Source organism: Pseudomonas sp. I8001 (assembly GCF_013385345.1).
Lineage (GTDB): Bacteria > Pseudomonadota > Gammaproteobacteria > Pseudomonadales > Pseudomonadaceae > Aquipseudomonas.
The window spans coordinates 1-53,393 of sequence record NZ_JACAQC010000032.1 but is presented as its reverse complement, the minus strand read 5'-3'; the positions used below and the strand labels follow the sequence as shown (position 1 = coordinate 53,393).

46 protein-coding genes are annotated in these 53,393 nt (G+C 61.4%); 18 read left to right on the top strand and 28 right to left on the bottom strand.

Annotated features, from left to right (window positions below; genetic code table 11):
- Window positions 1–43 precede the first annotated feature (43 nt).
- The 6 genes from era to lptF form a co-directional block, all read right to left on the bottom strand.
- On the bottom strand, window positions 44–946 hold the full coding sequence (era, locus tag HX839_RS21020; protein WP_003210432.1) for a GTPase Era: 903 nt from the start codon (window positions 944–946) through the stop codon (window positions 44–46).
- A complete protein-coding gene (gene rnc, locus HX839_RS21015) occupies window positions 939–1,628 on the bottom strand; it encodes a ribonuclease III (RefSeq protein ID WP_003210434.1) in 690 nt (229 codons plus the stop codon). The genes era and rnc overlap by 8 nt, the downstream gene beginning before the upstream one ends.
- 147 nt (window positions 1,629–1,775) lie before the next feature.
- Entirely contained in the window at window positions 1,776–2,630 is an 855-nt protein-coding gene (gene lepB, locus HX839_RS21010; RefSeq protein ID WP_003210437.1) for a signal peptidase I, read from the bottom strand.
- A gap of 5 nt (window positions 2,631–2,635) precedes the next feature.
- Window positions 2,636–4,435, bottom strand: coding sequence for a translation elongation factor 4 (gene lepA / locus HX839_RS21005; RefSeq protein WP_003210439.1), 1,800 nt, complete (start codon window positions 4,433–4,435; stop codon window positions 2,636–2,638).
- A gap of 152 nt (window positions 4,436–4,587) precedes the next feature.
- Complete coding sequence (gene lptG / locus HX839_RS21000; protein ID WP_003210440.1) at window positions 4,588–5,667, bottom strand: LPS export ABC transporter permease LptG; 1,080 nt, start codon at window positions 5,665–5,667, stop codon at window positions 4,588–4,590.
- Window positions 5,660–6,778, bottom strand: coding sequence for an LPS export ABC transporter permease LptF (lptF, locus tag HX839_RS20995; protein WP_003210442.1), 1,119 nt, complete (start codon window positions 6,776–6,778; stop codon window positions 5,660–5,662). Before lptF ends, lptG begins: the two co-directional genes overlap by 8 nt.
- 282 nt (window positions 6,779–7,060) lie before the next feature.
- Between lptF and HX839_RS20990 the strand changes: the two genes are divergently transcribed.
- The 5 genes from HX839_RS20990 (at window position 7,061) to rlmF (ending at window position 13,746) form a co-directional block, all read left to right on the top strand.
- Window positions 7,061–8,551 carry a leucyl aminopeptidase gene (locus HX839_RS20990; RefSeq protein ID WP_003210444.1) on the top strand — a complete coding sequence of 497 codons (1,491 nt, stop codon included), beginning with the start codon at window positions 7,061–7,063 and terminating at the stop codon, window positions 8,549–8,551.
- 51 nt (window positions 8,552–8,602) lie between these two features.
- The gene (locus HX839_RS20985) at window positions 8,603–9,031 is read left to right on the top strand and encodes a DNA polymerase III subunit chi (protein ID WP_017476066.1); all 429 of its coding nucleotides are present in this window, start codon (window positions 8,603–8,605) and stop codon (window positions 9,029–9,031) included.
- Between the two features lie 7 nt (window positions 9,032–9,038).
- On the top strand, window positions 9,039–9,443 hold the full coding sequence (locus HX839_RS20980) for a DNA polymerase III subunit chi (protein ID WP_177020382.1): 405 nt from the start codon (window positions 9,039–9,041) through the stop codon (window positions 9,441–9,443).
- 185 nt (window positions 9,444–9,628) lie between these two features.
- The gene (locus HX839_RS20975; protein ID WP_177067648.1) at window positions 9,629–12,475 is read left to right on the top strand and encodes a valine--tRNA ligase; all 2,847 of its coding nucleotides are present in this window, start codon (window positions 9,629–9,631) and stop codon (window positions 12,473–12,475) included.
- Between the two features lie 248 nt (window positions 12,476–12,723).
- The gene (rlmF, locus tag HX839_RS20970) at window positions 12,724–13,746 is read left to right on the top strand and encodes a 23S rRNA (adenine(1618)-N(6))-methyltransferase RlmF (protein ID WP_087695168.1); all 1,023 of its coding nucleotides are present in this window, start codon (window positions 12,724–12,726) and stop codon (window positions 13,744–13,746) included.
- Window positions 13,747–13,810: 64 nt separating this feature from the next.
- On the opposite strand, the gene HX839_RS20965 is transcribed toward rlmF, so the two are convergent.
- Complete coding sequence (locus tag HX839_RS20965) at window positions 13,811–14,092, bottom strand: HU family DNA-binding protein (protein ID WP_003212743.1); 282 nt, start codon at window positions 14,090–14,092, stop codon at window positions 13,811–13,813.
- 397 nt (window positions 14,093–14,489) lie between these two features.
- On the opposite strand from HX839_RS20965, the gene yejK reads away from it, so the two are divergent.
- Window positions 14,490–15,494, top strand: coding sequence for a nucleoid-associated protein YejK (gene yejK, locus HX839_RS20960; RefSeq protein WP_003212745.1), 1,005 nt, complete (start codon window positions 14,490–14,492; stop codon window positions 15,492–15,494).
- Entirely contained in the window at window positions 15,494–15,844 is a 351-nt protein-coding gene (locus HX839_RS20955) for a glutaredoxin family protein (RefSeq protein WP_003212747.1), read from the top strand. Before yejK ends, HX839_RS20955 begins: the two co-directional genes overlap by 1 nt.
- A gap of 135 nt (window positions 15,845–15,979) precedes the next feature.
- Here HX839_RS20955 and HX839_RS20950 read toward each other — a convergent pair whose 3' ends face one another.
- The 6 genes from HX839_RS20950 to HX839_RS20925 form a co-directional block, all read right to left on the bottom strand.
- Window positions 15,980–18,220, bottom strand: coding sequence for a TonB-dependent receptor (locus HX839_RS20950; protein ID WP_177067647.1), 2,241 nt, complete (start codon window positions 18,218–18,220; stop codon window positions 15,980–15,982).
- Between the two features lie 273 nt (window positions 18,221–18,493).
- Window positions 18,494–19,483: a FecR family protein gene (locus HX839_RS20945; RefSeq protein ID WP_003212751.1), complete on the bottom strand. Its 990-nt coding sequence runs from the start codon at window positions 19,481–19,483 to the stop codon at window positions 18,494–18,496.
- Window positions 19,480–20,040: an RNA polymerase sigma factor gene (locus tag HX839_RS20940; protein WP_003212753.1), complete on the bottom strand. Its 561-nt coding sequence runs from the start codon at window positions 20,038–20,040 to the stop codon at window positions 19,480–19,482. Before HX839_RS20940 ends, HX839_RS20945 begins: the two co-directional genes overlap by 4 nt.
- Before the next feature lie 11 nt (window positions 20,041–20,051).
- Window positions 20,052–20,378, bottom strand: a complete 327-nt coding sequence (locus HX839_RS20935; protein ID WP_177020380.1) for a DUF3325 domain-containing protein — start codon at window positions 20,376–20,378, stop codon at window positions 20,052–20,054.
- Complete coding sequence (locus HX839_RS20930) at window positions 20,379–21,953, bottom strand: PepSY domain-containing protein (protein WP_177067646.1); 1,575 nt, start codon at window positions 21,951–21,953, stop codon at window positions 20,379–20,381. It lies immediately after the preceding gene.
- Window positions 21,950–22,252 carry a DUF3649 domain-containing protein gene (locus tag HX839_RS20925; protein ID WP_003212759.1) on the bottom strand — a complete coding sequence of 101 codons (303 nt, stop codon included), beginning with the start codon at window positions 22,250–22,252 and terminating at the stop codon, window positions 21,950–21,952. The genes HX839_RS20930 and HX839_RS20925 overlap by 4 nt, the downstream gene beginning before the upstream one ends.
- A 159-nt stretch (window positions 22,253–22,411) precedes the next feature.
- Between HX839_RS20925 and HX839_RS20920 the strand changes: the two genes are divergently transcribed.
- The 3 genes from HX839_RS20920 to fecA all read left to right on the top strand — a co-directional run bounded on the left by HX839_RS20920 (window position 22,412) and on the right by fecA (window position 26,274).
- Window positions 22,412–22,900: a sigma-70 family RNA polymerase sigma factor gene (locus HX839_RS20920; protein ID WP_177046370.1), complete on the top strand. Its 489-nt coding sequence runs from the start codon at window positions 22,412–22,414 to the stop codon at window positions 22,898–22,900.
- Window positions 22,897–23,838 (top strand): FecR domain-containing protein, encoded by a 942-nt coding sequence (locus tag HX839_RS20915; RefSeq protein WP_177067645.1) that lies wholly within the window; start codon window positions 22,897–22,899, stop codon window positions 23,836–23,838. The genes HX839_RS20920 and HX839_RS20915 overlap by 4 nt, the downstream gene beginning before the upstream one ends.
- A 90-nt stretch (window positions 23,839–23,928) precedes the next feature.
- Window positions 23,929–26,274, top strand: coding sequence for a TonB-dependent Fe(3+) dicitrate receptor FecA (gene fecA, locus HX839_RS20910; RefSeq protein WP_177067644.1), 2,346 nt, complete (start codon window positions 23,929–23,931; stop codon window positions 26,272–26,274).
- Here the strand turns inward: fecA and HX839_RS20905 are convergent, their stop codons facing one another.
- The gene (locus tag HX839_RS20905; protein ID WP_008438547.1) at window positions 26,275–27,147 is read right to left on the bottom strand and encodes a LysR family transcriptional regulator; all 873 of its coding nucleotides are present in this window, start codon (window positions 27,145–27,147) and stop codon (window positions 26,275–26,277) included.
- Between the two features lie 104 nt (window positions 27,148–27,251).
- Here HX839_RS20905 and HX839_RS20900 point away from each other — a divergent pair, with 104 nt between their 5' ends.
- On the top strand, window positions 27,252–28,760 hold the full coding sequence (locus HX839_RS20900) for an MFS transporter (protein ID WP_177040118.1): 1,509 nt from the start codon (window positions 27,252–27,254) through the stop codon (window positions 28,758–28,760).
- Window positions 28,761–28,832: 72 nt separating this feature from the next.
- Here the strand turns inward: HX839_RS20900 and HX839_RS20895 are convergent, their stop codons facing one another.
- Entirely contained in the window at window positions 28,833–29,243 is a 411-nt protein-coding gene (locus HX839_RS20895; RefSeq protein ID WP_003212772.1) for an HPF/RaiA family ribosome-associated protein, read from the bottom strand.
- A 211-nt stretch (window positions 29,244–29,454) separates the two neighbouring features.
- A complete protein-coding gene (locus HX839_RS20890; RefSeq protein WP_003212775.1) occupies window positions 29,455–30,402 on the bottom strand; it encodes a LysR substrate-binding domain-containing protein in 948 nt (315 codons plus the stop codon).
- 137 nt (window positions 30,403–30,539) lie between these two features.
- On the opposite strand from HX839_RS20890, the gene HX839_RS20885 reads away from it, so the two are divergent.
- From HX839_RS20885 to HX839_RS20875, 3 genes are all read left to right on the top strand, one after another.
- On the top strand, window positions 30,540–31,916 hold the full coding sequence (locus HX839_RS20885) for an L-serine ammonia-lyase (protein ID WP_177067643.1): 1,377 nt from the start codon (window positions 30,540–30,542) through the stop codon (window positions 31,914–31,916).
- A gap of 60 nt (window positions 31,917–31,976) precedes the next feature.
- The gene (locus tag HX839_RS20880; protein WP_102605175.1) at window positions 31,977–33,272 is read left to right on the top strand and encodes a serine/threonine transporter; all 1,296 of its coding nucleotides are present in this window, start codon (window positions 31,977–31,979) and stop codon (window positions 33,270–33,272) included.
- 300 nt (window positions 33,273–33,572) lie between these two features.
- Window positions 33,573–33,890: a DUF3509 domain-containing protein gene (locus tag HX839_RS20875; RefSeq protein ID WP_003212781.1), complete on the top strand. Its 318-nt coding sequence runs from the start codon at window positions 33,573–33,575 to the stop codon at window positions 33,888–33,890.
- On the opposite strand, the gene HX839_RS20870 is transcribed toward HX839_RS20875, so the two are convergent.
- On the bottom strand, window positions 33,887–34,375 hold the full coding sequence (locus HX839_RS20870; RefSeq protein ID WP_003212783.1) for a phosphate-starvation-inducible protein PsiE: 489 nt from the start codon (window positions 34,373–34,375) through the stop codon (window positions 33,887–33,889). The two genes, HX839_RS20875 and HX839_RS20870, sit on opposite strands and share 4 nt — an antisense overlap.
- Before the next feature lie 287 nt (window positions 34,376–34,662).
- Window positions 34,663–34,920, bottom strand: coding sequence for a DUF6124 family protein (locus tag HX839_RS20865; protein ID WP_008438570.1), 258 nt, complete (start codon window positions 34,918–34,920; stop codon window positions 34,663–34,665).
- 305 nt (window positions 34,921–35,225) lie between these two features.
- On the opposite strand from HX839_RS20865, the gene HX839_RS20860 reads away from it, so the two are divergent.
- Window positions 35,226–35,486 (top strand): YebG family protein, encoded by a 261-nt coding sequence (locus tag HX839_RS20860; RefSeq protein WP_003212789.1) that lies wholly within the window; start codon window positions 35,226–35,228, stop codon window positions 35,484–35,486.
- A gap of 208 nt (window positions 35,487–35,694) precedes the next feature.
- Here the strand turns inward: HX839_RS20860 and HX839_RS20855 are convergent, their stop codons facing one another.
- A complete protein-coding gene (locus tag HX839_RS20855) occupies window positions 35,695–36,420 on the bottom strand; it encodes a dienelactone hydrolase family protein (protein WP_023659147.1) in 726 nt (241 codons plus the stop codon).
- A 217-nt stretch (window positions 36,421–36,637) separates the two neighbouring features.
- Here HX839_RS20855 and HX839_RS20850 point away from each other — a divergent pair, with 217 nt between their 5' ends.
- Window positions 36,638–37,945 (top strand): acetamidase/formamidase family protein, encoded by a 1,308-nt coding sequence (locus tag HX839_RS20850; RefSeq protein WP_177067642.1) that lies wholly within the window; start codon window positions 36,638–36,640, stop codon window positions 37,943–37,945.
- 6 nt (window positions 37,946–37,951) lie between these two features.
- On the opposite strand, the gene HX839_RS20845 is transcribed toward HX839_RS20850, so the two are convergent.
- Entirely contained in the window at window positions 37,952–38,971 is a 1,020-nt protein-coding gene (locus tag HX839_RS20845; RefSeq protein WP_010176963.1) for a Glu/Leu/Phe/Val dehydrogenase dimerization domain-containing protein, read from the bottom strand.
- A 186-nt stretch (window positions 38,972–39,157) separates the two neighbouring features.
- Here HX839_RS20845 and HX839_RS20840 point away from each other — a divergent pair, with 186 nt between their 5' ends.
- On the top strand, window positions 39,158–39,961 hold the full coding sequence (locus tag HX839_RS20840) for a SirB1 family protein (RefSeq protein ID WP_003212796.1): 804 nt from the start codon (window positions 39,158–39,160) through the stop codon (window positions 39,959–39,961).
- On the opposite strand, the gene HX839_RS20835 is transcribed toward HX839_RS20840, so the two are convergent.
- The 4 genes from HX839_RS20835 to hmgA all read right to left on the bottom strand — a co-directional run bounded on the left by HX839_RS20835 (window position 39,885) and on the right by hmgA (window position 44,657).
- A complete protein-coding gene (locus HX839_RS20835; protein ID WP_177008194.1) occupies window positions 39,885–41,270 on the bottom strand; it encodes an aromatic acid/H+ symport family MFS transporter in 1,386 nt (461 codons plus the stop codon). The two genes, HX839_RS20840 and HX839_RS20835, sit on opposite strands and share 77 nt — an antisense overlap.
- Window positions 41,271–41,435: 165 nt before the next feature.
- Window positions 41,436–42,071: a maleylacetoacetate isomerase gene (maiA, locus tag HX839_RS20830; protein WP_177067641.1), complete on the bottom strand. Its 636-nt coding sequence runs from the start codon at window positions 42,069–42,071 to the stop codon at window positions 41,436–41,438.
- A 12-nt stretch (window positions 42,072–42,083) separates the two neighbouring features.
- Window positions 42,084–43,370, bottom strand: a complete 1,287-nt coding sequence (gene fahA, locus HX839_RS20825; RefSeq protein WP_177067640.1) for a fumarylacetoacetase — start codon at window positions 43,368–43,370, stop codon at window positions 42,084–42,086.
- 3 nt (window positions 43,371–43,373) lie between these two features.
- Window positions 43,374–44,657 carry a homogentisate 1,2-dioxygenase gene (gene hmgA / locus HX839_RS20820; RefSeq protein WP_177067639.1) on the bottom strand — a complete coding sequence of 428 codons (1,284 nt, stop codon included), beginning with the start codon at window positions 44,655–44,657 and terminating at the stop codon, window positions 43,374–43,376.
- A gap of 119 nt (window positions 44,658–44,776) precedes the next feature.
- Here hmgA and HX839_RS20815 point away from each other — a divergent pair, with 119 nt between their 5' ends.
- Window positions 44,777–45,565, top strand: coding sequence for an IclR family transcriptional regulator (locus tag HX839_RS20815; RefSeq protein WP_177067638.1), 789 nt, complete (start codon window positions 44,777–44,779; stop codon window positions 45,563–45,565).
- A gap of 155 nt (window positions 45,566–45,720) precedes the next feature.
- Here HX839_RS20815 and HX839_RS20810 read toward each other — a convergent pair whose 3' ends face one another.
- From HX839_RS20810 to HX839_RS20795, 4 genes are all read right to left on the bottom strand, one after another.
- Window positions 45,721–48,210 carry a LuxR C-terminal-related transcriptional regulator gene (locus HX839_RS20810; protein ID WP_177067637.1) on the bottom strand — a complete coding sequence of 830 codons (2,490 nt, stop codon included), beginning with the start codon at window positions 48,208–48,210 and terminating at the stop codon, window positions 45,721–45,723.
- A 272-nt stretch (window positions 48,211–48,482) separates the two neighbouring features.
- The gene (locus HX839_RS20805) at window positions 48,483–49,850 is read right to left on the bottom strand and encodes a DUF1329 domain-containing protein (protein ID WP_003212808.1); all 1,368 of its coding nucleotides are present in this window, start codon (window positions 49,848–49,850) and stop codon (window positions 48,483–48,485) included.
- Window positions 49,851–49,876: 26 nt separating this feature from the next.
- On the bottom strand, window positions 49,877–51,667 hold the full coding sequence (locus HX839_RS20800; RefSeq protein WP_023659149.1) for a DUF1302 domain-containing protein: 1,791 nt from the start codon (window positions 51,665–51,667) through the stop codon (window positions 49,877–49,879).
- Window positions 51,668–52,152: 485 nt separating this feature from the next.
- Window positions 52,153–53,064 (bottom strand): SDR family oxidoreductase, encoded by a 912-nt coding sequence (locus HX839_RS20795; RefSeq protein WP_008438591.1) that lies wholly within the window; start codon window positions 53,062–53,064, stop codon window positions 52,153–52,155.
- Window positions 53,065–53,393: the final 329 nt, after the last annotated feature.

Below are 53,393 nucleotides of genomic sequence, written 5' to 3'. Positions count from 1 at the left end.
CAAGCCCGCTCCCACATTTGTCCTGCGGTGTTCCGGAGACCTGTTACAGGTCGCCGTAACCCAACGAACGCAACGCACGCTCATCATCGGACCAACCACCCTTAACCTTCACCCACAGGTTGAGCATGATCTTGGAATCAAACAGCAACTCCATGTCCTTGCGCGCTTCCGTGCCGATGCGCTTGATGCGCTCGCCCTTGTCGCCAATGATGATTTTCTTCTGGCCGTCACGTTCAACGAGGATCAACGCGTGGATATGCAGGGTCTTGCCCTGCTGCTTGAACTCTTCGATTTCGACGGTGATCTGGTACGGCAGCTCGGCACCCATCTGGCGCATGATTTTCTCGCGTACCAGTTCGGCGGCGAGGAAACGGCTGCTGCGGTCGGTGATCTGGTCTTCCGGGAAGAAGTGTTCGTTCTCCGGCAGGTAGCCAGCAATCACACGTTCCAGGGCTTCAAGGTTGTGCCCGTGCTGGGCCGAGATCGGCATGATCTGGGCGTTCGGCAGTTGTTCCTGCAGCCAGCTCAGGTGCGGCATCAGCTCGGCCTTGTCTTCGATGCGGTCGGTCTTGTTCAACGCGACGATCAACGGGCCGGTGACATACTGCACGCGCTCCAGAACCATCTGGTCTTCGTCGGTCCACTTGGTACGGTCGACCACGAAGATCACCACGTCGACGTCTTTCAACGCTGCCGAAGCGGTTTTGTTCATGTAGCGGTTGAGGGCCTTTTCGCCGCCTTTGTGCATGCCCGGGGTATCAACGTAGACAGCCTGTACGGCGCCTTCGGTCTTGATGCCCAGCATGTTGTGGCGGGTGGTCTGGGGCTTGCGCGAGGTGATCGCCAGCTTCTGTCCCAGGATGTGGTTCAGCAACGTGGACTTGCCCACGTTCGGACGGCCGACGATGGCAACATAGCCACAGCGAGTTGCGGTTGAATCAGTCATGGCCATTCTCCACGCCCAGGGCAATCAGTGCTGCAGCGGCCGCTACCTGTTCGGCAATACGACGGCTCACACCCTGACCTCGGCTTTTTTCATTCAGTAAGGTGATTTCGCATTCGACGAAGAACACTCGGCAATGCGGCTCACCCTGGATATCCACCACTTCGTAACGCGGCAGGTCGCAACCACGGGACTGCAGGAATTCCTGCAGGCGGGTCTTTGGATCTTTGTTGGTGTCTACCAGCGTCAGGCTTTCGATTTCGGTCGACAGCCAGGCGACGACGCGCTCCTTGGCCGCTTCCATGCCCGCGTCGAGGTAGATCGCGCCGATCAGTGCCTCAAGGGCGTCGGCCAGGATCGACTCGCGACGGAAACCGCCGCTCTTCAGCTCGCCGGAGCCCAGGCGCAGGTAATCACCCAGGTCGAAACCACGGGCCAGTACAGCCAGGGTCTCGCCCTTCACCAGGCGCGCACGCAAGCGCGACAACTGGCCTTCGCGGGCCAGCGGGAAGCGATTGAACAGGGCTTCGCCGGCGACGAAATTGAGGATGGCATCACCGAGGAATTCCAGGCGCTCGTTGTTACGCCCGGCAAAACTGCGGTGTGTGAGGGCAAGGATCATCAATTCCTGATCCTTGAAGGTGTAGCCGAGCTGGCGCTCGAGACGGCTTAGAGAAACGCTCACGGTTTACCCACATTCAGTTCGAGGCACCGGTGGCCTGCGACGATTAACGCTGTGTTCAAATTCAAATCCTGGTGGTTGCTGCATGGAGCCTGGTTTTGTCCAAGCCCCAGAAAAGCATTCGGCGCTGTGTTCACAGCGCCGCATGGATTACTTGATCAGCCCGACCCGCGAGAAGTTCGGCAGGTGGCTGAGCTTGGGTTCCGGCCAACTCATCCAGACCGCGAAGGCCTTGCCGACGATATTCTGGTCGGGGACCATGCCCAGCAGGTCCTTGGGAATATTCGGGTCATCCCAGTAGCGGCTGTCGTTGGAGTTGTCGCGGTTGTCGCCCATCATGAAGTAGTGCCCGGCAGGCACTGTCCACTGGTTGTCAGGCGGCGAACGGTAGCGGCTCATCTCCTTGCGGATTTCGTGCTCTACCGCCCCGAGTTTTTCCTGGTACAGCTCGGCGCTGCCCAGGGTGTTCGGCTCGGAACCGATCAGTTTTTCTGCCACCGACTCGCCGTTGACGAACAGGCGCTTGTCACTGGTGTAGCGAATCACGTCGCCCGGCAGGCCCACTACACGCTTGATGTAGTTGACGTTCGGGTCGCTTGGGTAGCGAAACACCATCACATCGCCGCGCTGCGGGTCACCGATCTCGATCACTTTCTTGTCGATCACCGGCAAGCGGATCCCGTAGGAAAACTTGTTCACCAGGATGAAGTCGCCCACGTCCAGGGTAGGTTTCATCGAGCCCGAAGGGATCTGAAACGGTTCCACCAGGAACGAACGCAGCACCAGCACGATGAACAACACCGGGAAGAACGACTTGCCGTATTCAACCAGCATCGGCTCTTTGTTCAGTTTCTCGATCACCGCCACATCGGGCTGGCTGACGCTGCCCTGATAGGACGCGATGGCTGCCCGGCGACGCGGGGCGAAGAACACCAGATCGAGCAACGCCAATAGACCGCAAACGGCAACGGCGATGACCAGCAACAGCGGGAAATTTAGTGACATAGGACCTAACTATCCAACCTGAGCACCGCAAGGAAGGCTTCTTGTGGAATTTCCACGTTACCCACTTGCTTCATGCGTTTTTTACCGGCCTTTTGCTTCTCGAGCAGCTTGCGCTTACGGCTGACGTCGCCGCCATAGCATTTGGCCAGTACGTTCTTTCTGAGTGCCTTGACGGAAGTCCGTGCAATGATCTGCCCGCCAATGGCGGCCTGGATCGCAACGTCGAACATCTGGCGCGGAATCAGTTCTTTCATCTTCTCGGTCAACTGGCGACCTTTGTAGTGCGCGTTGTCCTTGTGCACGATCAGCGCCAGGGCATCTACCTTGTCGCCGTTGATCAGTACATCCAGCTTCACCAGATTAGCTGATTGGTAACGGTCAAAATGGTAATCCAGCGAAGCATAGCCGCGGCTGGTGGATTTGAGACGGTCGAAGAAGTCCAGGACCACTTCGTTCATCGGCAAATCGTAGGTCACTTGCACCTGGGTACCGAGGAACAGCATGTCGTGTTGTACGCCACGCTTTTCGATACACAGGGTAATGACGTTGCCCAGATGCTCTTGCGGCACAAGAATATTGGCCCGCACGATCGGTTCGCGCATGTCTTCGATGGAAGACAGATCCGGAAGCTTGGACGGGTTGTCGACGTAAATCGTTTCACCGGTTTTCAGCGCCAGTTCAAAAATAACCGTCGGCGCGGTGGTGATCAGGTCCAGGTCGTATTCGCGCTCGAGGCGCTCCTGGATGATTTCCATGTGCAGCATGCCCAGGAACCCGCAGCGGAAGCCGAAGCCCAGGGCGTCGGAGCTTTCCGGGGTGTACTGCAACGACGAGTCGTTGAGGGTCAGCTTCTGCAGGGCTTCGCGGAAATCCTCGAAGTCGTCGGAGCTGACCGGGAACAGGCCGGCGTAAACCTGCGGCTGGATGCGTTTGAAGCCCGGCAGCACGTCGACGTCAGGGGTGGAGCTCAAGGTCAGGGTGTCACCTACCGGTGCACCGTGGATGTCCTTGATACCGGCGATGATGAAGCCTACTTCGCCGGCTTTCAGATCAGTGGTAGCCGTGTGCTTCGGGTTGAATACACCGACGCTGTCCACCAGGTGGATCTTGCCGGTGGACTTGACCAGGATCTTGTCGCCCTTCTTCACACGGCCGTGGCGCACGCGTACCAGGGAAACAACGCCCAGGTAGTTGTCGAACCAGGAGTCGATGATCAACGCTTGCAGCGGATCTTCGTAGTTACCGGTGGGAGCCGGAATGGTCTTGACCAGGCGCTCGAGCACTTCGTCGACGCCCAGGCCGGTCTTGGCGCTGCACTCGACGGCGTCGGTGGCGTCAATGCCGATGATCTTCTCGATCTCTTCCTTGACGCGGTCCGGATCGGCCTGAGGCAGGTCGATCTTGTTCAGCACCGGCATCACCTCCAGGCCTTGCTCGATGGCGGTGTAGCAGTTAGCCACGGACTGGGCTTCAACGCCCTGGCCCGCGTCCACTACCAGCAACGCACCTTCGCAGGCCGCCAGGGAACGGCTGACTTCATAGGTGAAGTCGACGTGGCCCGGGGTGTCGATGAAGTTGAGCTGGTACTTGATACCGTCTTTGGCGGTGTAGTACAGGGTTACGCTGTGGGCCTTGATGGTGATCCCGCGCTCGCGCTCGAGGTCCATGGAGTCCAGCACCTGGGCTTCCATTTCACGCTCGGCAAGGCCGCCGCACATCTGGATGAATCGATCGGCCAGCGTCGACTTGCCATGGTCAATGTGGGCGATGATGGAGAAATTGCGGATATGACTCAAATCACTCACGGATCAACACTCAAAAAGGCTGCAGGCAGACTGCCCGCTGAAAAATAGCCGGGAATTGTACCTGATGCGCAGACCAGACGTCATCCATGGCGACCAAGAACAAAAATGCCCCGGTCGTTCGAACGGGGCATTTTTTGTTCATAAGCGCGGGCTCAACCGGCCCGACGCAACAGCCAGAAGCCGGCCACGGCGCAGATGGCGGTCGGCACCAGCACCGCAAACAGCGGCGAGAAACCGAATACCAGGCTGGACGGCCCCAGCAGGTCCTGGGCGATACGGAAGGTGAAACCCACCAGTACGCCGGTAAACACGCGCTGGCCGAGGGTCACGGAACGCAACGGGCCAAAGATGAACGAGATCGCCATCAGCACCAGCGCAGCCGTCACCACCGGCTGCAACACCTTGACCCAAAACGCCAGCCAGTAACGGCCGTTGTTCAAGCCCTGGTCCTTGAGGTAATGGATATACCCCCACAGGCCGGAGATAGGCAGGCTTTCCGGGATCATCACCACGGTATTCAGCAATTCGGGCTTGAGGGAAATATCCCACTGCTCCGTCGGCACATTGATCACTTCGGTGGTCGATGCCGCACCCTTGCCGATATCACGGAAATAGGTGGTGGTCACATCGCTCAGTTGCCACTTTTCGTCGGCGTACTGCGCACGTTTGGCGAAGCTCGACGACAGCAGGTGACGTTCCTTGTCGAAGTGGTAGCGGGTGACACCCACCAGCAAACCACCCGGCTGCACGGCGTTGATGTGGATAAACTCCTCACCCTGGCGGTGCCACAGGCCATGCTTGGAGCTCTGGGCATCGCCCGAACCCTGGGCCAGGGCACGATTGGCCTGGGCCGTGGACTCGGCTGGAGGCGCCACGTATTCACCGATCAGCACGCTGACCACCATCAGCAACAGCATGGGCTTCATGACCGCCCACACGATGCGCCCGATGGAAACACCCGCCGCGCGCATGATGGTCAGCTCGCTGTTGCTGGCCAGGCTGCCCAGGCCGATCAGGCAGCCGATCAGCGCAGCCATCGGCATCATGTCGTACAGGCGACGGGGCGCCGTCAGCGCCACGTAGCTCAGGACGTCGGTAACGGTGTAGGTATCGCTGACGTTGCCGACTTCATCAATGAAGGCGAACAACGAGGCCAAACCCAGAATAATGCCCAGTACCGCAAGGATTGCGACCAGGACGCTGCTACCAATGTAGCGGTCGAGCTTAACCACGAGCCATCTCCTTCACGCTGCGACGACTCCGCATCTTCAACCGCATCGGTTCCCAATAAAGCAGGCCCAGGCCAATGGCCAGGAAGACCCCGTGGACCCACCACAACCCAAGGGCCGGCGGCAGTTTGCCCTTCTCCAGGGAGCCGCGGGCGGAAATCAGGATGGTCAGGTAAGCCATATAAAGCAGGATCGCCGGCAGCAGCTTGAGGAAGCGGCCCTGGCGCGGGTTGACCCGGGACAGCGGCACGGCCATCAAGGTCACGATGAACACCAGCAGCGGCAGGGAAATCCGCCATTGCAGCTCGGCGATCGAACGCAGTTCCTTGCTGCCGATCAGGTCTGGGGTCGGGATCGCGTCGCGGTCGGTGACCTCATCGCTGACATCCGGCCGGGCCAGCATCACGCCATAGGTGTCGTACTTGATTGCGCGGTAATCGGCCTGACCGGGGCTGCCGTCATAGCGATAGCCATCTTCCAGGATCAGGTAACGGCTGCCATCCGGGCGCACTTCCTGGCGCCCCTTGTCGGCCACCAGAATCGAAATACCACGGTCTTTCTGGTTCTGGCCGAGATTTTTCTGGGAGATGAACACCCCTCCCAGGTTGGCACGGTCATCCGACATTTGCTCGGTATAGGTCACCCGGGTGCCGTCGTTGAGCGCTTGGAAGCGGCCCGGCTCCAGGGTGTCGAATTCGGTCATGGCGTCCTGTTTGTTCAGCACCAGCTGGAACTGCATGGCGCCCTGGGGTGCCAGGCTCAAGCTCAGCCAGGCCACCACCAGCGCGATACCGGTGGCCGGAACCATGGTCATGGCCAGCAAACGTTGCTGGCTCATGCCGGTGGCCGACAACACGGTCATTTCGCTTTCAAGGTACAAGCGGCCGTAGGCCAGCAGAATCCCGAGAAACAGGCCCAATGGCAGGATCAGCTGCAGGAAGCCCGGCAGGCGAAAGCCCATGATCAGGAACAGCGAACCCGGATCCAGGGCACCCGAGGCAGCCTGGGCGAGGTATTTGACGAAGCGACCACTCATGATGATGACCAGCAATACCGCACTCACGGCACTCAGGGTCAACAGGACTTCGCGGGATAGATAACGGAAGACGATCAAACCAGACACTCCAGGGTTGTCAGGCTAAGGCGGCCAAACAAGCAAGCATATCGAGTCGACCCATTGCTGCAGGCCGGCTAAAAAGATGGCGCATTATCCTGTGATTGACCGCACCTGTCACGGAGCTTGCTCATACGCGTGCACAAAGCTGCCCGCAAGGGTTGTCAGGCTCGGGCGGCGAGGTTCAAACTGCGGCCTTTGTCGCGGGCGGCCTACAGGCTGCCAAGCTTACAAGCCGGAGTACAGACTCCTGGCTCACTGACCTTTATAAGGGACCCGAAAATGGAACTGGTTGTAAAAAGCGTTAGCCCCGAAACGTTGAAAACCGCCACCCTCGTGGTCGCTGTCGGCGAAGGCCGCAAGCTGGGCGTTGCCGCCAAGCAACTGGACGAACTGAGCGGCGGCGCCATCAGCGCAGTCCTCAAGCGCGGTGACCTGGCCGGCAAGGTTGGCCAAAGCCTGCTGCTGCAAAGCCTGCCTAACCTTAAAGCCGACCGTGTATTGCTGGTGGGCGTTGGTAAAGACGCCGAACTGGGCGACCGTCCGTTCCGCAAGATCATCGCCGGCATCCTCAACACCCTCAAGGGCCTCGGCGGCACCGACGCGGCCCTGGCGCTGGACGAAGTCGTGGTCAAGGGCCGCGACAGCTACGGCAAGACCCGCCTGCTGGCCGAAAGCCTGCTGGACGGCGGCTACGTCTTCGACCAGTTCAAGAGCACCAAGGCCGAACCCCGCGCCCTGAAGAAAGTCACCCTGCTGACCATCAAGGCGGCCCAGGCTGAAGTCGAACGCGCCGTGACCCACGCCCAGGCCATCGCCGGCGGCATGGCGTTCACCCGTGACCTGGGCAACCTGCCACCGAACATCTGCCACCCAACCTACCTGGGCGAGCAAGCCAAGGCGCTGGGCAAGGAATTCAAGGGCCTGAAAGTCGAAGTCCTGGATGAGAAGAAGATCAAGGAACTGGGCATGGGCTCGTTCTATGCCGTGGGCCAGGGCAGCGACCAGCCGCCACGCCTGATCGTGATGCAATACAACGGCGGCAAGAAGTCCGAGAAGCCATTTGCCCTGGTCGGTAAAGGCATCACCTTCGACACCGGCGGCATCAGCCTCAAGCCGGGCCTGGGCATGGACGAGATGAAGTACGACATGGGCGGCGCCGCCAGCGTGTTCGGCACCCTGCGTGCCGTGCTGGAACTCAAGCTGCCGATCAACCTGGTGTGCATCCTGGCCTGCGCCGAGAACATGCCGAGCGGCGGCGCGACCCGTCCGGGCGACATCGTCACCACCCTCAGCGGCCAGACCGTGGAAATCCTCAACACCGACGCCGAAGGCCGCCTGGTGCTGTGCGACGCCCTGACCTACGCCGAGCGCTTCAAGCCGCAAGCCGTGATCGACATCGCCACCCTGACCGGTGCCTGCGTGGTTGCCCTGGGCGCCCACACGTCGGGCCTGCTGGGCAACAGCGACGAACTGATCGGCCAACTGCTCAGCGCCGGCCAGGCTGCCGACGACCGCGCCTGGCAACTGCCGCTGTTCGATGAGTACCAGGAACAGCTGGACAGCCCGTTCGCCGACATCGCCAACATTGGCGGCCCGAAAGCCGGCACCATCACCGCCGCGTGCTTCCTGTCGCGTTTCGCCAAGAACTTCAACTGGGCCCACCTGGACATCGCCGGCACCGCCTGGACCAGCGGCGGCAAGGACAAGGGCGCCACTGGCCGTCCGGTTCCATTGCTGACCCAGTACCTGCTGGACCGCGCCAAAGCCTGAAAATGAAGATCCCCGGGCGCTTGTAAAGCCGCCCGGGGCTCAGGAACCGCAATGACCCAAGTCGACTTCTATATATTGCCCAGCGCCGATCCTTCCGCGCGCCTGGACTTTGCCTGCAAGCTCACCGAAAAAGCCTGGCGCATGGGCCACCGCATCTACCTGCACTGCAGCGATGCCGCCCAGCGTGATGACCTCGACGCCCGCCTGTGGCGCTTCAAGGGCGAAAGCTTCGTGCCCCACGGTCCCGCCGAATCAGAACCGGAAGGCCTGGTGGTACTGGGTTTGGGCGACAACTGCGGCGATCACACAGACCTGCTGGTCAACCTTGACCTGAAAGTACCGGCCTTCGCCAAGGGTTTCGCCCGCGTGGCGGAAGTGGTGGTGGAAGACCCGGCTATTCGTCAGGCCGCGCGGGAGAGTTTCCGTTTCTACCGCGAACAGGGCTATTCTCTGCAAGATCACCGGCTACAACGACTTTGAGCACACGATGGACACTCCAAACCCGCTAAAAGACCCTGACCACCTGCTGGACGACCTTGAGTCGATCCGCAAGCTGCTCGGTGATGATGACCTGCAACCGCCATTGCTGACCGATGCGGTCAACGGTGACGTACAAATTCCCCTGCTGTTCGATATGGTGGGTGGCAAGCCGGTTACGCCGGAACCTGTCGAAACGCCCGTGGTACAAGCTGCGCCGGCTGTAGCTGTTGCCGTACCGGCCGCCGAAAAAGCCCCCGACGCCCTGCTGCTGCACCTGGACAACGAACTGCGCGCCGCCGCGCAACTGATCATGCAAGACGTGATCGACGATTTTGCCCCGCATATCGAAACCGAGATCAAGCGCCGGCTGGATGCGCGCATGGAGCGGTTGTTGAGCCAGTACCAGAACTAAGGCTGACACATATCCCCTGTGGGAGCGGGCTTGCTCGCGAAGGGCGTGAACGATAACGCGTACATCCTGAATGAACGCGCCGCCCTCAGGTTTTTCGCGAGCAAGCTCGCTCCTACCCCTCTCCCCTATCCCCCGTTATACTTGTCGGCTTTCCTGAATTAATGCCAACTAGGGTCCCGCCGCGCATGGATAAGACCTACCAGCCGCACGCTATTGAAACTTCCTGGTACCAGACCTGGGAGTCCGAGAATTATTTCGCTCCGCAAGGCGCGGGCGATGCCTACACCATCATGATTCCGCCACCGAACGTCACTGGCAGCCTGCACATGGGCCATGGCTTCAACAATGCGATCATGGATGCCCTGATTCGTTTCCGCCGAATGCAGGGTCGCAACACCCTATGGCAACCAGGTACAGACCACGCCGGTATCGCCACCCAGATGCTGGTGGAACGCCAACTGGAAGCCACCGGCCAGAACCGTCACGACCTGGGCCGCAAGAAATTCCTCGAGAAAATCTGGGAATGGAAGGATCAGTCCGGCGGCAATATCAGCCGTCAGATCCGTCGCCTGGGCTCGTCCGTCGACTGGAGCCGCGAGCGCTTCACCATGGACGATGGCCTGTCGGAAGCCGTGAAGGAAGCCTTCGTGCGCCTGCATGAAGACGGCCTGATCTACCGCGGCAAGCGCCTGGTCAACTGGGACACCAAGCTGCACACGGCGATTTCCGACCTTGAAGTGGAAAACCACGACGAAAAAGGTTTCCTGTGGAACCTCAAGTACCCGCTGGCTGACGGCGCCAAGACCGCCGAAGGCAATGATTACCTGATCGTCGCCACCACCCGTCCGGAAACCATGCTTGGTGATGCCGCCGTCGCGGTCAACCCGAATGACGAACGCTACCAGGCGCTGATCGGCAAGTTCGTCGAGCTGCCGCTGGTTGGCCGTCGCATCCCGATTATTGCGGATGACTACTGCGACCCTGAATTCGGCACCGGCTGCGTGAAAATCACCCCGGCCCACGATTTCAACGACTACGAAGTCGGCAAGCGCCACAACCTGCCGCTGCTGAACATCTTCGACAAAAACGCCGCTGTTCTGCCGGCCTGCCAGGTGTTCAACCTCGACGGCACGCTGAACGAGAGCATCGACGGCAAGATCCCGGCTGAATACGCCGGCCTCGACCGTTTTGAAGCGCGCAAGCAGATCGTTGCCGCCTTCGACGCTGCCGGCCTGCTGGTGAGCGTTGACGACCACGCCCTGAAGGTACCGAAAGGTGACCGCTCCGGCACTGTCATCGAGCCTTGGCTGACCGACCAGTGGTACGTGTCCACCAAGCCTTTGGCTGAGCCGGCAATTGCTGCCGTGGAAGACGGCCGCATCGCGTTCGTGCCGAAACAGTACGAAAACATGTACTTCTCGTGGATGCGTGACATCCAGGATTGGTGCATCAGCCGCCAGCTGTGGTGGGGCCACCGGATTCCGGCCTGGTACGACGAGTCGGGCAAGGTCTACGTGGGCCGCGACGAAGCCGAAGTACGTACCAAGCACAACCTTGGCGCGGACGTGGCGCTGCAACAGGACAACGACGTACTGGACACCTGGTTCAGCTCGGGCCTGTGGACGTTCTCCACCCTCGGCTGGCCGCAACAGACCGAATTCCTGAAGAAATTCCATTCCACCGACGTGCTGGTCACCGGCTTCGACATCATTTTCTTCTGGGTTGCCCGGATGATCATGCTCACCATGCACTTGGTGAAGAACGAAGACGGCACCCCGCAGGTACCGTTCAAGACCGTGTACGTGCACGGCCTGGTGCGTGATGGCCAGGGCCAGAAGATGTCCAAGTCCAAGGGCAACGTCCTGGACCCGCTGGACATCATCGACGGCATCGACCTGGAAACCCTGGTGCAGAAACGCACCTCGGGCCTGATGCAGCCGAAACTGGCGAAGAAGATCGAGAAGCAGACCCGCGACGAGTTCGCCGATGGCATCGCCAGCTACGGCACCGACGCCCTGCGCTTTACCTTCTGCTCGCTGGCGTCCACCGGTCGCGACATCAAGTTCGACATGGGCCGCGTCGAAGGCTATCGCAACTTCTGCAACAAGATCTGGAATGCCGCGCGCTACGTGCTGGATAAAGGCGAAGACTGCGGCCAGAACGGCGAGGCCATCGAGCTGTCCCTGGCGGACCGCTGGATCATCTCCCAGTTGCAGCGCACCGAAGCCGAAGTGACCCGTCAACTCGACCAGTTCCGCTTCGACCTGGCGGCGCAGGCCCTGTACGAGTTCATCTGGAACCAGTATTGCGACTGGTACCTGGAACTGTCCAAGCCCGTGCTGTGGGACGAGAACTCGCCGATCGAACGTCAGCGCGGCACCCGTCAAACCCTGGTACGCGTGCTGGAAGTGGCGTTGCGCCTGGCGCATCCGTTCATGCCCTTCATCACCGAAGAAATCTGGCAGCGCATCGCGCCGCTGGCGGGCAAAGACGGCAAGACCATCATGCTGCAACCTTGGCCGGTGGCCAACGAAGCCCGCATTGATGAGGCGGCCGAAAGCGATATCGAGTGGCTCAAGACCCTGATGATGGGTACGCGCAACATCCGCGCCGAGATGAACATCGGTCCGGGCAAGCCACTGGCCGTGTTCGTGAAGAATGCCAGCAGCGAAGACCTGCGTCGCCTCACCGAGAACGACGCGCTGCTCAAGAAGCTGGCGAAGCTGGAGTCGATCACCGTATTGGCCGCTGGCGAAGAAGCACCGCTGTCCGCCACCGCACTGGTGGGCGAGATGGAAGTGCTGGTGCCGATGGCCGGCCTGATCGACAAGGGTGCCGAACTGGCGCGCCTGGACAAGGAAATCCTGCGCCTGCAAGGCGAAGTGCAGCGGGTGGGCGGCAAGCTGTCCAACGCGGCGTTCGTCGACAAGGCTCCGGCTGAAGTGATCGAGAAAGAACGCGCCAAACTGGCTGAGGCTGAACAGGCTTTGGGCAAGCTGGCGGAGCAACACGCGCGGATTTCCAGCCTGTAAGGGGCTGCCCGTGCGGAAAAAGAGACCTTCGGGTCTCTTTTTTTTGCTTGGAAAAACACCGCTGTTTCTCTTTGGAAACCCGACCAATGTGGGAGCTGGCTTGCCTGCGATGGCATCGCCTCGGTCTGGCAGATACACCGAGTCACCTGCATCGCAGGCAAGCCAGCTCCCACATTTGACCGAGTTCGACCAAGGAATGTGTGACAATACCCACCACTTTTGAAACAAACGCAGAATCGACGCAGCCCATGACCGCCCCCAGCACACCCAAAGCACCGCGCAAGAAGCCAAAATCCAATACGCCGGCCAAGCCCGTCGTTCCGCGCAAAGAGGCCACCTTGCACCCGCGTAACCGCCACCAGGGCCGTTACGACTTCCAGGCGCTGATCAAGACCACGCCCGAACTGGCGCAATTCGTGATCATCAACCCGTACGGCAAGGAAAGCATCGACTTTGCCAGCCCAGACGCGGTGCGGGTGTTCAACCGGGCGTTGCTCAAGGCGTTCTACGGCATCAATCACTGGGACATCCCGGCTGACTACCTGTGCCCACCGGTACCGGGGCGTGCCGACTACGTGCACTTCCTCGCCGACCTGCTGGCCAGCGTCAACGAAGGCGTGATCCCCCGTGGCGCGCCGGTGAAGGTGCTGGACATCGGCATGGGCGCCAACTGCGTCTATCCGTTGATTGGCTACAGCGAGTACCGCTGGAACTTCCTCGGCTCGGAAGTCGACCCGACGGCCGTGGCCGCCGCCAAGGCGATCGTGCAGTCCAACGGGCTGAACAAGGCCATCCAGCTGCGCCAGCAAACCAACCCCAAGCAGATCCTGCTGGGCTTGCTGGAGCCAGGCGAGCGGTTTGACCTGACCATGTGCAACCCGCCCTTCCACGCGTCCATGGATGAGGCGACCAAGGGCAGCGAGCGTAAATGGCGCGCACTGGGCAAGGCTGATCCGAAACGCAAGCTGCCGGTGCTGAACTTCGGTGGCCAGTCGGCGGAATTGTGGTGTGAAGGCGGTGAAGCGCGGTTTGTGACGCAGTTGATCGCTGAAAGCGCGCATTTCCAGCACAAGGTGCTGTGGTTCAGCACGCTGGTGTCGAAAGCGTCGAACTTGCCGGCGATCCAGACAGCGCTGAAAAAGGCCGGTGTGCTGGAAAGCCAGGTGGTGGAAATGTCCCAGGGCCAGAAGCAGAGCCGCTTCGTCGCCTGGACGTTCCAGACCCCGAGCGAGCAACAGGTATGGCGCCAGCGTTGGGCCCGTAAAGACTGATAAATCGCAGGCAACAAAAAACCGTGCCCGGATCGCTCCGGAGCACGGTTTTTTTTGCTGCGTCTTACTTGTTAACAGCGTCGGTCAGGCCTTTGGCCACAACCAGCTTGATAACTTTCTTGGCAGCGATTTCGATGGCAGCGCCAGTCGAAGGGTTACGGCCAGTACGGGCAGGACGCTCGGTCACTTTCAGTTTGCCAACGCCTGGCAGAGTGATTTCGCCGCCGTTTTCCAGCTGATCAGCAACGATCTGGCTCAGTTGGTCCAGCAGAGCACGCACGGTGGTTTTCGGTGCGTCTACAGCTTCAGCCAGATCAGCGATCAGTTGGTCTTTAGTAATAGCCATTGTGGTGTTCCTTCCCTATCAAATTCATTTGGATTGCAGAGTGCAGTGTCAGCCATCGAGCCCTGCCATCAAGGCCTGGCACCCAAGGGCTATAACCACGAAGATCGGGGTTATAGATACCTGAAACCGGGTTTGGTTCGACCTGACAAATGCTGAATGCACGCTTAACGCCCAGACTGCGCGTAAGACGGGGCAAAACTAGCACAGAGACGGGGAAATATCCGCCTCAACATACCCATTTGGTCAGCTTTATCGCTCTAAACCGTGAAAAAAAGGCATATGGCCCGTCGGATGGCGCTCAAAACGCCCTCCGAACAGCGCCATCCCCAGCGGGTGCGGTACACTGGCGACTTTTTCCGGGAGCCCCACCCCTCCCCTTCAACCAGCCGAGAAGCCCATGCCGATCCGTCATTGCATCGTCCACCTGATCGACAAAAAACCCGACGGCACACCCGCAGTTCTCCACGCCCGCGACTCCGAGCTTGCCGAGTCGGCAGCGATCGAGAACATGCTCGCCGACCTCAACGAGAGCTACAACGCCAAACAAGGCAAGGCCTGGGGCTTTTTCCATGCCGAGTCCGGCGCGCACCCGTTCAGTGGCTGGTTGAAGGAATATTTCGACGGTGGCAAGGATTTCACCGCCTTCAGCCGTATTGCCGTGGAACACCTGCAGAAGCTGATGGAGGAGTCCAACCTCTCCACCGGCGGCCACGTGCTGTTTGCCCACTATCAACAGGGCATGACCGATTACCTGGCGATCGCCCTGCTGCACCACAGCGAAGGCGTGGCCGTGACCGACCAGCTGGACGTGACGCCGTCGCGCCACCTCGACCTTGGCCAACTGCACCTCGCAGCGCGGATCAACGTGTCCGAGTGGCAGAACAACAAGCAGTCCAAGCAATACATCTCCTTTATCAAGGGCAAGAACGGCAAGAAGGTCTCGGAGTACTTCCGCGACTTTATCGGCTGCCAGGAAGGCGTCGACGGTCCGGGCGAAACCCGCACCCTGCTCAAGGCCTTCAGCGACTTCGTTGAAAGCGAGGATCTGCCGGACGAGTCCGCCCGCGAGAAAACCAAGACCCTGGTGGACTACGCCAGCAGCCAGGCCAAGCTCGGCGAGCCGATGGGCCTGGAAGAGCTGTCCGGGTTGATCGATGAAGATCGGCCAAAAGCCTTCTACGATCACATCCGCAACAAGGACTACGGCCTGTCGCCGGAAATCCCGGCGGATAAACGCACCCTCAACCAGTTCCGCCGTTTCACCGGGCGTGCCGAAGGCTTGTCCATCAGCTTTGAAGCGCACCTGCTGGGCGACAAGATCGAATACGACGAAGCCGCCGGCACCTTGATCATCAAGGGCCTGCCGACCCAACTGACCGACCAGCTCAAGCGTCGCAACTGATGCTGGGCGGGGTTCTGAAGAAAGTCCTGCTGGTGTTGCTGGTGGTGGTGGTTTTCCAGAACTGGGGCAAGATCGAGCGGCTGTTCAACCCCTCCCAGGTGGTGCCGGAGCAGACACGCGCGGCGGCGCGCGTGGTGCTGTATTCCACCGAGTGGTGCGGCTACTGCAAACAGATCCGGCGCTTTCTGGATTCCAAGGGGATTCCCTACCAGGCGTTTGATATCGAGAAGGACGCCCAGGCGCGCAAGGCGTACGAGGCGTTGGGGGGCGGCGGGATTCCGTTTGTGGACGTGAACGGCACGCTGATTCGCGACTACAACCCGGAAGCGATCATGGCTGCGCTGAAGTAACTCACTCTGTAAAATACCGCAGATCAAATGTGGGAGCGGGCTTGCTCGCGAATGCGCTGGTTCAGTCAATACATCTGGCGACTGATCCACCGCTTTCGCGAGCAAGCCCGCTCCCACATTGGGTTTGCGTACGCGTTAGAAATTGGCCTCCAGGGAAACCATCGCCGTACGCTCTTCACCCACGTTGTAATACGCCGAGCTGGCCGCCAGGCCATTCACCGGCGCCGAGTTGAACGACACGGTGCGCGCCGAGCTCAAGTATTCCTTATCAAACACATTGAGCATCGAGAAGCGCAGCGCGGCCGACTTGAAGACCTTCTTGTCCACCGGCAGGTAGATACCGGCGTTGAGGTCGAACACGGTGCGCCCGGAGATTTTCTCGTTGTTGGTCAAATCACCGTAGAACGCCCCGACATACTTGCCGGCAATGTTGCCGTAGTAGCGCTTGTCGTCGTAACCAAACACCAGGTTGAGCATGTTTTCCGGCACGTTGGCCAACTGGTTGCCCTTGGTCGGCAACAACACGTTCTTGCTGACAAAGTCGTCCTGCTGCTCGGACTTGGTATAGGTGTACGACGCGTAGTAGTTGAAGTTGTACGGCAGCAGGCCGCTCCACTCCAACTCCAGGCCTTTGTTGGTCACGTCACCGACGTTGGCCATCACGTAGTCACCGTTCAAGTCGGTGGTCGACAGCTGACGGTCCTTGAAGGTGATGTAGAACAGGGTGGCGCTCAGGGCCATTTTCTCTTCGGTGTAGCGCCAGCCCAGCTCCTGGTTCCAGCTCAGCTCGGGGTTGAGGTTGAGGGAGTCACCCTTGTTGTACAGCACGTAGTTCTGCGGGGTGCGCATGTTGCGAGTGACGTTGTAGAACGCCTGGTTGCTCTCGTCGACCTGGTACTTGGCACTGAAGTTCGGCAGGAACTGATGGTAGCGGGCGTTACGTTTTTCCGGCTTGTCGTACAGGCTACCGAGGTTGTCGCCGTCCCGTTCGACGTACTGGTACGCCAGGCCGCCGACAAAGCTCAGGTCTGGCGTGGCTTGCCAGCTGTCCTGCACCCACAGCTTCTGGGCCGGGGTCACGGTGTATTGATGGCGCCCCTGGACAGTCTTGCCGTTCTTGTCGACCACCTGGCCGCCGCTGTTGTAATCGCCCCAGACGTCGTCCGGTGCACCTTCGCTGTTGATCCCGATATACGGCTGGGTCTGGCGCTGGCGAGCGCGCTCGTACCAGTAGCCGTAATCCAGGCTGTGCTCCTCGTTGATGTCCCATTTCATTTTGACCGTCACGCCAGGGCGCCAGGTTTCGGTCCACGAGGGGCGATAGTAGTTGGCCGACTTGAGGTTGCTCAGGTCGTAGTTGCCACTCTTGTCGGACTTCGGCCCCAGGTTGGTCGCGGTCTGGCCGCTGAAACTGCCGCCGTTGCCCCAGTAGTAGTAAGGCGCAACCGTCAGGGCCAGGTCATCACGCAGGCGCCAGCGCTGGGTGAAGGTGGTCATGACACTTTCAAATGGGTTGCGGTTGAGCTTGTAGGAAGACGACAGCAAGCCGTTTTTGTAGACCGGGGTTTCCGCGTAATCCAGGCGGCGGCCCTGTTGCTGGAACTGGCTCTTGCTCAGCGTGTTGTAGTTGTAGTTTTCCTGGGTGTTGTACTTCATGGTGAAGTTGCTGGTGTTGCCGTTGTCGTCTTCGAACAGCGTGCTCCACTCCACCTTGTCGCCCCGCAAGGTGCCCTTGCCGCGCCACTTGTCGCCCTCGGTGTGAGAGGCCGACACCCAGGTCTTGAAGCCGCCGAGGTCGCCGGTGTTGATGCGGGCGAAGGACTTTGTCAGGTTGTTCGAACCCATGGATTGCTTGACGAACAGCCCCGGCTCCTTGGTCGGCCGAATGGTGACCATGCCGATGTTGCCGCCGCTGGAACCAATGTGCGGGCCGTCCGCTTCCGAGGAGCCCTGGGTGACAAATACTTCGCCGACGTTTTCCGGGTCGCCCAACTGGTTGGCGTAAACACCGTAGCTGCCGGAGTCGTTGATCGGCACGCCGTCCATGGAAACCCCGACCTGGTCGGAGTTCATGCCGCGCATGGTGAAGCTGGTGCCGCTCATGCCGCTGGCGTCGTCGTTGGAAACGTTGATGCCCGGGGTGTACTTGAGCTTGTCGATGGCGTTGGCCGTCGGGGACATTTCGTCCATGGCTTCCTTGGTCACCGTGGACCGGGCCTTGGCACTTTCTTCCTGAATCATGTGGCCGGTGCCCAGGGTACGTTCGCCGGCGACGTGCACCGAACCGACATCCTGGGAATCTTCTGCCAGAACCAGCGGCGCAAAGCCGCCCAGGCCCGATGCTAAAAGCAGGGCATAGAGTTTGTTGTAGGTCACGAGTAGATCCCTTACATGCATCTATCTGTTGTTATGGGGGAGGTATTGGCGATCTCGGCTGGGTGAACAGCGCCGCCAATCTTCCTGACCACCTGCTCAGGAATCCGAGGATCATCCGTGCATCACGTAACGATTTGGTTACAGGTTTTGGCGATTGCGATGAAGGTTAAATGAAAGGTCCACACACACGGATGTGCCAAGGCATGGGGATTTTCAAGAGAGACAGGTGCAAGTAATGACAGCGCCACGCCATTGCAGCGTAGCGCTCTGTATCTAGCGCAATACGATCATCCGACCGAGCAGCGAGTGTTGTTCAAACCCCAAGACCGCCTGCAACGCATTGAGCACCGCCTGGGGGTCCTTGCTCGGGAAACTGCCGCTGACACGCCGGGCGCCGAGGTCTTCGTTGAGCAGCAGAATGCGCCCCGGATAGTAGCGGCCGAGGTCTTGCACCACATCGGCCAGCGGCGCCTTGTAGTAGTTGAGCCAACCATCGCGCCAGGCCAGGCGCGACTCGCTGTCGACCGCGTGCAGCTCATCGGCGACACCGTCGGCGTAGGCCACTTGCTGGCCGGCCGTCAGAATCTGTTGCTGAGCATACTTCGACGGCGTTACCCCAACCCGACCGGACAACACCGTCACCTGCGCACCTGCCGGTTGCAGGCGCACCTCAAACTGCGTGCCGAGCACCCGTGCTTCGCCGCTGCCGGCCTCGACCACAAAGGATTCGCCAGTGTGGGTCACACTGAAAAAACCGGCGCCACGGCGTAGCTGGATATGGCGCTCGCCATGCTTGAAATCCACTGCGATCGCACTGTCGGCGTCCAGGGTGACCTGGCTTTGATCGGCCAGGGTCACGGTCTTCACCTCACCCGGCGCGGTGACGTAATCCGCGCCGAAGTCATCGACCCAGCGTGACGGCTGCCAGCCGGCGCCCATCGAGATCATCACCAGCAGGCAGGCGGCCATGGCCAGGGCGCCAGACCAGCGCCGCACGCTGGAGCGTTTCGAGGTATTCATCGCGTTCAAGTAACCCTGCAGCGCCAGGGCATCCTCATCCGCCAACGTTCTGGCCGGTACTTCACTCAATTCCCACAGCACCTGGGCCTGGGCGTAGGCTTCCACATGCGCAGGATCGGCCCGCAGCCAACGGCTGAACGTGGCCTGGTCGCCACTGCTGGGCTGGTCGTGCAACAAGCTCAGCCAGGCCAGTGCGGCCTGTTCCTGGTCGGGCGTCGGGGTGACGCGGGCAGTGGCGTTCACGGGGCTTTCCTTGGCGATGGTTCACGAAGGCTGGCCTTGCAGGCTTCGAGGGCACGCATCATATGTTTTTCCACGGCGCTTTGGGACAGGCCCATGGCCTTGGCGATTTCCGCGTACTTGCGGCCATGGATGCGGTTGAGCAGGAAAATCTGCCGGGTACGTTCCGGCAGGCTGCGCAAGGCTGCTTCAACGTGACGCAGATCATTGCCCGCCTCCAGCGCGGCCTGGGGTTCGCAGCCCTGGTTATCCTGTTGTTCCGGCAGCCAGCCTTCGCTGCTGCGCACCCGGGCGCCTTCGCTGCGCAGGTGGTCGATGGCGATATTGCCGGCGCAGCGCAGCAGGTAGGTGCTGAGTTCCTCGACCTGCACCAGCGGCCGGCGCCAGAAGCGCAGGAACAAATCCTGCACCAGGTCCGCCGCCGTCGCACGGCAGCCCACGCGGCGGCTGACCAGCGCTTCCATCTGCGAGCGCTGGGACAGGAACACCTGCAGGAAATGCGCCCGTCCGCCCGCCGCGTCTGCGTGCTGCTCTGGATGTTCGGGGGGCGTGGTGATCATCAACGGTGGACTCAAAGGGTCGCGAAGGCCGCAACCGGGCTGGCCAGCAGGCCGAGGCCCGCCAGGATCAAGGCCAGCCTTGGCCGATACGGCAACAGCAACACCAGCAACAACCCGCTGAGCATCAAGACCGCGCACCACTCCACCAACCCCTGGCTCCACCCGGTCGCGAGCACCGCCGGCCAGATCGAGACAATCAACAGCAGCCAGCCGCCCACGCGCAAACCCAGGCGCCGACGAGGCGAAGGTTTACTGTGCAGCAGTTCGCCATGGTGCCGGTCCATGGACAGGCACAACGCGGCAAACCCTGCGTAACACAGCAATAGCGCCAGGAGCATTCAGTTCACCTCGCCCTTGAGGGTCAATGGCCGGGCACGTTCGGCCTTGGGCTGAGGGACGCGGCGGTGCTGCATTTTCCAGGCAGCCCAGGCGAGGAACACACCGCTGCCCAGGCACGTCAGGTCGAAGCCGGCCATGGCCCAGTCGCCGTTGGCCAGGGTCACACCCAAATGCTGGGTCGTGGTCAGCGCGTTGAGCACCGGCACGCCGATAAACAGCAGCGCGCCCACACTCAATTGCTCAACCCAGCCGCGGCGCCCCTGGCGAACAATCGCGTGCACGACGCTCAAGCCCCAGGCAATAAAGAAGGCTTGTACTTCCCAGTCCGAGCGCCCGGCAAAGCTGGCCGGCAACAGGCGGTTGGCCCAGAAGAATGCAGCGATGGCGATCATCAAGCCGGACATGCTGGCGATGTTCAGCACTTCCACCAGCCGCAGCTCAAAGGGCATCACACCGGTTTTGGTGTGCTTGAGCTGACGCTTGCCCAGCCACATCACCAGCCCGGTGCCGATCATTGCCGTGCCCGCGAGGCCGCAGATGAAATACAGCCAGCGCAATACCGGGCCGGCGAAATGGCCCATGTGCAAACCGTAGAAGCTGCCACCAATCGCCGCCGGCAGCGACTGCTCGCCGCTCACCCGCAACAGTTCGCCGGTAGTGCCGTTGAATGACACGGTGCTGCCAAAGTCATGCACCACTCGATCCGACCCGGCGCGGAACACATTGACCGAAGCGTTTACATCGCTTGGATTATTCACCACCAGCCGTCCGACATGCCCGCCGGCCCATTGCCCGCGCGCCTGCTCGTACATCGGGCCCAGTGGCAGCAATTGCCCCGGCTGGCCGAGGGCCGGCGCATTGTCGGTGGCCGGAAACACATCGTTGAAGAACGCACGGGTGTCGTTGCCGTAGGAAGCGAGGATGCTCGCCGGCATCACCATGCTCATGAAAATCACCAGGCTGCTGTAGGTGATCATCAAGTGGAACGGCAACACCAGCACGCCCACGGCGTTATGCCCGTCGAGCCAGGACCGCTGGCCCTTGCGCGGGCGGAAGGTGAAGAAGTCCTTGAAGATTTTCTTGTGGGTGATGATCCCGGTGATCAACGCCACGAACATCACCATCGCGGCGATGGTCGACAGCCAGCGCCCCCACGGATAGGGCATTTGCAGCTGGAAGTGGAAACGATAGAAGAATTCGCCGCCCATGCTTTCCCGGGCCTGGACCTGCTGGCCGCTGACGGGATCGAGGAGTTTTTCGACGAAATTGCCGCGCTTGCCCGGGTCGACCTTGTCTTGCCACATCACCGACAGGCCCGGCTCACGGTTGCTCGGCAAGGTGATAAACCAGCGCGCGGCATTGGGCGCCTGGTGTTGCAGATAGGTTTGGGCGGCGGCCAGGCTACGGGCGTCATCGACGGGATGCGCCTGCACTTCGGGCTGCATCCAGTGGGTAATTTCGTCCTTGAAATACGACAGGGTGCCCGTCAGGAAAATTGCAAACAGCAGACAGCCAAAGATCAACCCGGCCCAGGTGTGCAACCAGGCCATGGCCTGGCGGAAGCCCTCTTTCATGTGCGCGCCATCCAGTACGCCAACCCGGCGAACGTGGCCATTATCGCGCTGGGCAGCAACACGCCAAACCAGGCGCGCCAGGCCGTGCGGCAGGCGAAGCACCAGATGACCGCCAACAGGTAGAACACAAACGAACTCAGCATGCCGCTGATCACCGCATCGGCGCGGCTGGTGGGCAGCCACAGCGTCATGCACACGCTGGCCAGCGAGGCCAGCAGGTAACCGCCGACCACAGCCGCCAGCACCCGCGAAGTCACGGCAAGACGGTAGGAAACGGGAAGTGAGGTTTTGCGTTTCATGCACAAGGCGCCAGGTTCGTCAGTGCGCAATATTAATGATAAAGGTTCTCATAAGCAAAAGAGAACGCATCACTGGCAATTGCCGAACCCGCCTGCGCGCCCTACAATGCGAACAATTCTTGTTCTCTAAAGCATGCCCATGCTGCCGGAGTGTGCGCGTTGCAGCCGTCCAACACCGTCGAAGTCCTGTACCACGACCATCACCACTGGCTTACCGGCTGGTTGCGACGCAAGCTCGGCTGCCCGGAAAGCGCCGCCGACCTGGCCCAGGACACCTTCATCCGCGTGCTCACCGCACGGGAAACACCGACGCTGATCGAACCTCGCGCCTTCCTCACCACCATCGCCAAGCGTGTGCTGTGCAACCATTACCGCCGCCAGGACCTGGAGCGCGCCTACCTCGACGCCCTGGCGCAAATGCCCGAACACGTGGCGCCGTCGGAGGAAGAGCGGGCAATCATCCTGCAAACCCTGATGGAGCTGGACCAGTTGCTGGATGGCCTGGCGCCCCTGGTCAAACGCGCGTTCCTGCTGGCCCAGCTCGACGGCCTGACCTACGCGCAAATCGGCGCAGAACTGGGGATCTCCATCGCCACGGTCAAGCGTCACCTGCATAAAGCGGCGATGCGCTGCTACTTCGCCCTATGAGTTTCTCAACGCAAGTCGCCGAACAAGCGGTGCACTGGCTGATGGAAATGCAGCAGGGCCCGCTCAACCCACGTAAACAGGCGGCCTGGCAACAGTGGCTGGACGCCCACAGCGAACATCAGCGGGCCTGGGAGCACATCCAGCGAGTGAACCAGCGCTTGCGCGGGATGCCATCACCCCTGGCCCACACCGCCTTGAATACACCGAAATCCAACAGTCGTCGTCAGGCCCTGAAGTTGTTGCTGATACTCGGCGCCGGGTCGGCAGCGGCCTGGGGTTTGCGCCAGCAACATATATTGCCGCCGTTGAGTGCCGACTACCGCAGCCCCATCGGCCAACGGCGCAAGTTCCAGCTGGCGGATGGCAGCCAGTTGCAGCTCAACACCGGCAGTGCGGTGGATGTGCATTTTGATGGCCAGCAACGCTTGATCCGCCTGCTCGAAGGCGAAATCCTGCTGACCGCCAAACCCGGCAACGCCCCGCTGCGGGTCATCACTTCCCAGGGTCTGCTCAGCGCCCAGGCGGCGCGGCTGAACGTGCGGCAATTCAACGATCACACACAACTGGCGGTGTTTGATGGGCACGTTGACGTGATGCCCAACACCTATAGCGGTTTGCCGTTGTCGGTGGAGAAAGCCCATCAGGTCAATTTCACCCGCAAAGGCTGGGACACCGCCCGCCCCACCGACGCCGGCAGCGGCGCCTGGGCCGACGGCATGCTGGTGGCGGCCCACATGCGCCTGGAAGATTTCCTCGCCGAATTGAGCCGTTATCGCCGTGGCCAGCTCAATTGCGATCCGCAGGTGGCCAACCTGCTGATTTCCGGCAGCTACCCGCTGGACGACAGCGAACGAATCCTGGACCTGCTGCAAGTCAGCCTGCCGGTCAGGGTTCGGCGGTTTACCCGCTACTGGGTCACTGTCGAAGCCCGTGCCTGAAATATTTTCAAAACCCGTGAGCCGTTTTCCGCACCTCGCGTGACAGAGAAGGAAAGCCACCTTGATCCTTCCTTCTCAGGACCGCACTTCATGCCCCAGCAACCGACTCGCCTGACGCCCCTCGCCCGCACCCTGCGCCACTTGTTGCTGGGGGTCAGCCTCAGTTTCAGCACCGTTCCCTACGTAATGGCGGCCGACGCCAAGCCCTACCGCATCGCCCCTACGTCACTGGAAGCGGCGCTGAATCAATTTGGCCGGGAAGCCGGCGTGCTGATTTCATTTGGCTCGGACGTGACTGCCGGCGTGCAAAGCCACGGCCTGTCGGGCAACTACACCGCTGAAGAAGGCTTGAATGCGTTGCTCAAAGGCACCGGCCTGCAAGCCCGTGCCGAGGGCAACAACGCCTTCAGCCTGCAACCGGCGAATGCTCCGGCCACCCTCGAATTGGGCACCTCCAACGTGGTCGGCGACTGGCTGGGGGACGCGGCACAAACCAACGTCTTCGAGCACCCGGGCGCCCGGGACGTGATCCGCCGTGAAGAATTCGAACGCCAGGGCGCCACCCAGGCCCGCGACGTGCTCAACCGCATTCCCGGGGTCAACGCCCCGGAAAACAACGGCACCGGCAGCCACGACATGGCACTGAACTTCGGCATTCGCGGGCTCAACCCACGCCTGGCCTCGCGCTCCACGGTCTTGATGGACGGCATCCCGGTGCCGTTCGCGCCGTATGGCCAGCCGCAGTTGTCGTTCGCGCCCATCAGCATGGGCAACATGGATGCCGTGGACGTGGTACGCGGCGGCGGCGCAGTGCGTTATGGCCCGCAGAACGTCGGCGGCATCGTCAACTTCGTCACCCGCGCGATTCCCGATGCGCCAACGGTGAAAGGCGGCCTGCAAACCGAAACCAGCCCGTCTTCCAGCCACGATGGCTTCAAGACCACCGGCAACCTGCTGGCCGGCGGCACGGCGGACAACGGCCTGGGCGGCGCGATCCTGTATTCCGGCACCCGTGGTGGTGATTGGCGCGAGAACAGCGACACCCGCATCGACGACCTGATCCTCAAGGGCAAATACCAGCTGGACGACGCCAACAGCTTCAACGCCATGGCGCAGTACTACGAAGGCAAGGCGGATATGCCCGGTGGTTTGAGCACTGCGGCCTACAAGGCCGACCCGTACCAGTCCACCCGCCCCTACGACCAGTTCTGGGGCCGGCGTACCATGTTCAACGCGGGCTATCGCTACCAGGAAGATCGCCGGGAATTCACGGTCAACAGCTTCTTCACCACCACCCTGCGCAGCGGTTACCTGGACCAGGGCAATTTCCTCTCCCTGTCGCCCCGCGAGTATTGGGTACGCGGCCTGGAAACCCGTTTCGCCCAAGGCTTCGACCTCGGCCCAACCAGCCACGAAGTCGGCGTGGGCTACCGCTACATCAACGAGGCCGGCCACGAACTGCGCTACCGCACGCCGATTTCCGCCAATCAGCAACTGCCGACCACCGACAGCCGCAACGACCGCGACACCCGGGGCAGCACCGAAGCCAATGCGTTCTTCGTCGACGACCGGATAGATATCGGCAAGTGGACCATCACCCCGGGCATCCGCTACGAGATGATCGAGTCCCAGCAGACCAACAACCTCAGCAACGTCAAATACAAGGGTGACTACAACACCGCCCTGCCGGCGTTGAACGTGCTCTACCACCTGACGGACGACTGGAACCTCTATGCCAACACCGAAGGGTCGTTCGGCAGCGTGCAGTACAGCCAGATGCCCAACCGCGTGACCAGTGGTGAAGTGAAGCCGGAAAAAGCCCGCACCTGGGAACTCGGCACACGCTATGACAACGGCACCTTGCGCGCCGAGATCGGCGCGTTCCTGATCAACTTCGACAACCAGTACGACAGCAACCAGACCAACGACACCGTGATCGCCCGCGGCGAAACCCGCCATCAGGGCATCGAGTCCAGCATCAACTACGCCCTCGACGGCTTGAGCCCGGCGCTCGCCGGTTTTGATGTGTACGCCACCTACGCCTACGTCGACGCCACCATCCGCGAAGACGGCCCGAACAAAGGCAACCGCGTACCCTTCTCCTCCAAGCACAAGGGCACCCTGGGTGTGGGTTACACCGAAGGTCGCTGGAAGTTGAACGTGGACAGCAGCTACCAGAGCAGCCAGTTTGCCGACAACGCCAACACTGAAGCAGAAAGTGCTGATGGCAGCACCGGACGCATCCCTGGCTACATGCTGTTCAGCAGCCGCGCGGCGTACGACTTTGGCCCGCAGCTGTCGGATTTGAACGTGGCGGTGGGTGTGAAAAACATCTTCAACAAGCAGTACTACACCCGCTCGTTTGACGATAACAACAAGGGCAAATACGTCGGCGAGCCGCGCACGCTGTATGTGCAGACGTCCATCGCGTTCTGATCAACTGCCCGCCAGGCACGACGGTGTGCCGGCCACCAACGCGTCGATGGCGCACCGGGTCTTGGCCGGCATGTGCGTCGCCGTGGGCCAGATGACATGGATCGGCATCGGCTGCTCGCGGTGGCCCGGCAGTACCGCCTGCAGTTGCCCGCGCAACACGTAGTGGGCGATCAGCCAACTGGGCAACCAGGCCAGGCCGACCCCGGCGATGGCGGCATCGGCCACGGCCTGCAGGTCATCGAGGATCAACGGCGAGGCGACTCGCTCGCGGTGCGGGGCATTGCTGCGATAGGCAATGCCCCGGTGCCCGGCCAGGTCGTCGATGGAGTCAATCCGAGGTGTGCGCTGCAAGTACGCGGGTGACGCCGCCAAGGCAATCGCCTGTTCCCCCAGGCGGCGGGCGCTCAGGCGGTCGGTGTCAGGCAGCGCGCCAATGCGTACCGCCAGATCGAAGCCTTCCTGGGCCAGGTCGATCAGTCGGTCGGAGAAGGAAATTTCAATCTCCAGTTGCGGAAAACGGTCCATCAGCCCCCACAACGCCGGCGCCGCATAGTGATGACCAAACGCCAAAGGCAAGCTCGCCCGTAACCGTCCACGTGGCTGCTGACGGCCACTTTCCAGCACGGATTCGGCGGCTTCCAGTTCCGCCAGCGCACGCAGGCAATGCTCGTAATAGGCCTGCCCGTCCTCGGTCAAACGCTGACGCCGGGTGGAGCGTTGCAACAGCGACGTCCCCAACCGCGCCTCCAGCCGCGCCAGGCCTTTGCCCACCGCCGAGCGCGTGAGGTTCAGCCGTTCGGCGGCCTCCGTCAGATTGCCGCTCTCGACGATCTGCAAAAACAGTTCAACACCATCAAAACGCGGAGTGGCCATGGTCGTTTGTCGCCCTATATTCCCTTATCACAGGAAGAAGTATCGCTAATAAAGAATCAGATTCCCGTGAAAATGACACCTTCCCCCATTGAAAGGAAGAGGCCATGCCACCCGACGCCGTTGTATCCGCCATCAACCCGCCACGTACCGCCCGGGACGGCCTTGCGCTCACCGCCGTGTGCCTGGTGGCGCTGATGTTCGGGCTGGAGATTTCCAGCGTGCCGGTCATCCTGCCCACCCTTGAGCAGCAACTGGGCACCGGCTTCCAGGACGCCCAATGGATCATGAACGCCTACACCCTGGCCTGCACCAGCGTGCTGATGGCCGCCGGCACATTGGCCGATCGTTTTGGCCGCCGACGCATGCTGGTGCTGTGCCTGTGGGTATTCGGGCTGGCTTCGCTCGCCTGCGGGCTGGCGAACGATGCGTCCACGCTGATCGCGGCGCGTTTTGTCCAGGGCGTGGGTGGCGGGGCGATGATGATCTGCCAGTTCGCGATCCTGTCGCACCAGTTCCGCGAGCCGGCGACCCGGGCCCGGGCCTTTGCGGTGTGGGGCGTGATCGCCGGGGTGGGCCTGGGTTTCGGGCCGATGGTGGGGGCATTGATCCTGGCGGTGGCGGATTGGCGCTGGGTGTTCCTGGTGCATGTGCCGTTGACCTTGTTCACTCTGGTGTTGCTGCGCATCAGCGTGCAGGAATCCCGTGACCCGGCGGCCCATCGCCTCGATATAGCCGGTATGGCCACCCTCACCCTGGCAGTGTTCGCCCTGGTTTATTTCATCACCCAGGGCACCGAGAGCGGCTTTGCCACCCCGGCCATGCTCGGCTGGGCCGGACTGTCGGTGGGCAGCCTGTTGTTGTTCGTGGTTGTCGAGCGGCGCAGCCTGCATCCAATGTTCGACTTCTCGGTGTTTCGCATCCCGCGCTTCAACGGCGCGCTGATGGGCTCGATCGGCATGAACTTCAGCTTCTGGCCCTTCATGATCTACCTGCCGCTGTATTTCCAGGCCGGCCTGGGCTACGACACCATGCTCACCGGGCTCGCCCTGCTCGCCTATACCCTGCCCACGTTGGTGGTGCCGCCGCTGGCTGAACGCCTGGCCCTGCGCTATGGCGCCGAACGCATCATTCCATTGGGCCTGGGCCTGATGGGCGTGGGGTTTGTGACAATGGCGGCGATCAATCATAGCGGCCAGCCCAGTGTGGTATGGGTCCTGATCGCCTGTGGGATTGCCGGCAGCGGCTTGGCGTTTACCAACTCGCCCACCACCAACACCACCACCGGATCAGTTTCATCCGACCGCGCAGGGATGGCCTCGGGCATCGACTTCAGTGCACGTCTGATCACCCTGGCGCTGAATATCGCGTTGATGGGGTTGGTGTTGATACTCGGGATCGCTCATTACCTGGCTGGCGTATTGCCTGGCACGGCACAGTTGGCCACCCTCAGTCAGGACATCGCCGCCGGCAAGCTGGACGTGTTGCCGCAGGGCCCACTGATCGCCCAGGCCGCGCTGCGCAACGGTGCGGGATGGGCCATGTTGTATGCCGGCGTTGGAGCGTGCGCACTGGCGGCCTTGAGCGCCTGTTTTTTCCGGCGCAGCCCGCGCTGACCTTTTGCGCATAAAAAAACGGGCCTGCATCTGCAGGCCCGTTTTCAGTGGGGTTGAAAAAAGTATCAGCTATCAGCCGTTAAGCGCAGCCTGTTCGTTTTCCAGGAATTCCTCTTCTAGCTCGGCCTCGTCGGCCTTGGTATTGGGCAGGCTTTGACCCGCGGCGCGTGGTTTGCCGCGCAGTTTGCCGTACAGATGCTCCAGGGCATGCTCCAGCTTGGTCGCTGCGCCATCGATCGCCTGTTCCAGCGTATCGGCTTTATGGAGGACCGAAAGCGGTTGATGGCCTTTTGGCCGCGCTTCCAGTCGGCAACTCAGATCGTGTGGGCCGGGCTTGTCACCGTTCTCGTCCCGCAGGTAAACCTCGACGCGGGTCAGATCTTCTTCGTAACGTTCGAGCGTGCTCTCAATGGTGGTACGTACCCACTCCTCCAGTCGGATGCTGCTTTCAATATGGTTATCGCTATTGACTTGGATTTGCATAGTTTTCCCTTATTTCAGCTAGCTCGCCGAAGGCCATTCCTGCTTCACCGGATGGGTGAAAACCATGACCTCCTGATTACACAATTGAGCAGACAGAGGAACATTTCAACCCCTTTGCAAAGATAAATCCCACATTACAAATTAACCCTGACTACAACCAAAAACGCTGTTAGGGTGGGGAGTTGGTTACATCTTCTTACCGCCAACTTCCTTACAATTGCCCCTCTCCCAACGGGTGCAATCCGCGAAAAATCTCCGCTTCCTCCACCAGCCAGTCATGCACCGCCCGCACGCCCGGATGGCTCAACGCACCCGGCGCGTACAGCAGCACATAGCGTTTGTGGTTGGGAACGGCGAGGCCGAATGGCACGATCAAGGTGCCGCGTTCCAGTTCGTCATTGAGCAAGGTTCGCCGGGCAATCGCCACGCCCATGCCCGCAATCGCCGCCTCGATAGTCAGGTGGTTGCGGTTGAAGGTATGCCCGCGCCGTACGTCGGCGGCGTCATAGCCGATGGCATTCAGGTAGAACTCCCACTCTGCGTACTCATAACTCCCACGCCAGGCAGTGATGTCGTGCAGCAGCGGGAAATGCACCAGGTCAGCGGGGCCATGCAGTGGCGGTCGCCCCCGCAGCAGGCTCGGTGCGCACACCGGGAAAATTTGCTCGTCCAGCAAGGCTGTGGATAACAAGCCGGGATAGCTGCCGTCGTTAAGGTCGATGGCCAGGTCGAAGTCGCCCTCGTGCAGGGCGACGCTGCTGTCTTCGGCAACCATGCGCAGCTGGATATCCGGGAAGCGCTGCTGCAAACGCGGCAAACGCGGGGTCAGCCATTTGCCGAGAAACGACGGGATCGAGCGCAGGCGCAAGGTGCCGCTGATCATCCCGGCGTCCAGCCGCTGCAACTCGGCATCGATGCTGCCATAGGCCTCGCCCACGGTGATCGCCAACCGCTGGCCCTCTGCGCTCAGCTCAACCCCGCGTGCGCGCCGATGGAACAGGCGAAAGCCCAGGCGCTCCTCCAACTGACGGATTTGCTGGCTGACCGCGCCCGGGGTGATGTGCAGTTCCTCGGCGCAACGGGTGAACGACAAATGCCGTGCCGCGCAGGAAAAAACGTGCAACCAGACGTAGGTCTGGCCATGAAGCGGGCGAGCCATAGGGTTTAGTCCTGCTAAAGGGTGTCTTAGGATAATTCGTTGGTCAGTGCCGATCCAGAGGCTCAGTATCGCGCCAATTCCGCTTGTCCTACAAAACATGGCAGCGATTCCTACTCCATTGCTTGTAAGGGTTTAGCATGGCTATCAGTGTTTTCGATCTATTCAAAGTGGGCATTGGTCCTTCCAGCTCCCATACCGTCGGCCCGATGCGGGCCGCGGCGACCTTCGTCCAAGCGCTTATCGACCAGCAATTGCTCGACGAAACCCGTCGCGTAGAGGTGCGTTTGTACGGCTCGCTGTCCGCCACCGGTGTCGGCCACGCCACCGACCGCGCCTGTGTGATGGGCCTGATGGGCGAATGGCCAGACAGTATCGACCCCACCAGTATCGGCCCACGCATCCAGCAACTGCGCGAGTCCGGCCAATTGCTGCTCGGCGGCCGCACGTCGATTGCCTTCAACTGGCAACACGACCTCCTGCTGCTGGACGAAAGCCTGCCCTACCACCCCAACGCCATGTCCCTGCATGCCTACGGCGAAAACGGCCCGTTGAGCGAGCAAACGTACTACTCGGTGGGCGGCGGTTTCATCATCGAAGCGGCAGAAGCCGAGTCCGGTATCGCGCCTACCAGCGAAGTGCAATTGCCCTACGACTTTTCGAGCGCCGTCGAACTGCTGGCCTTGTGCAACAAGCACGGCCTGCGGGTTTCCGAACTGATGATGGCCAACGAACGGGCCTGGCGCAGCGATACCGAGATCCGCAGCGGCCTGCTGCATATCTGGTCGGTGATGCGTGAATGCGTCGAACAAGGCCTGCGCCACGAAGGCATCCTGCCCGGCGGTCTGGATGTGCCACGGCGCGCGGCGAAACTGCACCGCAGCCTGCTGGAAATCGGCAAACCCAACGTCATCACCTCGACCTTGTCGGCCATGGAATGGGTCAACCTGTTCGCCCTCGCCGTCAACGAAGAAAACGCCGCCGGCGGGCGCATGGTCACCGCGCCGACCAATGGCGCGGCGGGAATCATCCCGGCGGTGCTGCACTACTACATGAAGTTCAACCCGGACGCGTCTGACGATGACGTGGTGAATTTCTTCCTGGCTGCCGCCGCCGTCGGCATCCTCTGCAAGAAAAACGCCTCGATCTCCGGCGCCGAAGTCGGCTGCCAGGGCGAAGTCGGTTCCGCCTGCGCCATGGCCGCTGCCGGCCTTGCAGACGTGCTCGGCGCATCCCCGGAGCAACTGGAAAACGCCGCCGAAATCGGCCTGGAACATAACCTGGGGTTGACCTGCGACCCGGTTGGCGGCCTGGTCCAGGTGCCGTGCATCGAGCGCAACGCCATCGCCGCGGTCAAGGCGATCAACGCCACGCAAATGGCCCTGCGCGGCGACGGCAAACACTTCATCTCCCTGGACCGGGTGATCCGCACCATGCGCGACACCGGCGCCGACATGCACGACAAATACAAAGAAACTTCACGGGGCGGCCTGGCCGTCAGCTGGGTGGAGTGCTGAGGAGCATTCCCTGATCGCCCCAACGTGAGCCCGCGCAAAAATAATAACGAGGCAATAACGATGACCGATGTACGTACACCTGCTGCCGAAAATCCCGCTGTAGACCTGACGCCGACCACCGTTACACAAGGCTGGAACAAACACGACACCACCTGGATGCTCGGCCTCTACGGCACCGCCATCGGTGCCGGCACCTTGTTCCTGCCGATCAACGCTGGCGTGGGCGGCTTCTGGCCGTTGATCGTGCTGGCGCTGCTGGCCTTTCCGATGACCTTCTTCGCCCACCGTGGGCTGACGCGCTTTGTGTTGTCGGGCAAATCCGGCGACATCACCGAAGTGGTGGAAGAACACTTCGGCATCGGCGCCGGCAAGCTGATCACCCTGCTCTACTTCTTCGCGATCTTCCCGATTTTGCTGGTGTACAGCGTGGCGCTGACCAACACCCTGACCAGCTTTATGGAACACCAACTGCACCTGGCTGCACCGCCCCGGGCAATCCTGTCGCTGGTGCTGATCCTCGGCCTGATGGCCATTGTGCGCTGCGGCCAGGGCGTGATCGTCAAGGCCATGAGCGTGCTGGTGTACCCCTTCGTCGCCGCCCTGCTGCTATTGGCGGTGAGCCTGATCCCCAACTGGAACGGTGCGTTCTTCGCCTCCGCCAGCGAAGGCATGCCCGTGCCGGCCTTCTTCAAGACCCTGTGGCTGGCGATCCCGGTGATGGTGTTTTCCTTCAACCACTCGCCGATCATCTCCGCCTTCGCCGTCGACCAGAAACGCGTGTACGGCCCGCAAGCCGAACGCAAAAGCAGCGGCATCCTGGCCATGGCCCACAGCATGATGGTGCTGACGGTGATGTTCTTCTGCTTCAGCTGCGTGCTGGCCCTGTCGCCGGCTGACCTCGCCGCCGCCAAGGCGCAGAACATCTCGATCCTGTCGTACCTGGCGAACCACTTCCAGACCCCGGTCATCGCCTACGCCGCACCGTTGATCGCGCTGGTGGCGATCACCAAATCCTTCCTGGGCCACTACATCGGCGCCAGCGAAGGCTTCCAGGGCCTGATCGTCAAATCCCTGCGCGGGCGCAACCGCAGCATGTCGGCCAAGTGGCTGGAGCGCTGCACCGCGCTGTTCATGGTGCTCACCTGCTGGGCCGTGGCCACCTTCAACCCGAGCATCCTCGGCATGATCGAAACCATGGGCGGGCCGATCATCGCCTGCCTGTTGTTCCTGATGCCGATGTACGCCATCCGCCGCGTGCCATCCCTGCGCCAGTACTCGGGCCAGGCGTCCAACGTGTTTGTGGTGTTGATCGGTTTGATTGCGCTGTCTGCGATCGTTTTTTCGGTCATGCCCTGAAACGGATCACCGAACTCAAAAACACCACCCACCCACTGTGGGAGCGGGCTTGCTCGCGAAAGCGGTCGTTCAGCCGAGTAATCATTGGCTGACACACCGCATTCGCGAGCAAGCCCGCTCCCACAGGGGAAATTTGATGGCAGGCAAATTGCTGTACGGCACGCCCCTTGCTGTACAGCTACTGAGGAAAACGGACCTTGTGAAAACCTCAGCGAGCGAATGGCCGGTGGTCAGGAAACGCGAACTAATCCCGACACCGGTCGTCAATGACTGCATGTTCTTATCAGGCGGTAACGCACCATGGACAACCCTTTTCAGATCATCACCGACACCTTCGCCCCGAAATACCGGGTCAATTTAAGCATCCAGCGGCTGGACGGCAGCATCATGCTGACCCTGTCCGATGAAGACGGCGTCGTGGCCAAACGCATGATCAGCGCCGAACAACGCAACGACCCCCAGCGCCTGAAACGGCTGGTGCAGAGTGTGCAATTCGGGATTGCGATCGAGCAGGGGCACAGCGCGATGGAGATATTGGCGGTGATGACCGATGGGGACAGCCACCAGGTACTGCAGCGGCCGCCGGTCAGCAGGCCGCCGCTCAACGCAGGGTTCTAGAGCTCGCCCTTCTCTGTTTCAAGGCTCGCTTCGCCCTTGCGGCGCGGGCCTTCGACCTTCACCGACGGAAATGCCGACGACGCATACCGCACCACCAGAATCGCGAACGCCAGCAGCAGAATCCCACCGCACAGGTAGATGATGCCGATGTCGGGCGGGTTGTGGTGGGACACGTTGGAAATCAGCAGACGGGTCAGCGCCGTGATCGCCACGTAGATCAGGAAACGCACCGGCATGTGGTTGGTCTTGAAATAAATCCCGACCATCGCCCCCAGTTCCAGGTAGATGAACAGCAGCAAGATGTCATCGATCTTGATGTGCCCCGTCTCCAGCATCCCCAGAAATTCCATCACCGCGGCATAGGCGGTCACCGCACCAATGGCGAACAACGCCAGGTAGTGGAACGTCTCGACGAACAGATTTCCCAAGGACTCGGCCAGTTGGTGCACGGTCTTGCGCAGGTTTTCAGCCCAGTTGATTTTCACGATGATGCTTCCTTAGGTCGGCTCGACCGGATAATGCGGGTTGGACGTGACGGTTTCTCTGCATGCAGAAAAAAGGCCAGGGAACAGGAAGTGAGATGGTGGCGGGGTGATATGAGGCACTTATCTTGCTGCTTGATGATCGTTCCCACGCTCCGCGTGGGAATGCCGCCCCGGACGCTCCGCGTCCCATGCCCCAGGGTTTCGGGTAGAGGTGACGCGGAGCGTCACGGTATGCATTCCCACGCAGAGCGTGGGAACGATCCATCTAGGTGACCGGGTGATTTAGGTCAGGTCGGGGCGACTTGATCCAACGCTTGATCGACCAATAAACCACTCATTTCCAGCAGTTGATGGATCGCCAGAAGCAAACTTCGCTGTGGTCCTTCAAGCTCAAAAGCCAGGCTACTGGCCATTTCACGGGCACTGTTCAAGGTTTCGCTGGCATTGGCGAGTAATGTTTCAGTGTCAGTATTTGGGGTCACAGCGAAAAGCGCGGTAGGCGGCTTTATAGGCGATTCAGAAAAACAGGCAGTCATTTTTACCATGGTGCATTCCTTGGATTTACAAGATGTTTGCTCCTTAAATTCGAGCCGCCAAACTCGTGTACCGCATAAGCGAAGCCCGGAGAAGGTAAGCCACTGAATGACGCTCCTGCAACCCCACCAACCTGTGAGAAGTTTCCGATAGGGCAAACCAGCATTTGCCAGCTACATTGAAAAGCCACTACCCAAAGCCCATGGATTGGCTTATGCTTTTAGCTGTATATAAATACAGTGGTCGCAAAAACGCTTGGCGACACTCGAACCAAGGGCAACTCCCTTCAATACTGCACCGATGACGAGGCCGAAAAATGGCTGTTGAAACCCTGTATCGCAGTACCCGTGACCTGGAGACTACATTCGTGGATCGCAAACTTGCCGACGCACACGACCAGATGCTTGAACTGGCAGAGTCCCTGATGGAAGTGCTGTTGAAAAACGTCGAAGGCTTGAGCGAGAAGCAGGCAGAAGATGCCGGTATTTTCATGGCCAAGAACCGCGCGGCGTTTGCGGCGGCGTTCAAGAACAATGCGAGTGCATTGGCGGAGATTGGGCAGCCAGCGGCTGAGTGATGCATTGCCAGTAGTGGCGAAAGGGCTTGCTGTGGCCGAGGGCGCTTGCTGTGGCAGAGGGAGCTTGCTGTGGCGAGGGAGCTTGCTCCCGCTGGAGTGCGCAGCGCTCCCAAGCTTTTGGGTCTGCTGCGCAGCCCAGCGGGAGCAAGCTCCCTCGCCACAGCAAGCTCCCTCGCCACAGGTTATGCGTTGATGCCTTTCACATGTGTCATGCCTGCCACAAGGTCTTGCCGAAGAACGTCAACGTGCGGTCCCACGCCAGTTGCGACCAGGCGGCATCGTATTGCGTGTCTGCAATCCGACCATCACCAATCGCCGTCTCGTTGGCAAACGCATGGCGCGCCAGGTAGCGATGGAAAGTCGCGTCCACACCCGCAGCATGCAGTTTTGCCTCCAGCTCCGCCACGGTGTCGATATTGAAGAAGGCATCCTGCGTGCCCCAATGCCCGATCAGCGGCGCCTTGATCTTCGAAGCATCCAGATACTCCAGCGGCGGGAAGCCGTACCACACCACGCCCGCAGCCACTTCCGGAATCGCGTTCAACGCCAGCAACGTCAACGCCCCGCCCATGCAGTAACCGGTCACACCAACTTTTTTCGAATCCGCCTGCAAGTACTGCACGGCGCCCTTGATGTCCTGGGAAACCGCGTCACCAAAATCCAGCCCATCCATCAGGTGGTGAGCCTCTTCCTCTTCCACGGTCGACGCGCCGCGATAAAGGTCCGGCACCAATACGCGGTAACCGCATTCGGCCAGTCGATTGGCAACGCCCTTGATCTGATCGTTTACGCCCCACCATTCCTGGATCACCACGATCGCCGGCGCGCCTTCGAGTACGGCCGGGCTGGCCAGGTAGCCGTTGACGTCCGCGCCATCCGGGCGTTTGAAGGTGATCATGCGCCCGCTGGAGCGCCCTGCTGTTTGTTTGGACATGCCAACCTCGTTCTGATGGGTTTGAAAAAATAAGCCGATAACAGAGATATCTGTATTTGCACGTGTCCGCCACTGCGGGTGTATCAGAGTGTGTATGGATGCCCCTGAGATACACACGTACCGGCAATCGCGGCAGCGCGACACACGACAGATACACATCGGCGCTTAAGTGATGAAGCCTGTTCAACATTCAATCACCCAGGGCCCGGAAAATAAAATGAATAACCTCCCTTCTGTTGACCGTCTCACCGTCACCTCCTACACCAATGGGCTGCTCGGCCCCAGCCAGAAAATGCTCGGCCCGCTGGCCGACGGTGGCACCTTGATCACCGGCACCCCGCCCGGTTGCTGGGGCCCGATGATCACGCCGGCCTTTGAGGGTGGCCATGAAGTGACCCAGCCCGTGTTCATCGCCGGCGCCGAAATCGGCGACGCGGTGGCGCTGAAAATCAAGCGCATGCGCGCCACCTCCCTGGCCACGTCCTCGGGGGTCATGAGTTTTGTCGAAGGGCGTTACCACGGCGACCCGTTCGTCGCGAAGTTCTGCTCCAACTGCGGGCAAGAGCATCCCGCCAGCCACGTCGAAGGCATTGGCGATGACGCCATTCGTTGCGATGCCTGTGGCGCCGAGGTCAGTGCGTTTCGTTTCAGCAATGGTTACGTGATCGTTCTGGATGCCGAGCATCAGGTGAGCCTGACGGTCAACCAGGCCGTGGCGGATCGCCTGGCCGGCAAGGCATCGGACCTGTCGGCGCTGCCCGAACTGTCTGCCCAGCACTCGATCCTGTCCCTGGCCCGCGCCGATATTCCGGGCCTGGCCGCGCATATGCGCCCATTCCTGGGCAACATCGGTACCACGCCTTCACGGGATCTTCCGGATTCCCACAACTGCGGCGACTTCGGCCAGTACCTGGTGGGCGCGCCCCATCGCTACGGCATGACCCATGATGAACTGCACGCCGCGAAAACCGATGGCCACATGGACACAAACTCAGTGCGCGAAGGCTGCATCCTGATCTGCCCGGTGAAGGTCCCCGGCGCCGGGGTGTACATGGGCGATATGCATGCTCAACAGGGCAATGGCGAAATTGCCGGGCATGCCACCGATGTGTCGGGGGAAACCGAACTGACGGTGCAGGTGATCAAGGGCCTGAGCCTGGACGGGCCGATCCTGCTGCAAAACCTCGATGACCTGCCGCCCATGGCGCGCCCGATGACCGCGGAACAACACCTGCGGGTGAAGGCACTGGGCGAGCGCTGGGGCCAGGTGGAGATCGAGGAGAACGCGCCCATCACCTTCATCGGCAGTGGGACCAATCTCAACGTCGCGACAGACAATGGACTGGAACGCGCCGCCGCCGTGACCGGGCTGCCGCTCGACGAAGTGCGCAACCGCGCGACCATCAACGGCTCGATTGAAATCAGCCGCCTGCCGGGAACCGTGCGGGTCACGATTCTGTGCCCGATGCACATCCTTGATCGTATGGGCGTGGGCCAACTGGCCCGGGAGAAATATCAGCTTTGACCCGCCTCAGCGGTACAGCAAGCGCTCCGCCAGCTCATCCGCTACCCGCGCGGGTGAGCGTTTTTCAGCCTGGGCATGGGCGAAGATTTCGGTCAGGCGCGTGCCGATGTTCGACAGGTGCGCGGTGATGGTTTCCAGCTCCGCGCCGCCGTGCTTGAGGGCCACGTAGATCAGCCCACCGGAGTTGATCACGTAGTCCGGCGCGTAAAGAATCCCACGCCCTTCCAACTGATCGGCCACTTGCAGGTTGGTCAGTTGCGCACTGGCGGAGCCGGCCACCGCTGCGCATCGCAACTGCGCGACCGTGTAGCGGTTGAACACCGCGCCCACACCGCAGGGCGCAAGGATATCGCACGGAGTGCTGAGCAAGGCTTCGTTGGCAATCGGGTGCGCACCCAGTTGTTCCATCGCCAGTTGCACCTTGCCGTGGTCGATGTCGCTCACCAGCAATTCAGCCCCGGCGGCGTGCAGTTGCTCGGCCAGGGCATAACCGACATTGCCCAGGCCCTGGATCGCCACGCGCAGACCTTCCAGGTTATCGCTGCCCAAGCGAGCCATCGCGGTGGTGCGGATGCCGGCGAACACGCCCATCGCCGCGTGGGGCGAGGGATCGCCGGCCGCCGTGGTGCTGGTGACATAGCGGGTCTGCTGGGCGATGCAATCCATGTCGGCCACCGAGGTGCCGCTGTCGATGGCGGTGATGTAGCGGCCATCCAGCTGCTCGATGCAGCGGCCGAAGGCTTCAAACAATGCCGCGCGGCTTTCCACATGGGCGGGGCGGATGATCACCGCGTTGCCGCCACCCACCGGCAAACCGGCCAGCGCGGCCTTGTAGCTCATGCCCTGCGCCAGGCGCGCGGCATCCGCCACGGCACTTTCATCGTCGGGGTAAGAGAGGTAGCGGCAGCCTCCAAGGGCGGGACCCAGGCGGCTGTTGTGGATGGCAATGACCGCCTTCAACCCGGTGGCCGGGTCAACGCTCAGGTGCAGCGATTCAAGGCGGGTGCTGTGCATGAGCGCAAACATCGTCAAGCTCCCGAATCACTTCTGGTAGGCGCCAAGTATAGGACTGCCAGCGAAACCCTGCTGAAGCGCGCAGGAATAAGACCACCGGTTTTAAAGGGTTTGCGACATAAACAGGTAGGACCTGTCTTAAGGCACTGGACGAAAGTTCACAGCAAGGCTAAAACGAGACATCCGCCGGAGAACCCAATGAAGCCCCGCGACGCCTTTTTTGCCTGCCTGGAACGGTCACCGCCCGCGCTGTTTGAAGCCGCGCTGTGGATGGCGGCCGAGCACGACCCGGCGGTGGACCCCTTGGCCATCCTGCAGGACTTCAAGGTATTGCAGCAATTGGTCAGCCTCAGCATGCCGATGCTGCCGGCGGATGAACTCGGACAACCGTTGCTGCGGCGCATGAACGACCTGGGGTTCGCCCAGGATGACCACACCCCGCTGCGCCCCGCCGCCGCGCTGCTGGACAAGGTGTTGAAGCGCAAACGCGGGCAGCCGCTGGCCCTCGGGCTGATTGCCCTGGAGCTGGCGCGGCGCCTGGACATTCCGCTGGTGGGCGTCAACTTCCCGGGGCACTTCCTGTTGCGGGTGCCGGGCGCCGATCACCTGCTCGACCCCTGCGGCGGCCGACGCCTGTACCCCAACGATTGCCGCGACCTGCTGACCCGACAGTACGGGCCCAATCTCAAGTTGCAGGCCGACCACCTGCACACCGCCGAGCCGCGATCGATCCTGCAACGGCTGTCGCGTAATCTGCGCCAGTTGCACCTGTCCAACGACGACCACCTGGCCGCTCTGGTGGATGCCGAACGCGTGCTGGAGCTGGGCAATGCCAGCGCCGCCGATTACCTGGCCCGGGCCAGTTTGTATCAGCGCCTGGATTGCCCGAACGCCGAGCGTTTTGACCTGGAACACGCATTGATGCTCAGCGAAGACCCGATCCAGCGTCTACGCCTGACCGAACGGCTGGGCCATTTGCCGCCGAACTCTGTGGTGCATTGACTGGCGAGCGCACCTGGATAATCAACAACGCCGCTATCACCGCCGGAATCGCGCAGAAGAAGAAAATCTGCTGCACCGGTATGTGCATCGCCAGCAGCAGGCTGCCGAACAGCGGCCCCAGGATCGACCCGAACCGCCCGACACCCAGCGCCCAGCCGGTACCGGTGGCCCGCACGTGAGCCGGGTAGAAGTTACTGGCGAACGCGTTCAGGGTCAGTTGACCGCCGATGATGCAGAAGCCCGCCGCAAACACGCAGGCCACCAGATAGCGCGGATTGTCGTGATTCAGCCCCAGCAGGATGGTGCACACCGCAGCCGCTGCCAGCACGCCGGACAGCAGGCGCACTTTGCTTTTGAGCCGGTCGGCAAACCAGGCCATGCCGATGGCGCCCAAGGTCCCGGCGAACAGGAACATCGAGGTCACCAGATTGGCTTCGTTCAGGCCCAAACCGCTTTCCAGCAACAGCGAAGGCAGCCAGCTGATCATGAAATACAGCAGGATCAGGCTGACAAAGAACGTCGCCCACAGCAGTAATGTCGGGCGCGCGTAGCCATGGCGGAAAAGCTCCACCACCGTCAGTTTGCTGCCTTGCTCCTGGCGGTTTTCAGCCTCGCTCGCTGGCGGCGGTTGCCAGCCTGGCAGCATTCGCGCGGTGACTTTTTGCAGGCGCGCATACGGCGGTGCATCACGCAGCAGGCGTGGCAGGGATTCGGGCAACATCCAGGCAAGAAACGGAAACAACAGCAATGGCGTCACACCACCGGCGAGGAACACCGCCTGCCAGCCGAAACTGTCGATAAACCCGGCCGCGACAAAACCTCCGGCCGCACCGCCGAAAGAAAAGCCACAGGCGGCGAGCGTCACCATCAATGTTCGCAGGCGGGGTGGTGAGTATTCCGACATGAGGGCCATGGCGCTGGGCATTGCACCGCCCATGCCGATGCCGCAGATAAAGCGGGCGGCCATCAAGGTATTGAGAGAGTTGGCGAACACCATCAGCACCGTGAGGCTGGCGTAGATCAACACACAGCACAGCAGGATGCGCCGCACCCCGAAGCGATCCGCCAGCGGCGTGACGGCCAGGGAGCCCAGCGTCAGCCCCAGCAGGTTGGCGCTGAACACCGGGCCGAACGCGGCTTTTTCCAGGCCCCAGTCCTTGGCCAGCGCCGGTACTACGTAGCCCAGGACCTGGGCGTCGTAGCCGTCGGTGACCAGCAACAGCGCCAGCAACAGGAGAATCAACCACTGATAGCGCGACACCGGACGGGCGTCGAGTGCCGCACGAAAGCTGGCAATCTGATTGTGCATCGCAAGGGACCTGTATTGTTTTTATATATTTTGGACACGCTGAAGATCACATGTGGGAGCGGGCTTGCTCGCGAAAGCGGTATGCCAGTCAATACATCTGCTGACTGATACACCGTATTCGCGAGCAAGCCCGCTCCCACATTTGGCCGGTGTGAGCCTGGAGATTTATGGGGTATCCGGTTGGTTGGCGGGATGAGCCGCCATGAACGCCGGATGCTGCGCCGCCAACCCCGCCACCCGCTGAATGCGCGGGTACGCCGTCAGCGACACCTTGAACCGCTCGGCCGCATACAACTGTGGAATCAGGAACGTATCCGCCATCCCCGGCTGCTCGCCAAAGCAATAACCCTGATCACCAATCAACTGCTCCACCGCCGCCAGGCCCTGGCTGATCCAGTGCCCGATCCACTCCAGCACCTGCGCTTCATCGTGCCCCCATTGCTTGAGCAGATTCTGGGTACTGGAGTTGTGCAGCGGATGAATGTCGCAACCGATGATCGACGCCACCGCGCGCTCATGGGCGCGGGTTGCCAGATCCGTGGAGAGCAACGGCACCTGTGGATAACGTTCCTCCAGGTACTCGATGATTGCCGGCGACTGAATCAACACATCACCCTCATCGGTGCGCAAGGCCGGCACTCGACCTTGCGGGTTGATCGCCAGGTACTCCGGCTGATGGTTGGCGCCGCCCTTGGGCACCAGCAGGTTGACCGGCACGGCGGTGAAGTCCAGGCCCTTGAGGGCCAGCGCGATCCGCACCCGGTAGGACGAAGTGGAGCGGTAGTAGGTATAGAGTTCCATGGCCCTGCCCCCTCAGCGCGCCGCGACCACGGTACCCCGGCATTCGCCGAAGCCGATGGAGGCAAAACCGTCGCGGGTGCAGCGGGCACGCAGGATGATTTCGTCGCCATCTTCAAGGAATTTCCGCACCTCGCCGGAGGCCAGTTCGATCGGCTTTTTACCGCCCTCGGTGATTTCCAGCAGGCTGCCGAATTGTCCGGCTTCAGGCCCCGACAAGGTGCCCGAACCAAACAGGTCACCCGCCTGCAACTGGCAACCATTGACGCTGTGGTGCGCAACCATTTGCGCGACGGTCCAGTACATGTGTTGGGTGTTGCTCAGGGTCAGGCGATGGGCCGGCAGGTTCTGCTCGCGCATCGAGGCGCTGGTCAGCAGCACTTCCAGTTCGATATCAAAACCACCGGCCGCCTGGTCGCGCTTGTCCAGCAGGTATGGCAGCGGTTGTGGGTCGCCTTCAGGGCGCGCCGGTTGTGCCTTGCGGAACGGTTCCAGGGCTTCAGCCGTCACCACCCATGGCGAAATGCTGGTGATGAAACTCTTCGACAGGAACGGGCCCAGCGGCTGGTATTCCCAGGCCTGGATATCCCGCGCCGACCAGTCGTTGAGCAGGCAGAAACCGGCGATGTGATCAGCCGCGTCGCCGATGGCAATCGAGTCGCCCATGGCATTGCCCTGGCCGATCCAGATGCCCAGCTCCAGCTCGTAGTCCAGGCGTGCGCAGGGGCCGAAGGTCGGCTCGGTCTGGCCGGCTGGCAGGGTCTGGCCTTGCGGGCGGCGGACCTCGGTGCCCGACGGGCGAATCGTCGACGCGCGGCCGTGGTAGCCGATCGGCACATACTTGTAGTTGGGCAGCAGCGGGTTGTCCGGGCGGAACAGCTTGCCGACGTTTTGCGCGTGCTCGATGCCCACGTAGAAGTCGGTGTAGTCGTTGATCCTGGCCGGCAGGTGCATCTGGCAATCGGCAGCCGGGTGCAGCGCAGCTTGCAGTTTGCCTTGCTGGTCGCTGCCTTCGGCCAACAGTTCCAGCAGGCGTTCACGCAAGGCCACGCGCGGGCCACGGCCGAGTTCGAAAAACGCGTTCAATTGGCCGCCAGCGGTGGCTTCAACGGCCCGGCGGGCTTCGCCTTCAAAGCATTCCAACGCGGCGTGCAGATCAAGAATCTGCTCGCCAATCGCCACGCCACTGCGCGGTGCCGAGCCATTAAGGCTGAACACTCCCAACGGCAGGTTTTGCAGCGGGAAATCCCGGTGACCGTTGGCGGAAACCACCCAACTGCGGGTGAGATTAGGCTGCGTCATGGGTTATCTCCGATTCGGGTTGAAGGTTGCAGGGAGCGAGGCCCAGCAAGCGTCGTAGGAAGGTTGCAGTTGCGGGCATTCCAGCGCGAACTGTGTAGGACGCAGCACTTGGCTGGTCTCGAACATGAACGCCATGGTGTTATCAATCTTGTGGGGCTCAAGCGTCGCGTTGATGGCTTTGGTGCAAGTCTCGCCATCCGGGCCGTGGGCGCTCATGCAGCTGTGCAACGACGCGCCGCCGGGCACGAAGCCTTCGGCCTTGGCGTCGTAGGCACCCTGGATCAGGCCCATGTATTCGTTCATCAGGTTGCGGTGGAACCACGGTGGCCGGAAGGTGTTTTCGGCGACCATCCAGCGGGGCGGGAAGATCACGAAGTCGAGGTTGGCCAGGCCGTGCACGCTGGTGGGCGAGGTCAATACGGTGAAGATCGACGGGTCCGGGTGATCGAAGCTCACGGTGCCGATGGTGTTGAAACGACGCAGGTCGTATTTGTACGGCACGTTGTTGCCGTGCCACGCCACCACGTTCAGCGGCGAATGGTCGAGCTGGCAGCCCCACAGTTCGCCGAGGAATTTCTGCACCAGCGTGGTCGGTTGCTTGAGGTCTTCGTAATGGGCGACGGGGGTGAGGAAATCCCGTGGGTTGGCCAGGCCGTTGCTGCCGATAGGACCAAGGTCCGGCAGGCGCAGTGGCGCGCCATGGTTCTCGGCGACGTAACCGCGGGCCTGGGCATCCAGCAGTTCGACGCGGAATTTCAGGCCGCGGGGCAGCACGACGATTTCCAGTGGCTCGACTTCCAGCACACCCAGTTCGGTCGCAATGCGCAGGCGGCCCTGCTCGGGAACGATCAACAGTTCGCCGTCCGCGTTGAAGAACACGCGGTCCATCGAACGGTTGGCGCGGTAGTTGTAGATGCTGATGCCCGAGGGTTTTTCCGATCTGGAATTGGCGACCATGCCTACAAGGCCATCGACGAAATCTGTCGGCTCACCCGGAATATCCAGCGGGTTCCAGCGCAGGCGGTTGGGCGTCACAGCGCCCAGCGGTCCACCGGCCAATTGCCGTTCCAGCTTGACGAACGCCGGGTGATTGGCCGACGGCTGGATGCGGTACAACCAGGTGCGCCGGGCTTCGCTGCGGGCCATGGTGAAGGCGGTGCCGGAAAAGAGTTCGGTGTACAGCCCGTAGGGCGCTTTCTGCGGGGCGTTCTGGCCGACGGGCAATGCACCGGGCAAGGCTTCAGTGGCAAATTCATTGCCAAAACCCGATTGGTATTCGAGGGTCATGGATCGTCCTCTGAGCGGAAGTTGTTTTTATCGTAATCCAGTTACGCATAACGTAATTTGATACCTGTTGACCGTCAAGCTATAAAGACGCCCATTCGTCTTTCGGATTCATGCCTTCCATGGAAAAGCCGCCCGCCCCCCGCGACACCGGTAAACAGAAAGTCCGCTCGGCTGAAGTGGGCACCGACATCCTCAAGGCCCTGGCTGAACTGTCGCCGGCCACCTCGTTGTCGCGCCTGGCCGAGCACGTGCAAATGCCGGCGAGCAAGGTCCACCGCTATTTGCAGGCGCTGATTGCCTCGGGTTTTGCCGAACAGAACACCGCCACCAACCATTACGGCCTGGGCCGCGAAGCCTTGCGCGTGGGGCTGGCCGCGCTGGGCAGCATGGACGTGCTGAAAGTCGCCGCCCTGCCCCTGGCGGAACTGCGGGATGAGTTGAATGAAACCTGCTTCCTGGCCGTCTGGGGTAACCAGGGCGCGACGGTGGTGCATATCGAGCCGGCGGTGCGCGCGGTGACGGTGGTCACGCAATTGGGCTCGGTGTTGCCGTTGCTCAGTTCGTCCACCGGGCTGGTGTTCAGTGCGTTCCTGCCGTCGCGGGAAACCGTGGAGTTGCGCGAGCGGGAGATTCAGGCGGGCGTTGCCCATTCGTTGGCGGATGACCAGGAATACGCGACCACCTGTGAGCAGATCCGCCAGCGCGGCTTGCACTTTGTGCATGGTTTGCTGATGCCGGGTGTGGACGCGTTGTCGGCGCCGGTGTTCAACGCGGTCGGGCAAGTGGCGGCGGTGTTGACCGTGGTGGGGCCGACGTCGCTGTTCCATGCCGATGAAGACGGCCCGGCGGCGAAGCGTTTGCTGGCGGCGACCCAGGCGGTGAGTTGGCGCATGGGTTATCAGCCGTAACGCTCAGTATCAGGCACACAACAGAAAAAAATGTGGGAGCGGGCTTGCTCGCGAATGCAGTCTGTCAGTTAAAGCATCAGTGACTGATACACCGCATTCGCGAGCAAGCCCGCTCCCACATTTGATCTTCATTATTTGACGAATAGTGCATGGCTTCAGGCCATCAAGCCCAGCGTCTTGGCCTTGGCCACTGCCTGGGTGCGCCGCTCCACCCCCAACTTGCTGTGAATCCTCCGCGCATGGGTTTTTACCGTGTGCAGCGAGATAAACAATTGGCTGGCAATTTCCAGATTGGAATTGCCCTGGGCAATCAGTTGCAGCACCTCAAGCTCGCGCTGGCTCAGGGGATTTTCCCCCGCCGCCGCCGGGCATTCCTGCGGCTCCAGCCCCAACGCACTCAACAACCCCGGTTGCCTGAGGCGCAGCTCGCGAATCGCCTGCTGTACCTGGCAACGCCCCGCCAGTTCCAATCCGGCTTCCAGCGAGCGCACGGCCAACGGGCGATCGCCGACTTGCCAGGCCACTTCCCCCAGCACCAAGTGCAACTCCGCTTCCAGGCACAGCATGCCCCGCTGACGGGCGGCCTCCAGTAACGCACTCAGGCGGGCGACAGGCTCTTCGGCGCGATGCAATTTCACTTCGGCCAGCACCTGCAAATATTCAAGCCTAGGGATCAACTCCAGGGTGGCCGGCGGTGCTTGTTTCGCCTTGGGGCCACGGTAGTGCCGCAGCACCCGGGTCACCGCCTCCAGGGTCAGTTCGGCACGGCCCTGTTGCAGCCAGAAATGCCCGCTGAGCAACAGCAATACGGCGCGATAGACGGTGTCGGGCACCTGGCGCTGCTGCATCAGGCGTTCAGCGTCGCGCAACTGGATAAACGCCTGGGCGTAATCGCCCTTGTTGGCGGCCAATAGCGCCAGTCCCAGGTAGCCGTAGAGCACGCGTTTGTCCTGGCTGTGCAGGCACATGCCCAGGCCGGATTCGAAGCATTCGGCGGCCACGGCGTCGTGGCCCTGGCGCAGCGCCAGGTGCCCACGTCGCAAGCAAATCCGCCCCATCAACGGCCCGGCTTTAAGCCGCTGTTGCACCAGCATGCGCTGCACATTTTCCAGCAGGCTTTGGGCCCGATACGGCGCGCCGCGCTGCTCCAGCAACTGCGCATGATCGAGCTCCAACAATGCCTCCAACAGCAGTGAGCCGTGGGAGCGCGCCAGGCACAACGCCTCGCGGTTCAGCGCCTGGGCCACATCCAGCTCGCCACGCAGCAAGGCTTGCTGGGTCAGGCCCGACAGGCACATCAGGCGCGACGTCCAGGCGCTCTCGGGCAAGTCTTGCAGGGCTTCGAGAAAATGCTCCCGGGCCCGTGCGGCTTCGCCGCCCAGATGCAACAGCCAGCCCCATTGCGCCTGCCAGCGGGCCAGCAGATAACGCTGCAGGTGCGCGGTCGGTTGCGGAGTGAAACGCGCCAGTTGGTCAATGCACAACGCCGCCTGGTCGAAACGCCCGGCAAACAGCAACGCCGCCGTTACCAAGCCCACCAGTTGCGCCGAGCCCAGCATCAATTCATCGCCATGCTGCTCATGCAGGCGCAACAACAGCACCGCGTTTTGCTGGCGGAACAGGTCTTCAAAACTGAAATACTGCAACAGGCTGACGGCCACTTCGTACTCTTCGGCCTGCAACGCTTGCTCAAACGCTGCTTGCCAGTCCTCGGCGGCGGTAAACCATTGGCACGCGCGCCGGTGCCAGGAGCGCCTGGCCGGCCAGGGCTCGGCGCGCATCAGTTGGGCCAGTGGCGGGAAGACTTGCAGCCAGTCGGTGGACTCTTCCCAGGGCTCGATAAAGGCGCCCAGCGTCTGCAAGTCTCGCAGGTAGTCGCCACCATCACCAAAGCCGAACAGGTGGTCACACAAGCTCGGGTTGAAGCGTGGCAGGTGCGCGAGCACGCGCCAGGCCTCGGCCAATTCCGGCGCCAGGCCCGTGAACAACTCGTGTTGCAGGTAGTCGAGCAAGGTTTTGTCCGGGTGCCCGTCGCCTTCAAGCAATCCGATACGCACTCCGGCGCACCAGCCGGCGCTGAACTGCAACACCTTGTCGGCGCTGGGCCCGGCCAAGTGCTGGATTTCGCTGGGGTCAAACGCCAACTCGGCAGCGCTGCATTCCCACAGTTCATCATCAAGCAACAGCCGGGGCCAGTTGCAGGCCGGCCGCCGCCGCGCGCCGATCCACCAGGTCAAGGCCGGGCTGCTGGCGGCCAGAATGCGGTCAAGCAACCCATCCAGTTCAGGCGCCGGCACGCGGCAGAAGTCATCGAGAAACAACCAGGCCGGCGCTTGCCAGCGGTTCAGGGCCAGCAGCAAGGTGGGCTCATCAACAAAGTCGAGGCCAAGGCTTTGCGCCAGGCGCTGACACAAATCCGAGGCCACGCCATTCAGCGGCAACCAGTACACCTGGCACTGCGAAGGCGCCTGCAACGCGCACTCGGCGAGCAATGCACTCTTGCCGCTGCCGGCCGGGGCGCAGAGCAACTTCACCCGTGCCGTGGCGTTGAGCAGCGGCACGGCCAGGCGCGGGCGCAACAGATGATGGGGAGACAAGCGTGGCATGAATCCAGGACGATCCAGACAACGGGTCATGGCGGTCATTACTGCGTCCCTGTTTTTTATTATTAGGCGGCGTGCGCCCTACCCTAGTCCTGTGGCTGGCGGTTGTTGAGGAGTATTCAGCAGGCTGATTGGCGGGCATAAAAAAGCCGGGAGCCAAAAGGCCACCCGGCACTCGTTCTAAAGGTGGAACACAGTAAATGTGGGAGCGGGCTTGCTCGCGAAGGCGGTGTATCAGTCACTGATGCTTTAACTGACAGACCGCCTTCGCGAGCAAGCCAGCTCCCACAGTTTGATCGCATTTCAATCAGGTTTTAGCGCACGCCTTCCGAGCGCAATGCTGCCGGCGTGTAGTCGGCCGCCTTGGCCGCAAAGCCGAACACAAAGCTGCTCTTCTCTTCGTTCTTCATGCCCAGGGCGATGTAGCGCCCGGCGATGATGTCGTACAGGGTTTCGACGGTGTAGGCCGGCACCTGATGGTCGTAGTAGAACTGCGCGTGACCTTCAGCAACACGCCACAGCTGGCCGCGGCCGTCGTAGTGGTCCACCAGCGCCACCTGCCAGCTGTCTTCGTCGATGTACATGTGGCGCTTGGCGTAGATGTGCCGTTCGCTCGGCTTGACCGTGCCGATCACTTCCCAGACCCGGTGCAGCTCGTAGCGGGTCAGGTCCTGGTTGATGTGGCCGGCCTTGATGATGTCGTCGTACTTGAGAGTCGGCGAATCGAGCTTGTAGCTGTTGTAGGGAATGTACATCTCCTTCTTGCCCACCAGCTTCCAGTCGTAGCGGTCGGGGGCGCCGGAGAACATGTCGAAGTTATCCGAGGTGCGCAGGCCGTCGGCCGCAGTGCCCGGCCCGTCGTAGGCCACTTGCGGCGCACGGCGTACCCGGCGCTGGCCGGCGTTGTAGACCCAGGCCAGGCGCGGTTCCTTCACCTGGTCGAGCGTCTCATGCACCAACAGTACGTTGCCGGCCAGGCGCGCCGGGGCGGTCACCGATTGTTTGAAGAAGGTCAGTACGTTGGCGCCCTTGACCGGGTCCATGTCCGGGATCAGTTGCGGCACGGCCACTTCTTCCTCGAAACGGATCGGCGTGTAGCTGCCGTTGGTCTGCGGCGTGGCCTGGGTGATGATGCGGCGCAGGTTGCCGCCGTGGTAACGGGTGATGTGGTTCCACAGCACTTCCACGCCATTTTTCGGAATCGGGAAGGCGTAGTAGCGGTTGCCGGTGAAATTTTCCAGGCCATTGCCGTCGTTGATCGCGTGTACGTTGAGCGCGCTGCGCTTGATCGACTCGTAGATCTCCGGCGGCAGGTTGACCGTGCGGTGGGTCGGGTACACGGGGATCTTGTAGGTTTGCGGGTAGCGCTTGAACATCGCCACCTGGCCTTCGGAGAGTTTGTCCTTGTATTTGTCGACCGTGGCGGCGGTGATCACGAACAGCGGCTTTTCATTGGCGAATGGGTCAGCGAGGAAGCCTTTGCTGTCCACCGCCCCGGCGTTTTTCGGGATACCACCGGTCCATGCCGGGATCGAACCATCGGCGTTACCGGCCTTCTCGGCGCCCACCGGGGTCAGGGTAGTGCCGAGCTTGGCCGCTTCTTCCGGCGACACTGCGGCCATCACGTTGGCGGCCAACAGGCTCAGGGCCAACACCCCGCATTGCAGAATCATTTTGCGCATAGTCTCTTGTCCTTACTTAAGCCAAATCAGAAGTTCACGCCAAAGCTGAGGGCGATGAAGTCGCGGTCGGTGAGGGTGTTGTAGTCACCGCCAAAAAAGTCGGTGTAGCTCAGGCTCGCGGTGTAGGTGTTGCGGTAGTCCGCATCCACGCCGACGCTGATGGCCTTGGCGCCTTCGTTGAACAGGCCGTTGGGGCCGTAGCCGCTGACGTCCTGGGACCACGACACGTTGGGCTTGAGGTTGACCCCGGCGAATACGTTGTTGTAATCGAGGATGGCCCGGGCGCGATAACCCCAGGAGTTGGCCGTGACAAACCCATCGGTGTCGCCGCCGAAGCCGTACTGGCCGTAGACCGAGTCACGGCCATAACGCAGCTTGGATTTCGCCTCCAGCCCGCCGACGTGCACAAAGGCCGCCTCGCCCACCAGGGTCAGGCGTTCGGCGCCCAGTACCTGGTCGAAGAATTGGGTCATGGTGCTCTGGATCTGGGTGATTTCCTTGCGGCGGTAGCCGGCGTTGTCGGCACCGAAGGAACTGCTGATCGGTGAAGCGGCGTTGCCGGCAATCGGGTTGACCAGGGCCAGCGTCAGGTCGGTGGTGTTGAGTTGTACGGGGGCATTCGGGCGGTAGCTGATTTCGCCGGTCCAGGCGGTGCCGGTGGGCAAGGTGGTGGAGAAACTGGCACCGAACAGGCGGATGTTTTCCGGGTAGTCGAGGTAATACTGGCCGCGACCGAGCATCGTGCTTTGCGCCAGGCCGGCCCCGGTACCCGGGGCGATCCCGTTGGCCGCGTTGGCAATAGCGCCAATGGTTGCCAGGTTGGTGTTGGCGGTGATGGTACCGACGGTGGGCGTGCGGCTGTGATAGTTCATGAAGTACAGGCCGTACTCGGTGTCATCTCCCAGCCAGCGCAACGCCATGCCGAACTGGCCGCCATCGCGCGCCTCGCGGTCTTTTGCACGTTGCACCACTACGCCTTCTTTCGTAACCTGGAAGCCCTGGCCAAACGCCGCCGCCACCGGTTGCAACGGCGCAATCGCCGGGCTGCCGACGGTGTAGTTGCCGTTGCAGCCATGGGCCACCACGTCGTTACCGAAGAAGGTGCCGCAGTTGTCCACCACCGTGTTTTCCCAGTTCAACTGGTAGAAACCTTCCACGCTCAACTGGTTGGTGAGGCTTTGGGAGGCGAACACCATGTTGACCGGAATCAGGCCTTCCTTGATCTCGGCGCCAGGGCGGCGGAACGCGGAAACGTCGATGGGGTTGATGCTGTTGATGGAGTTGCCGATGAACGTACTTTCCCCCCAACTGACCACCTGTTTACCGACGCGCACGTTGCCCGGCAAATCGCCGATGGAATAGTTGTGATAGACAAATGCATCGAGTAATTCGTAGCCGGAAGAGCGCGCGCCTTCGTCGCGGTGGTTATTGCTGATCTGCTTGAATTCGCGGTCTTCGTCCTGCAGTTCAAAGTCGTACCAGTACTTGCCGCGCACGAACACGCCGCTGTCGCCGTACTTGAGTTCCAGGTCGTGGATGCCCTTGAAGATCTTGGAGAAGGTCTCGCCCTTCTTGAAGTTCAGGCGACCATCATCGCCGGTGGAAGCCTGGCCCGTTCCGCCGTTGGGAATGCCCACCAGCTTCTTGTCGGCATCGCGCATGCCCCAGCTGGCACCGACCGACAGCGAGGAATCGAATTGCCCTTCGATCTCGCCGATGTTGAACGAAACAGCCTGCGCCTGGGCACAGCAACCCAAAGCAACCGCAGCGGCCAGCGCCTGTGGCCTGAAGATGGCGCGCATTGTTGTTTTTGTCATGCGTCTTCCCCGGTGGTGTGACAGAAGGCCCCACCCTACTGCCCGCGATCAGGAGCGATAAGCGCACCAAGGAGGTATTCGTGTTGTCGCTCGAAAGGATGAGAGGGCGCTCTGGCCGGGGTCTTGGAGAGGCCATGGACGAGATGGATGAAGGATTATCAGGAGGATGGATGAGGTGTTATTGCCACTGTTGCGGGTTTGGTAACAGTCCTTGTCTCGAATCGCTATTTTTCATTTTGTAACAAAAGCCTATTCTTGCCTGGCTTTCAGGGCAAACCGCCCGCTTCCAGAATCTGGAAGAACAGCCAGTTTTTTATGGATTGATCAATATTTTCAATCTGTTACCGGTGTTCACTGACGTTGATTTATTGCTCCTTGATCAAACGTCTTACTTCAGCCGCTGCCTTTGCAGCGGCTTTTTTTATGCCTGAAATAAAGCGGGGCGCCATGGCGCCCCGCTTGATTAAAACTTTTTCACGTAATGATCACAGGCTGTACTTCTGCAGGTTGGCCATCATCTCCTTCAAGGCCTCGATGTTGTCCTTGGGGTGAGCGGCCCCGTCGAAGTCACAGATTTGCTGCCAGTGGGCGGCGACATCATCCGGGGAGAACCCGGCTTCAGGGTCGAACCCCACCCCCAGGCTGCGCTCCCAGCGGGTCTTGCCGATCCAGCCGCCGCCCACCTCGAACAGCCCGGAGGTTTCCTGACACGCCTCGCTGCCAAGGTACACCACCAGCGGGCTGATCAATTCCGGCTTGAGGCGTTCGAAGACTTGCGGCGGGATCAGGCCTTCGGTCATGCGTGTACCGCCGGTGGGGGCGATGGCGTTGACCAGGATGTTGTTCTTGCGGCCTTCCAGCGCCAGGGTGCGGGTCAGGCCGTACAGGCCGAGCTTGGCCATGCCGTAGTTGGACTGGCCGAAGTTGCCGTAGATACCGGAGGTGGAGGCGGTGAAGATCACCCGGCCGTAGGCTTGTTCACGCAGATGGGGCCAGGCGGCGCGGGTGACTTTGTAGGCGCCTTCGACGTGTACGCGGTAGACCAGGTCCCAGTCGCTGTCTTCCATTTTGTGGAAGGTTTTGTCCCGCAGGATCCCGGCGTTGTTGACCACGACGTCGATGCGGCCGAAGGCGTCGAGGGCGTTCTGGACGATCTTGTCACCGTCGGTGACGGAGTCGTGGTTGGCCTCGGCGATGCCGCCGGCTTCGCGGATTTCGGCTACGACGCGGTCGGCCGCCGAGGCGTTGGCGCCTTCGCCCTGGGTTGAGCCGCCAAGATCGTTGACCAGCACTTTGGCGCCGTGTCTGGCGAACAGGAGTGCGTGGGCGCGGCCTAGTCCGCCGCCGGCACCGGTGACGATCACGACCTTGTCTTGGAACTGCACAGGCTCACTCATTGGGGACTCCAGGGGTGGTTAGGGGTGGATGGGTTGAGTGTCAGGCACGGGGCCTGGGGTCACAATAAATACGGCTGGGGGTGAATGGTGCGCGATAAGGCTGGGGGATGATTGGTGTGGCCGGGGGGTGGGTACATATCCGTTATTTGGGTGATGGCTGATATTGGTTCCGCTCTTACAGCGGCTCACTTTTGAACAGCGCAAAAGTAAGCAAAACGCTCTTGCCCCACCACTCGGCACCTCGCCTAGGCTCGGTGTGCCCTCACTCCGGCTTTGGACCGTGGGCCGCCGTCATGGGCCATCCTTGGCCCAGGACGGCTAACCCGGCG

What these genes read in the sequence shown, in the direction of transcription:
- HX839_RS20955 (WP_003212747.1), top strand. Translation starts at nt 15,494, where the DNA reads ATGCTGGGCGGGGTTCTGAAGAAAGTCCTGCTGGTGTTGCTGGTGGTG.
- lepB (WP_003210437.1), bottom strand. Translation starts at nt 2,630, where the DNA reads ATGTCACTAAATTTCCCGCTGTTGCTGGTCATCGCCGTTGCCGTTTGC.
- HX839_RS20795 (WP_008438591.1), bottom strand. Translation starts at nt 53,064, where the DNA reads ATGAGTGAGCCTGTGCAGTTCCAAGACAAGGTCGTGATCGTCACCGGT.
- HX839_RS20965 (WP_003212743.1), bottom strand. Translation starts at nt 14,092, where the DNA reads ATGGCTATTACTAAAGACCAACTGATCGCTGATCTGGCTGAAGCTGTA.
- HX839_RS20975 (WP_177067648.1), top strand. Translation starts at nt 9,629, where the DNA reads ATGGATAAGACCTACCAGCCGCACGCTATTGAAACTTCCTGGTACCAG.
- HX839_RS20895 (WP_003212772.1), bottom strand. Translation starts at nt 29,243, where the DNA reads ATGCAAATCCAAGTCAATAGCGATAACCATATTGAAAGCAGCATCCGA.
- HX839_RS20810 (WP_177067637.1), bottom strand. Translation starts at nt 48,210, where the DNA reads ATGACCGCCATGACCCGTTGTCTGGATCGTCCTGGATTCATGCCACGC.
- HX839_RS20855 (WP_023659147.1), bottom strand. Translation starts at nt 36,420, where the DNA reads ATGTCCAAACAAACAGCAGGGCGCTCCAGCGGGCGCATGATCACCTTC.
- fecA (WP_177067644.1), top strand. Translation starts at nt 23,929, where the DNA reads ATGCCCCAGCAACCGACTCGCCTGACGCCCCTCGCCCGCACCCTGCGC.
- era (WP_003210432.1), bottom strand. Translation starts at nt 946, where the DNA reads ATGACTGATTCAACCGCAACTCGCTGTGGCTATGTTGCCATCGTCGGC.
- HX839_RS20860 (WP_003212789.1), top strand. Translation starts at nt 35,226, where the DNA reads ATGGCTGTTGAAACCCTGTATCGCAGTACCCGTGACCTGGAGACTACA.
- HX839_RS20935 (WP_177020380.1), bottom strand. Translation starts at nt 20,378, where the DNA reads ATGCTCCTGGCGCTATTGCTGTGTTACGCAGGGTTTGCCGCGTTGTGC.
- HX839_RS20845 (WP_010176963.1), bottom strand. Translation starts at nt 38,971, where the DNA reads ATGTTTGCGCTCATGCACAGCACCCGCCTTGAATCGCTGCACCTGAGC.
- HX839_RS20840 (WP_003212796.1), top strand. Translation starts at nt 39,158, where the DNA reads ATGAAGCCCCGCGACGCCTTTTTTGCCTGCCTGGAACGGTCACCGCCC.
- HX839_RS20925 (WP_003212759.1), bottom strand. Translation starts at nt 22,252, where the DNA reads ATGAAACGCAAAACCTCACTTCCCGTTTCCTACCGTCTTGCCGTGACT.
- yejK (WP_003212745.1), top strand. Translation starts at nt 14,490, where the DNA reads ATGCCGATCCGTCATTGCATCGTCCACCTGATCGACAAAAAACCCGAC.
- HX839_RS20885 (WP_177067643.1), top strand. Translation starts at nt 30,540, where the DNA reads ATGGCTATCAGTGTTTTCGATCTATTCAAAGTGGGCATTGGTCCTTCC.
- HX839_RS20865 (WP_008438570.1), bottom strand. Translation starts at nt 34,920, where the DNA reads ATGGTAAAAATGACTGCCTGTTTTTCTGAATCGCCTATAAAGCCGCCT.
- HX839_RS20815 (WP_177067638.1), top strand. Translation starts at nt 44,777, where the DNA reads ATGGAAAAGCCGCCCGCCCCCCGCGACACCGGTAAACAGAAAGTCCGC.
- HX839_RS20805 (WP_003212808.1), bottom strand. Translation starts at nt 49,850, where the DNA reads ATGCGCAAAATGATTCTGCAATGCGGGGTGTTGGCCCTGAGCCTGTTG.
- HX839_RS20930 (WP_177067646.1), bottom strand. Translation starts at nt 21,953, where the DNA reads ATGAAAGAGGGCTTCCGCCAGGCCATGGCCTGGTTGCACACCTGGGCC.
- HX839_RS20850 (WP_177067642.1), top strand. Translation starts at nt 36,638, where the DNA reads ATGAATAACCTCCCTTCTGTTGACCGTCTCACCGTCACCTCCTACACC.
- HX839_RS20880 (WP_102605175.1), top strand. Translation starts at nt 31,977, where the DNA reads ATGACCGATGTACGTACACCTGCTGCCGAAAATCCCGCTGTAGACCTG.
- hmgA (WP_177067639.1), bottom strand. Translation starts at nt 44,657, where the DNA reads ATGACCCTCGAATACCAATCGGGTTTTGGCAATGAATTTGCCACTGAA.
- HX839_RS20835 (WP_177008194.1), bottom strand. Translation starts at nt 41,270, where the DNA reads ATGCACAATCAGATTGCCAGCTTTCGTGCGGCACTCGACGCCCGTCCG.
- HX839_RS20940 (WP_003212753.1), bottom strand. Translation starts at nt 20,040, where the DNA reads ATGATCACCACGCCCCCCGAACATCCAGAGCAGCACGCAGACGCGGCG.
- HX839_RS20905 (WP_008438547.1), bottom strand. Translation starts at nt 27,147, where the DNA reads ATGGCCACTCCGCGTTTTGATGGTGTTGAACTGTTTTTGCAGATCGTC.
- HX839_RS20990 (WP_003210444.1), top strand. Translation starts at nt 7,061, where the DNA reads ATGGAACTGGTTGTAAAAAGCGTTAGCCCCGAAACGTTGAAAACCGCC.
- HX839_RS20915 (WP_177067645.1), top strand. Translation starts at nt 22,897, where the DNA reads ATGAGTTTCTCAACGCAAGTCGCCGAACAAGCGGTGCACTGGCTGATG.
- HX839_RS20875 (WP_003212781.1), top strand. Translation starts at nt 33,573, where the DNA reads ATGGACAACCCTTTTCAGATCATCACCGACACCTTCGCCCCGAAATAC.
- HX839_RS20800 (WP_023659149.1), bottom strand. Translation starts at nt 51,667, where the DNA reads ATGACAAAAACAACAATGCGCGCCATCTTCAGGCCACAGGCGCTGGCC.
- HX839_RS20890 (WP_003212775.1), bottom strand. Translation starts at nt 30,402, where the DNA reads ATGGCTCGCCCGCTTCATGGCCAGACCTACGTCTGGTTGCACGTTTTT.
- HX839_RS20985 (WP_017476066.1), top strand. Translation starts at nt 8,603, where the DNA reads ATGACCCAAGTCGACTTCTATATATTGCCCAGCGCCGATCCTTCCGCG.
- HX839_RS20980 (WP_177020382.1), top strand. Translation starts at nt 9,039, where the DNA reads ATGGACACTCCAAACCCGCTAAAAGACCCTGACCACCTGCTGGACGAC.
- maiA (WP_177067641.1), bottom strand. Translation starts at nt 42,071, where the DNA reads ATGGAACTCTATACCTACTACCGCTCCACTTCGTCCTACCGGGTGCGG.
- rlmF (WP_087695168.1), top strand. Translation starts at nt 12,724, where the DNA reads ATGACCGCCCCCAGCACACCCAAAGCACCGCGCAAGAAGCCAAAATCC.
- fahA (WP_177067640.1), bottom strand. Translation starts at nt 43,370, where the DNA reads ATGACGCAGCCTAATCTCACCCGCAGTTGGGTGGTTTCCGCCAACGGT.
- HX839_RS20900 (WP_177040118.1), top strand. Translation starts at nt 27,252, where the DNA reads ATGCCACCCGACGCCGTTGTATCCGCCATCAACCCGCCACGTACCGCC.